This is a genomic window from Desertivirga arenae (assembly GCF_017355785.1).
GTDB lineage: Bacteria > Bacteroidota > Bacteroidia > Sphingobacteriales > Sphingobacteriaceae > Desertivirga > Desertivirga arenae.
Genome location: NZ_JAFEWE010000001.1, coordinates 403699 through 461369, shown reverse-complemented (window position 1 = coordinate 461369; position 57671 = coordinate 403699). Strand labels below are relative to the sequence as shown.

At 40.5% G+C, this 57671-nt stretch carries 57 protein-coding genes (2 of these 57 only partly in view); 24 read left to right on the top strand and 33 right to left on the bottom strand.

Annotated elements, in window-relative coordinates; genetic code table 11:
• Positions 1-1116: the 3' portion of a glycoside hydrolase family 2 protein gene (locus tag J4N24_RS01735; RefSeq protein WP_242691468.1), read on the top strand. Its footprint begins 720 nt before the window's first position; only the last 1116 of its 1836 coding nucleotides appear in the window; its start codon lies off the left edge, out of view; the stop codon is at positions 1114-1116.
• A gap of 151 nt (positions 1117-1267) precedes the next feature.
• Here the strand turns inward: J4N24_RS01735 and J4N24_RS01730 are convergent, their stop codons facing one another.
• The 5 genes from J4N24_RS01730 to J4N24_RS01710 are packed head-to-tail and all read right to left on the bottom strand — an operon-like array spanning position 1268 to position 5143.
• Complete coding sequence (locus tag J4N24_RS01730) at positions 1268-2455, bottom strand: sensor histidine kinase (RefSeq protein ID WP_207531910.1); 1188 nt, start codon at positions 2453-2455, stop codon at positions 1268-1270.
• Position 2456: 1 nt separating this feature from the next.
• Positions 2457-3467: a SpoIIE family protein phosphatase gene (locus J4N24_RS01725; RefSeq protein ID WP_207531909.1), complete on the bottom strand. Its 1011-nt coding sequence runs from the start codon at positions 3465-3467 to the stop codon at positions 2457-2459.
• Positions 3460-3876, bottom strand: coding sequence for an anti-sigma regulatory factor (locus J4N24_RS01720; protein WP_242691467.1), 417 nt, complete (start codon positions 3874-3876; stop codon positions 3460-3462). Before J4N24_RS01720 ends, J4N24_RS01725 begins: the two co-directional genes overlap by 8 nt.
• Positions 3873-4268, bottom strand: coding sequence for an STAS domain-containing protein (locus J4N24_RS01715; RefSeq protein WP_207531908.1), 396 nt, complete (start codon positions 4266-4268; stop codon positions 3873-3875). Before J4N24_RS01715 ends, J4N24_RS01720 begins: the two co-directional genes overlap by 4 nt.
• 5 nt (positions 4269-4273) lie before the next feature.
• Positions 4274-5143 carry an STAS domain-containing protein gene (locus J4N24_RS01710; protein WP_207531907.1) on the bottom strand — a complete coding sequence of 290 codons (870 nt, stop codon included), beginning with the start codon at positions 5141-5143 and terminating at the stop codon, positions 4274-4276.
• A gap of 170 nt (positions 5144-5313) precedes the next feature.
• Between J4N24_RS01710 and J4N24_RS01705 the strand changes: the two genes are divergently transcribed.
• Positions 5314-5475, top strand: coding sequence for a hypothetical protein (locus J4N24_RS01705; protein ID WP_207531906.1), 162 nt, complete (start codon positions 5314-5316; stop codon positions 5473-5475).
• A 193-nt stretch (positions 5476-5668) separates the two neighbouring features.
• On the top strand, positions 5669-5965 hold the full coding sequence (locus tag J4N24_RS01700) for a hypothetical protein (RefSeq protein ID WP_207531905.1): 297 nt from the start codon (positions 5669-5671) through the stop codon (positions 5963-5965).
• 45 nt (positions 5966-6010) lie between these two features.
• Here J4N24_RS01700 and J4N24_RS01695 read toward each other — a convergent pair whose 3' ends face one another.
• The 3 genes from J4N24_RS01695 to J4N24_RS01685 form a co-directional block, all read right to left on the bottom strand.
• Positions 6011-6841, bottom strand: a complete 831-nt coding sequence (locus tag J4N24_RS01695) for a DUF4249 domain-containing protein (protein ID WP_207531904.1) — start codon at positions 6839-6841, stop codon at positions 6011-6013.
• Between the two features lie 55 nt (positions 6842-6896).
• The gene (locus J4N24_RS01690) at positions 6897-9257 is read right to left on the bottom strand and encodes a TonB-dependent receptor (protein WP_207531903.1); all 2361 of its coding nucleotides are present in this window, start codon (positions 9255-9257) and stop codon (positions 6897-6899) included.
• Between the two features lie 254 nt (positions 9258-9511).
• Positions 9512-9976, bottom strand: a complete 465-nt coding sequence (locus J4N24_RS01685) for a 3-oxoacyl-ACP synthase (protein WP_242691466.1) — start codon at positions 9974-9976, stop codon at positions 9512-9514.
• 147 nt (positions 9977-10123) lie between these two features.
• On the opposite strand from J4N24_RS01685, the gene J4N24_RS01680 reads away from it, so the two are divergent.
• Entirely contained in the window at positions 10124-10573 is a 450-nt protein-coding gene (locus J4N24_RS01680; protein ID WP_207531902.1) for a DUF1569 domain-containing protein, read from the top strand.
• 47 nt (positions 10574-10620) lie between these two features.
• Here the strand turns inward: J4N24_RS01680 and J4N24_RS01675 are convergent, their stop codons facing one another.
• Positions 10621-12057: a sigma-54-dependent transcriptional regulator gene (locus J4N24_RS01675; protein WP_207531901.1), complete on the bottom strand. Its 1437-nt coding sequence runs from the start codon at positions 12055-12057 to the stop codon at positions 10621-10623.
• 190 nt (positions 12058-12247) lie between these two features.
• Between J4N24_RS01675 and mutS the strand changes: the two genes are divergently transcribed.
• The 6 genes from mutS (at position 12248) to J4N24_RS01645 (ending at position 18261) form a co-directional block, all read left to right on the top strand.
• The gene (mutS, locus tag J4N24_RS01670) at positions 12248-14857 is read left to right on the top strand and encodes a DNA mismatch repair protein MutS (RefSeq protein WP_207531900.1); all 2610 of its coding nucleotides are present in this window, start codon (positions 12248-12250) and stop codon (positions 14855-14857) included.
• 73 nt (positions 14858-14930) lie between these two features.
• Positions 14931-15545, top strand: a complete 615-nt coding sequence (locus J4N24_RS01665) for a C40 family peptidase (protein ID WP_242691465.1) — start codon at positions 14931-14933, stop codon at positions 15543-15545.
• A gap of 218 nt (positions 15546-15763) precedes the next feature.
• Positions 15764-16042, top strand: a complete 279-nt coding sequence (locus J4N24_RS01660; RefSeq protein ID WP_207531899.1) for a hypothetical protein — start codon at positions 15764-15766, stop codon at positions 16040-16042.
• Positions 16043-16171: 129 nt separating this feature from the next.
• Positions 16172-16816: a hypothetical protein gene (locus J4N24_RS01655; protein ID WP_207531898.1), complete on the top strand. Its 645-nt coding sequence runs from the start codon at positions 16172-16174 to the stop codon at positions 16814-16816.
• A 31-nt stretch (positions 16817-16847) separates the two neighbouring features.
• Complete coding sequence (locus J4N24_RS01650; protein WP_207531897.1) at positions 16848-17507, top strand: N-acetylmuramoyl-L-alanine amidase family protein; 660 nt, start codon at positions 16848-16850, stop codon at positions 17505-17507.
• 49 nt (positions 17508-17556) lie between these two features.
• Entirely contained in the window at positions 17557-18261 is a 705-nt protein-coding gene (locus J4N24_RS01645; RefSeq protein ID WP_207531896.1) for a dihydrofolate reductase family protein, read from the top strand.
• 42 nt (positions 18262-18303) lie between these two features.
• On the opposite strand, the gene J4N24_RS01640 is transcribed toward J4N24_RS01645, so the two are convergent.
• From J4N24_RS01640 to J4N24_RS01595, 10 genes are all read right to left on the bottom strand, one after another.
• A complete protein-coding gene (locus J4N24_RS01640; protein ID WP_207531895.1) occupies positions 18304-19062 on the bottom strand; it encodes a hypothetical protein in 759 nt (252 codons plus the stop codon).
• Positions 19063-19121: 59 nt separating this feature from the next.
• Positions 19122-20324 (bottom strand): nicotinate phosphoribosyltransferase, encoded by a 1203-nt coding sequence (gene pncB / locus J4N24_RS01635; RefSeq protein ID WP_207531894.1) that lies wholly within the window; start codon positions 20322-20324, stop codon positions 19122-19124.
• Between the two features lie 68 nt (positions 20325-20392).
• Positions 20393-21361, bottom strand: a complete 969-nt coding sequence (locus J4N24_RS01630) for a TIGR03885 family FMN-dependent LLM class oxidoreductase (protein WP_207531893.1) — start codon at positions 21359-21361, stop codon at positions 20393-20395.
• Between the two features lie 7 nt (positions 21362-21368).
• Positions 21369-22076 carry a DUF421 domain-containing protein gene (locus J4N24_RS01625; protein WP_207531892.1) on the bottom strand — a complete coding sequence of 236 codons (708 nt, stop codon included), beginning with the start codon at positions 22074-22076 and terminating at the stop codon, positions 21369-21371.
• A 333-nt stretch (positions 22077-22409) separates the two neighbouring features.
• Positions 22410-23456, bottom strand: coding sequence for an alpha/beta hydrolase (locus tag J4N24_RS01620; RefSeq protein WP_207531891.1), 1047 nt, complete (start codon positions 23454-23456; stop codon positions 22410-22412).
• 47 nt (positions 23457-23503) lie between these two features.
• Complete coding sequence (locus tag J4N24_RS01615) at positions 23504-25375, bottom strand: STN and carboxypeptidase regulatory-like domain-containing protein (RefSeq protein ID WP_207531890.1); 1872 nt, start codon at positions 25373-25375, stop codon at positions 23504-23506.
• Position 25376: 1 nt separating this feature from the next.
• Positions 25377-26324 carry a FecR family protein gene (locus tag J4N24_RS01610; protein WP_207531889.1) on the bottom strand — a complete coding sequence of 316 codons (948 nt, stop codon included), beginning with the start codon at positions 26322-26324 and terminating at the stop codon, positions 25377-25379.
• Positions 26325-26327: 3 nt separating this feature from the next.
• Positions 26328-26903, bottom strand: coding sequence for an RNA polymerase sigma-70 factor (locus J4N24_RS01605; RefSeq protein ID WP_369806182.1), 576 nt, complete (start codon positions 26901-26903; stop codon positions 26328-26330).
• Positions 26904-27085: 182 nt separating this feature from the next.
• The gene (locus tag J4N24_RS01600) at positions 27086-27736 is read right to left on the bottom strand and encodes a head GIN domain-containing protein (RefSeq protein ID WP_207531888.1); all 651 of its coding nucleotides are present in this window, start codon (positions 27734-27736) and stop codon (positions 27086-27088) included.
• An 11-nt stretch (positions 27737-27747) separates the two neighbouring features.
• Positions 27748-28944 carry a hypothetical protein gene (locus J4N24_RS01595; RefSeq protein WP_207531887.1) on the bottom strand — a complete coding sequence of 399 codons (1197 nt, stop codon included), beginning with the start codon at positions 28942-28944 and terminating at the stop codon, positions 27748-27750.
• Positions 28945-29081: 137 nt separating this feature from the next.
• Between J4N24_RS01595 and holA the strand changes: the two genes are divergently transcribed.
• On the top strand, positions 29082-30113 hold the full coding sequence (holA, locus tag J4N24_RS01590) for a DNA polymerase III subunit delta (RefSeq protein ID WP_207532343.1): 1032 nt from the start codon (positions 29082-29084) through the stop codon (positions 30111-30113).
• A 3-nt stretch (positions 30114-30116) separates the two neighbouring features.
• On the opposite strand, the gene J4N24_RS01585 is transcribed toward holA, so the two are convergent.
• The 6 genes from J4N24_RS01585 to J4N24_RS01565 all read right to left on the bottom strand — a co-directional run bounded on the left by J4N24_RS01585 (position 30117) and on the right by J4N24_RS01565 (position 34013).
• Entirely contained in the window at positions 30117-30557 is a 441-nt protein-coding gene (locus J4N24_RS01585) for a DUF2147 domain-containing protein (RefSeq protein WP_207531886.1), read from the bottom strand.
• Between the two features lie 94 nt (positions 30558-30651).
• On the bottom strand, positions 30652-30864 hold the full coding sequence (locus J4N24_RS01580) for a hypothetical protein (protein WP_207531885.1): 213 nt from the start codon (positions 30862-30864) through the stop codon (positions 30652-30654).
• 62 nt (positions 30865-30926) lie between these two features.
• Positions 30927-32786 (bottom strand): LTA synthase family protein, encoded by a 1860-nt coding sequence (locus J4N24_RS01575; RefSeq protein WP_242691464.1) that lies wholly within the window; start codon positions 32784-32786, stop codon positions 30927-30929.
• Positions 32755-32892, bottom strand: a complete 138-nt coding sequence (locus J4N24_RS25460) for a hypothetical protein (protein WP_242691463.1) — start codon at positions 32890-32892, stop codon at positions 32755-32757. The genes J4N24_RS01575 and J4N24_RS25460 overlap by 32 nt, the downstream gene beginning before the upstream one ends.
• A 136-nt stretch (positions 32893-33028) precedes the next feature.
• Positions 33029-33565 (bottom strand): ferritin, encoded by a 537-nt coding sequence (locus J4N24_RS01570; RefSeq protein WP_207531883.1) that lies wholly within the window; start codon positions 33563-33565, stop codon positions 33029-33031.
• Between the two features lie 94 nt (positions 33566-33659).
• Positions 33660-34013 carry a DUF6686 family protein gene (locus J4N24_RS01565; protein WP_207531882.1) on the bottom strand — a complete coding sequence of 118 codons (354 nt, stop codon included), beginning with the start codon at positions 34011-34013 and terminating at the stop codon, positions 33660-33662.
• A 148-nt stretch (positions 34014-34161) separates the two neighbouring features.
• Between J4N24_RS01565 and J4N24_RS01560 the strand changes: the two genes are divergently transcribed.
• Positions 34162-35307, top strand: a complete 1146-nt coding sequence (locus J4N24_RS01560; RefSeq protein WP_207531881.1) for an AI-2E family transporter — start codon at positions 34162-34164, stop codon at positions 35305-35307.
• An 11-nt stretch (positions 35308-35318) separates the two neighbouring features.
• Here the strand turns inward: J4N24_RS01560 and J4N24_RS01555 are convergent, their stop codons facing one another.
• Both J4N24_RS01555 and rbp read right to left on the bottom strand, forming a co-directional pair.
• Positions 35319-35708: a response regulator gene (locus tag J4N24_RS01555; protein WP_207531880.1), complete on the bottom strand. Its 390-nt coding sequence runs from the start codon at positions 35706-35708 to the stop codon at positions 35319-35321.
• A 190-nt stretch (positions 35709-35898) separates the two neighbouring features.
• Positions 35899-36354, bottom strand: a complete 456-nt coding sequence (gene rbp / locus J4N24_RS01550) for an RNA-binding regulator (RefSeq protein ID WP_207531879.1) — start codon at positions 36352-36354, stop codon at positions 35899-35901.
• 271 nt (positions 36355-36625) lie between these two features.
• On the opposite strand from rbp, the gene J4N24_RS01545 reads away from it, so the two are divergent.
• A complete protein-coding gene (locus tag J4N24_RS01545) occupies positions 36626-37849 on the top strand; it encodes a DEAD/DEAH box helicase (protein ID WP_207531878.1) in 1224 nt (407 codons plus the stop codon).
• 18 nt (positions 37850-37867) lie between these two features.
• Here J4N24_RS01545 and J4N24_RS01540 read toward each other — a convergent pair whose 3' ends face one another.
• Both J4N24_RS01540 and J4N24_RS01535 read right to left on the bottom strand, forming a co-directional pair.
• Positions 37868-38848 (bottom strand): bifunctional heptose 7-phosphate kinase/heptose 1-phosphate adenyltransferase, encoded by a 981-nt coding sequence (locus J4N24_RS01540; protein ID WP_207531877.1) that lies wholly within the window; start codon positions 38846-38848, stop codon positions 37868-37870.
• On the bottom strand, positions 38823-40040 hold the full coding sequence (locus J4N24_RS01535) for a pyridoxal phosphate-dependent aminotransferase (protein WP_207531876.1): 1218 nt from the start codon (positions 40038-40040) through the stop codon (positions 38823-38825). Before J4N24_RS01535 ends, J4N24_RS01540 begins: the two co-directional genes overlap by 26 nt.
• Before the next feature lie 504 nt (positions 40041-40544).
• Between J4N24_RS01535 and J4N24_RS01530 the strand changes: the two genes are divergently transcribed.
• The 3 genes from J4N24_RS01530 (at position 40545) to J4N24_RS01520 (ending at position 44146) form a co-directional block, all read left to right on the top strand.
• Positions 40545-41165: an acyl-CoA thioesterase gene (locus J4N24_RS01530; RefSeq protein WP_207531875.1), complete on the top strand. Its 621-nt coding sequence runs from the start codon at positions 40545-40547 to the stop codon at positions 41163-41165.
• 298 nt (positions 41166-41463) lie between these two features.
• Positions 41464-41700, top strand: coding sequence for a GntR family transcriptional regulator (locus J4N24_RS25805; protein WP_207531874.1), 237 nt, complete (start codon positions 41464-41466; stop codon positions 41698-41700).
• Positions 41701-41722: 22 nt separating this feature from the next.
• Positions 41723-44146 carry a glycoside hydrolase family 2 TIM barrel-domain containing protein gene (locus J4N24_RS01520; protein WP_207531873.1) on the top strand — a complete coding sequence of 808 codons (2424 nt, stop codon included), beginning with the start codon at positions 41723-41725 and terminating at the stop codon, positions 44144-44146.
• Positions 44147-44213: 67 nt separating this feature from the next.
• Here J4N24_RS01520 and J4N24_RS01515 read toward each other — a convergent pair whose 3' ends face one another.
• The gene (locus J4N24_RS01515) at positions 44214-44438 is read right to left on the bottom strand and encodes a hypothetical protein (protein ID WP_207531872.1); all 225 of its coding nucleotides are present in this window, start codon (positions 44436-44438) and stop codon (positions 44214-44216) included.
• Positions 44439-44656: 218 nt separating this feature from the next.
• On the opposite strand from J4N24_RS01515, the gene J4N24_RS01510 reads away from it, so the two are divergent.
• Entirely contained in the window at positions 44657-44920 is a 264-nt protein-coding gene (locus J4N24_RS01510; protein WP_207531871.1) for a hypothetical protein, read from the top strand.
• A gap of 50 nt (positions 44921-44970) precedes the next feature.
• Here the strand turns inward: J4N24_RS01510 and nhaA are convergent, their stop codons facing one another.
• The 3 genes from nhaA to J4N24_RS01495 form a co-directional block, all read right to left on the bottom strand.
• Positions 44971-46143 (bottom strand): Na+/H+ antiporter NhaA, encoded by a 1173-nt coding sequence (nhaA, locus tag J4N24_RS01505; protein WP_207531870.1) that lies wholly within the window; start codon positions 46141-46143, stop codon positions 44971-44973.
• A gap of 244 nt (positions 46144-46387) precedes the next feature.
• The gene (locus J4N24_RS01500; RefSeq protein ID WP_207531869.1) at positions 46388-46879 is read right to left on the bottom strand and encodes a hypothetical protein; all 492 of its coding nucleotides are present in this window, start codon (positions 46877-46879) and stop codon (positions 46388-46390) included.
• Between the two features lies 1 nt (position 46880).
• Entirely contained in the window at positions 46881-47207 is a 327-nt protein-coding gene (locus J4N24_RS01495) for a hypothetical protein (RefSeq protein ID WP_207531868.1), read from the bottom strand.
• Positions 47208-47447: 240 nt separating this feature from the next.
• Between J4N24_RS01495 and J4N24_RS01490 the strand changes: the two genes are divergently transcribed.
• The 7 genes from J4N24_RS01490 to J4N24_RS01460 all read left to right on the top strand — a co-directional run.
• Entirely contained in the window at positions 47448-48131 is a 684-nt protein-coding gene (locus J4N24_RS01490; protein WP_207531867.1) for a response regulator transcription factor, read from the top strand.
• Between the two features lies 1 nt (position 48132).
• Positions 48133-49494, top strand: a complete 1362-nt coding sequence (locus J4N24_RS01485) for an ATP-binding protein (protein WP_207531866.1) — start codon at positions 48133-48135, stop codon at positions 49492-49494.
• A gap of 393 nt (positions 49495-49887) precedes the next feature.
• Positions 49888-52965 carry a SusC/RagA family TonB-linked outer membrane protein gene (locus tag J4N24_RS01480; protein ID WP_207531865.1) on the top strand — a complete coding sequence of 1026 codons (3078 nt, stop codon included), beginning with the start codon at positions 49888-49890 and terminating at the stop codon, positions 52963-52965.
• Positions 52966-52983: 18 nt separating this feature from the next.
• Positions 52984-54537 (top strand): RagB/SusD family nutrient uptake outer membrane protein, encoded by a 1554-nt coding sequence (locus J4N24_RS01475; protein WP_207531864.1) that lies wholly within the window; start codon positions 52984-52986, stop codon positions 54535-54537.
• Between the two features lies 1 nt (position 54538).
• The gene (locus tag J4N24_RS01470) at positions 54539-55966 is read left to right on the top strand and encodes an arylsulfatase (protein WP_207531863.1); all 1428 of its coding nucleotides are present in this window, start codon (positions 54539-54541) and stop codon (positions 55964-55966) included.
• A 198-nt stretch (positions 55967-56164) separates the two neighbouring features.
• Complete coding sequence (locus J4N24_RS01465; protein WP_242691462.1) at positions 56165-56632, top strand: RagB/SusD family nutrient uptake outer membrane protein; 468 nt, start codon at positions 56165-56167, stop codon at positions 56630-56632.
• Positions 56633-56642: 10 nt separating this feature from the next.
• Positions 56643-57671, top strand: the 5' portion of a protein-coding gene (locus J4N24_RS01460; protein ID WP_207531862.1) for a sulfatase family protein. 639 nt of this gene lie beyond the right edge of the window; 1029 of the gene's 1668 nt are visible here — the first part of the coding sequence; it begins with the start codon at positions 56643-56645; its stop codon lies off the right edge, out of view.

Here is a 57671-nt window from a genome sequence, read left to right as displayed (position 1 = left end):
AAGGCCTCAGAAAAGACACTAAGCCTGGAGATTGCAGAACTGAAACTCAAAAAGGAAATTAAACTTAATTCAGACAGCGTTTCATTCTCCTATAAAATCCCAAAACTTCAGTTGTGGTCTACCGGTAATCCAAAGTTGTACTCTCTTAAGTTACAGTCAGGAGCAGAAACAATAACAGATAAGGTAGGCTTTCGAAGTGTAGAAGTTCAGGGCAATAAGATTTTGCTGAATGGGAAACCTGTTTTCCTGAGAGGTATCTGCATACATGAAGAGATACCAGAAGAGGGAAGGAGAGCAAACAGCAAAGCAGATGCACTCCAATTATTGAGGCAGGCGAAGGAATTGAATGCAAATATGGTGCGACTTGCGCACTATCCACATAATGAGTATATGACAAGAGTTGCCGATTCTCTGGGCATTCTGGTATGGTCAGAAATCCCGGTATATTGGACGATAGATTTTGCGAGTAAGGAAGTTCTGGAAAAAGCAAAATCCCAGTTAAGGGATATGATAGCAAGGGATAAGAACAGAGCAAGCATTGTGATCTGGTCTGTGGGAAATGAAACTCCGGTCAAACCAGAGCGAACTACTTTCATGAGCAATCTTGTGGCTACAGCGAGGAAGCTGGATAATTCAAGATTGATTTCGGCAGCGCTAGAGGTGCATAATGATAAAGGAACCATGATAGTGGATGATCCCCTAGGTCAGTATACCGACCTTGTTTCTGTGAATGAATACCTGGGCTGGTATGGTGGCTTCCCTTCTGACGTTAAAAATGCTAAATGGGATATTCGTTATAATAAGCCTTTGTTCATTAGTGAAACTGGTGCAGAAGCGTTAAGTGGCTTTAAAGCAGACAGTCTAACAAGATGGAGTGAAGAATTCCAGGAATGGTATTATAAGGAGCAGGTAGCAATGATGAAGCGTATGCCGGCTAATTTTGTTGGTTTGTCTCCATGGATCTTAAACGATTTCCGCTCTCCCCGTCGAAATAATCCTGTTTATCAGGAGGGCTGGAATAATAAAGGACTTTTTGATCACAAGGGAAATAAGAAGAAGGCATTTTACGTAATGAAAACCTACTATGATGAAAAGGAGAAGGAACAGAAGAAATAATAACAACACTTTTGCATAAAGAAAAAAAAGGTAGAAATTTATTCTACCTTTTTTTATAACCAAACCTCATCTCACCTAAGAACGCACGAAAAACGATTGTTTTTCTAATGTGTCTTGGTACGTGAGATTTGTTAAAAAGTTACTCAGGATTTTAAACAGGAAGAGAGAAATGGAACACTGAGCCTTCTCCTTCCTTACTTTCTACCCAAATATCTCCACCGTGTTCACGAATTATTCTTGAAGATATATAAAGTCCCATACCGAGTCCCGAAAATTTATTTACTACACCTTCATTACGATGAAATTTTTCAAAGATCTTTAGCAGGTCTTCTTTGGCCATACCGATGCCCTGATCTTTTATGGAAACGATAATGTGAGAGTTTTCAGTAGTACTATTAAGCTTTATCTTGCTGTCTGCGGGTGAGTACTTCGCAGCATTTCCAAGAATGTTAGACAAGACCTGTTCAATCCGGAGCTTATCCAACCTTACCTGAGAAGATTTTCCTAGGGATACTTCCAGTTGATGTTCCGGGATAATATGTTTCACCATACCAATTGTATCACTAAGGTAGGAGTTAAGATCCACCTGCTCCATCCTGTAATCTAACTTGCCGCTTTCGATCTTCGAAACGTCAAGAAGTTGTTGAATAAGCGAGGTTAGCTTTACCGATTGGGCTTCAATTCGGGTTATAAAGTTTAATATTTTAGGGTTAGAAAGAGTTTTTGCCTCTTGTAGCGCCATCTGGGCATAGGCTTTTATGATTGTTACAGGTGTCTTGAGTTCATGACTCGCTAAAGAAATAAATTCATTCTTCTGCTCATTGTCCTGTTTAAATTGCTCCAGGACTTCTTCGCGTTCGGCAGCCCGTTCGTGAAGCTGCATATTCTTTTTCTTCAGCGCCTCATAGGCAGTATAAGGAGCTTCAGTGTCGAAAAGGTCTGCTAGCCTTTTCACCTTTTCAGGACTTATTATTATTGAACGCGGTAATCCAATTTTAAGCTCTATAATATCACAGTTGTTTTCCTGAAATTGATTCACAATTGGTAACAGTCGCCTGGCATTTTGAAAGCCTGGATCCGAAGGTATGATAGTTACAGAATGGTCGTATTTAATTCTGGCAGTTAATGAGTAGCGGATATCCTCTTTGCTTAGTCCAAGAGTTAATTGTCCGCTATCTGTCCTGTCAATCACTTCCCTGCAGATTTCAGAAACTGCGGTAGAAAAAGTCGTTTGTGTTGAAGGAGTAAGTTTTAACCTCTCTCCAAGGCGTGATGCTTTTTTATGTGCAAGCACCAGATCCATAGCGTTTTCTAAGCTAACTTTTACAATTTCAAACATATCAAAAACTTCTTGCTATAACTACCGACATGTCATCTGTCTTTCTGGCAAAATCTTTATATAGTGCAGCTGCCAGAATACTAAGATCATATTTGCTGATTAAAGGATACTTTGAACTTTCCCAGCGCGATTTTATGCCATCTGAGCAAAGGATCATTAGATTATAGTCCGAATTGCTTGCTTCCTGAGCTTTCATCGTTGTAGGGATATTATGTCCTATTATTCCATTATATGAGATATAATTTTTTGAACTAAGAGAGTTCAGCAGCTTCATAGAAATATTACCGATACCTGAAAATTTCCAGGTTTTGGTTTTTATGTCGTAAACTATCACCGTTCCAACCATTCCCCTTGTTTTTTTAATGGAGGAATGAAGGTGTCTGACAATATCAGTTGGGTCGTTTAAATGAAGCTCTTTAAACGCTTTGACAGCCTCATTTACAGCTTTGTTTGCCTCAATCCCATGTCCCAGTCCGTCTGCTACAAGTATCTTAACCGTGTCGGTCCCCATTTCATAGTAGCAGCCATCGCCACTAACGCTTTCTCCTGGCTTTGAAACTACCAGCCTCCTTATTTCTAAGGGCGGTCTTTTTTTTAATGCCGGTGTTTCTCTGTAAATCCGACTCAGAGCAATTGTTCCCCAGCCTTTCTGACTGTAAATTTCAAACTTATCGGAAAGTCGTTTTATACTTCCCAGTCCATGACCCAGAGTATTTGTAGTAGATACTCCATCTGCTATCATCTTGGAGGCATCAGCCATGCCAGGGCCATTATCAATGCTGATTATCTCAAAATAGTCTAGCCCATTTTCCTGCCCATAGGATAGTAATATCTCACCACCTATGGCATACTTGAAGAGGTTAGAGGTCATTTCTGAAACTATGATATCAATTTCGGCCATTTTCTGAGTGCCGAACCCTGCTTCAGAAACCCTGCTATGGATTTCTTTTTTAAGAAGAGAAAAATAACTTCTGTCGTCTGCTCTGAAACTTATATGAGTGGCGTCAACCATTTGCCCATTTTATTATCATCACCGTAGTGCCTTTTCCAACCTCGCTTTTTAGATCAAACTCACTTACGAGTCGTTTTGTCCCTGGAAGTCCAAGACCAAGACTTTTTCCAGTTGAATATCCATCTTTCATTGCCAGAGAGATATCTGCGATCCCAGGACCTTTATCTTTAAAAGTTAGTCTTACTCCATTTTCCCTTCCCCTGGAAACTACTTCGATAACGATCTCACCACCGTTGCCATATTTCAACATATTGCGCACGAGTTCACTGGCAGCCGTAATAAGCTTGGTCTGATTTACCAGACCCATTTTAATCTTAGTGGCCTTTTCTTTTACACGGTTCCTGAATGGAACAACGTCCTGGTCTTTGATGATGCGCATAACATCCTTTGATAAAGATATGACCATCATTCATCGGTTTCCTCATCTTCATCCTGATCTTCATCCAAGTCAATCATAGAACGCAAAAGCTGCATCCCTCTTTCCACGTTAAGGGCTGTGTAAACTCCTTTCAGCGGAAGCCCCAATTCTATCAGGGTGATGGCTACTGCTGGTTGCATACCTACCACTACAGTCTCAGCGTCAAGGATTTTTGACATACTTGCGATATTGCCGATAATACGTCCCATAAAGGAGTCTACTATTTCGACCGCTGAGATATCAATAAGCACCCCTCTTGCTCCTGTTTTATTAACCATTTGCACGAGATCACTCTCCAGTGTAAGTGCAAGCCGGTCGTAAAGGTCAACCTGAATAGTCACTAACAGGAAAGGACCCATCCTCAAAATAGGTATTCTGTCCATCCTGCTTACAATAAAGTGGTCTTTTCTTTTTGAGTCTTTCTTACTTCTAATTTTAAGATAGAGAAAGCGTATTTAAGGGCACTGGCCAGTGTGGCCTTAGTTATGATCGTAGAAAGATCTATTCCGAGATGAACTACAGTCTGGGCGATTTCAGGGCGAATACCACTGATAATGCACTCGGCTCCCATTAAACGGGTTGCGCTCACTGTTTTAATAATATGCTGAGCTACGAGAGAGTCGACTGCGGGAACTCCCGAGATATCCAGGATAGCAAGGCTGCTTCCGGTTTGCACGATCTCCTGTAGTAGATTTTCCATTACTACCTGGGTGCGGGCACTGTCAAGCGTTCCAATAATTGGAAGAGCAAGGATTCCATCCCAAACGCGAATAACAGGGGTGGAAATTTCTGCTATTTCGTCTGTTTGTCTTAATATAACTTCTTCACGTCCTTTAATAAAAGTTTCAAAAGTGATAATGCTGAAGTTATCCATCAACTTGATCATCTTCATACTTTCGCGGAAGAGAGAGGTCGGATCTTCCTGCATTTCTTCCTGTAAAACAGATAGAATGGCATCTTTGAGACCCATGACGAAAAGACCAGTTTCACGAGGACTGAAACCTTGTCTGGCTCTTGTTAATGAAATGCCTGCAATAATTTCCAGGACCGGTTCAAAATCCTCAGAATTTGCATCTTCGATATTTGTATCATTCAGGTTAGTAGCCAAAATATCTACTAACTCTTCTGAAGATGCCCTTAGCTCATCATTACTAATTAAATCATCTCTTAGACCTTCATCGCTAAGCTGATTTTGTATCCACTTCTCCAGGACACTGCTCTTTCTTTTCTGTAAAATTTTTGAAATTGATAATGACATGCGTATCGAATGTTTGTTTGGCGCAAGTGAAAACTGCTAGTACAGATATTATTAAACTAGCAAGTCAAACGAGAAAATTAGTCCGAAGAAAATAAATCCGGATATCCCCCTTTCTGATTCCACAAGCATAAGGTTTTTGTTTGGATTTTGTTTGAAAAAAATAAAAAAATATGCGGGCAATTGATGTGAAGAACCAGATATTAATTGGCCTGTTTTTTACAACACTAAAACATTACAAGCCAAATAATAATCAGGATCTTACCGATAAGGATCAGGTTATACATTTAATAGAGGGAAAGACAGGTGCCTTCCCCAATAACTCATCTACTTAAGAGCGCTTAGAAATTGTCTCTTCCTGGTTTTAATACGAGGAGTGAATTTTTTTGTTACAAAATTGTACGAAACGCTGGAAGGTAAAATTTAGAATGAGAACTATGAGTGCTACACTATAGTAAAACGTTATTTTTTAAGGGGAATAGGTAGAAGTTTTATTGGTTAGCGCACATAATTTTCGTCACAGAACAAATGAAAATTATTCAATCTTTTTCTATAAATCGAGGTTATATGGACATGAACATCTATCAGTTTATAGAATTATCAACCGAAGAACAAGTTAATACTATTTGGCAGGGAACTTTTGTAGGTAACAGGAATTATAAAGGTTTTAATGTAGTGCTTTATAGCATTGAGAACTTCTTTGTTGAGGTGTTTTATAACCAAACTGAAAATGCTATAAGTCAGATAAGGCCTTTTAAAAGTATGACAAGGTTAATGCCTTATATAGAAACATTAGATTTAACAGAACTGCTATATAACTCATAAAGCTAAATGCCGAGGTACATTCACATCGGCATTTAGCTAATAAAATTATTCGACCTTTCTCTCTACAGATTTCACTATAGATGAACCAAAATAGCCGACTACATTGAGTGTCGCATTGCTTTTTTTGGTAATATTTGTTCTGGTATTAGCGAAGGCAGTAGCAAATATTTGTCCGTTCTGTAATTGCGTTTGTATGTCTGTCCAGAAGTTGAATGCATGTTCTGAAAGTGACCATACTTCTCCTTTTACCATTTCTCCTTTTGCAAAAGGCTCATTTACATTTAGCTCGGCATTATCAATGTAATTACCATCTACGAATTCATCTGAGAAGAGATTGAAGTCGCCATCCATATTCATGTACTTTCCGTTTCTGTATAACCTTACCTGGATATAATCACCTTTCCCCTCAGTTTCCTGACCGTAGAATCGTGGGTAATAACCCTCCTTATCATACATTCCTGATTTAGGCTCGAACTTAAAGCTTAATGAATCCGGTACTAACGATAGTTTAGGAGTTGTAGCGATAGCCTCATAATTACCTTTTGACGATTCAATGCTTAAAGTGTAAGTTTTTCCCGCTACGCTTTTCATTGTCTTTATCTCGTAGGTACCCGCACTTGTCTCTTGTAAAGTCTCGCTATTGCCATCGCTATCTTTTAATATAATTTTTGCTCCTGTAACTGCAGGGTAGGGAGAGCTTTCCATAAGTTTTTTGGTGAGGTATAATTTAACGTAATGATTTTGAGAACGATTTGTGAGCCATCCTTCAACAACCAGGGCATCTTGACCTTTAGGTGCTTTGATGTCAATTACGTCTTCGCAGGAAGAAAAAAGGATAGCTATAAAAAGTGTTAGGATTATATTAATAGTTTTCATTGATCTTAGGGTTGAAAAGAACGTTTTCATAATGTAATTAGTGGTTTAATTTAAATTAGAATTTGAAGTTCCAGGTTGCAGATGGGATCAGAGTTCCGAAGACAGAAAATTGTACCGGTTCAAGATTAGCGGGACTGTCCTCATTCTGACGTACATAGACAGAGAAAGGATTTTTTCTGTTGGTTGCATTGTATAGTGACACTACCCATTCGCTGGTATATCTTCTTCCGGGAATAACACGCTTTTTGAAAGTGGCCGAAAGGTCTAAGCGATGGTACGCACTGATACGGTAGTTATTTCTGAGGTCCGTTGAGTTATATTGTACCGGAATTCCATCGAACTCGAAGCGTCTGTCGGCCAGGGTGGTTGGCGTGCCACTAGAAAAATTATATGTTGCCGAAAGGGAGATGCGGGGTTTCAGCTGATAAATTCCCACCATAGATACTACGTGTCTTTTATCAAATCTTGCCGGGTAGTAATCTGCCTGCAGCTCATTCTTTTTCTCCACTTTGCTTAGCGTATAACTGATCCAGCCGTTTAACCTTCCTTCATTTTTCTTTATGAAAAACTCAGCTCCGTAAGCCCTGCCGTCACCAAAGACCATAGAGGCAGCCAGGGTATCGTTCAACAGGGTCTGAGCATTGTTTATAAAGTCCAGCTGGTTTCTCATAGTCCTATAGTAGACCTCAGTAGAGAATTCGTACTTATTGTTATTGAAATTTTTGAAATATCCTGTAGAGAAGTTATTTGAAAGCTCGGGCTTGATATTAAAAGAACTGGGTTGCCAAATGTCAAGCGGACTTGAAGCAACGGTATTGGAAATTAAATGAAGGTTTTGTGCTGTGCGACTATATGAAGCTTTTACGGAAGCCTCTTCTCCCACTTTTACTTTAACCGAGGCACGAGGCTGGAAATTGCCATAAGATTTAATAACATCGCCGTCATTAAATTCTCTTGGATTAATGGCTTCCTTTTTTTGTCCGGCTTCTCCGGTAAAGTCAAAAACAGTAGTTTTTCCTCTTGATATTGTCTGAAACAGAGAATAGCGAAGCCCATATTCAAAGCTGAATACATCCGAGAGCTGAACTTCATGATCTGCATAAATATTATAATCGCCCGCTCTTTGTGCCTGCATCTCTACTGTATTAAAAATTGACCTTTCATCTGTTGGGAAAGCTTTTCCGGGATTGAAATCATGTAAGGCTGCCTCTGCACCAAAGTACAAGGTGTTCTTTGAATCAGGATACCAGGTGAACCCGTTTTTTAAGGAGTAATCCTTAATTCCCGCTTTCCATGTGAAACTATTAGCCGGATCATTGAGTACGCCCAACTGATATTTATAATCGGAATAGATTACGCTGGTGTTGGAAAATAACCGGGGATTGAATACGTGGTTCCAACGCAAGGTACCGGTTCCGTTACCCCATTCCATACCGAAGCGCTTAGCTACATTAATATAGTCCTTGCCAAAGTAGCTGGAGATGAATAACCGGTCTTTGCTGCTAAGGGTGAAGTTGGCTTTCGCACTTAAATCATAGAAATATATGGAGTTATCCTTGATCTGGGGATCAGACGATTGCTTGGTCAGGAGATCAGTGTAAGATCTCCTTCCACTTATGATCACAGAGCTTTTTCCCTTTTGAATTGGTCCCTCCAGGGTTAACCTACTCGCAATTAATCCCAATCCACCTGTGCCGCTCCATCTTTGATTATTACCGTCTTTCATCCGCGTATCCAGCACAGAAGATAATCTTCCCCCAAAACGGGCTGGCATATCCGACTTGTAAAGCACTGCATCTCTCATAGCATCCGGATTAGTAACGGAGAACAGGTTGAACAAGTGTGACGTGAAATATAGTGGGGCTTCATCCAGAAGGATAAGGTTTTGGTCCACCCCGCCACCTCTTACATTAAAGCCTGATGCTCCTTCGCCAACTGTCGAAACCCCTGGCATTAGCTGAAATGATTTTATAACATCCGCCTCTCCCAACAAAGGAGGCAATTGACGGATGGTATTAACAGAAAGGGCTGTTGTCGTAATGGGTTTTCTTACATTGTCTGTCCTTCTTGCCGCATTTCCGCTCACTACAACTTCTCTCATTTCCTTAGAAGCTGGCTGTAGTTGTATATTGATCACCGTGTCCCTTTGGATACGGATAGTTCTCTCCTGCGTATTATATCCTACGTAAGAGTAATTGACAACATAATTGCCCGGAGAAAGGGTTAAAGAGTAGAATCCATAACTATTAGTGGATGTCTTGGTATTTGTGTTTTTTACAGTAATAGCTGCTCCCTGTAAAACTTCACCATTATTAGCATCTTTAAAATGTCCACTTATAGTCACTTTCTTTTGAGCCAGGGCCGGCAGGAAAAACAGACCAAGTAAGAGAGTGCTCAATAGCTTAAATTTTTTCATTGTAATATGTCCAAAATTATTGTTCGATTTCGCGTTTGATAATCGTTGATTCCTTTTGTTACCAGAAATTTTCATAATACCAGGTGATATTTTCTTTTGTGTTATTTCTGGTGTGACAACCGGTTTAGATTTTACCCCTACGCGATAAGGAATTTTTTTAAGAAAAAATCAAGAATGAGAATAGGAGATAGGAGGTTTAGGGTAGAAAAGAGAGAAGGTTAGGGTAGAACCTAGGATTGGGCTAAGGCAGGCAGCTAAGCAACTTCTTGAATAACAAATTCTTTTCCTTTAAAAGTAGCTTTATCACCTGATTTAAGACCAACTAATATTTTCCCAACAGGTGAGGCCGGAGAAACGGCGAAATAAAGGTCACTTCCAACTTTTAGCTGGCCTGCACTGATGGAGATGTAAAAGTTTCCGTTGCTTGTAATTACTAAACTTCCATTTTTAACTTCTTTAGATCTGGATAAAGGATTGATGGAATCCAAAGCATGTTTTAATTTCTTTGCTTCGAATAATTGTGCCTGATTCCTCGAAATTTCCTGCTGCATCATCTCCCGGGTTGTTTCATATTTATCACCGGCACTGCTTTTAGTATCATTGGCGGCTGCTTCCTGTGCTGAAGTAATCGCTTGTTCCAAACTTGAAATCCTTTCGGTTGCAAACACTATGCATTTTTGATAGAGCTGATTTTTTATTTCCTGAATCGAGTCACTCATAATAAAAGCAAAGCTAGAAAAGCTTTTCTAATCTCTTTAATGTCAAAAAAGTTTTAAGGAATGTTAAAATCATTGGCTTTTAACGATAGACTTTTTAACTTACACAATTATAAGCCCAGGGGCACTCTCACCCTGAAAATCAGATATATGAAAAGTTTATTTAGCCCTTCAGAAAGCCAACATATCATCTCTCGTTTAAATAAGCTAACAGCAGATTCGAAACCACTTTGGGGAAAAATGAATGTAGCACAAATGCTGGCTCACTGTCAGTGGCCTTTACGTATAGCGTTGGGAGAGCAATCTGTTAAACGAGTGCTTGTAGGGATATTGTTTGGAGGTTTTGCCAGGAAGCAATTGGTTAAACCCGAACCCTTTAGGAAAAGTTTACCAACGGCAAAGGAATTCGTTGTTACCGATCAAAGGGATTTTGTGAAGGAGAAATTACAGCTGGCAGCATTGATAGAAAAGTTTACAAAGGGCGGTCCGGAAGGTTTGACAGAAGATCCTCATCCTTTTTTCGGAAGAATGACGGAGCAGGAATGGGATGTTTTGCAGTGGAAGCATCTTGATCACCACCTTCGGCAGTTCGGTGTATAGAATAGACATAGTACAAAGAAGGCTCCTTAAATGGAGCCTTCTTTGTACTATTGTTCCGAACGTTTCAATCCGTATTTTTCAATTTTGCTATACAAGTGACTGCGTTGAATATCGATGTCATCGGCAGTCTTTGATACATTCCAGTTGTTCTTCTCTAACTTGTATTTGATATACTCCTTTTCCGCATAATCTTTATATTCCTGGAAGCTGCCAAACTGGTCGAAGTTGGAAGAGAAAGAATGACCGTTTGCTGCGGCAGTTACGGGCACTGTAGCGCTGATAGTTGTCGCAAGATTTTGTGGTGTAGCGATTACCGTTGTAGGACCTGCCGGATTTGCAAAAGTAAGTACGTCATTTTCTGTGATAACTTTATCACTAAGAATGATCAGACGTTCAACCATATTCCGAAGCTCACGAATATTACCGGTCCAGGGTAGAGATTGTAAAGCAAGTATGGCTCCGTCACTGAACTTTTTAACGGGCATGCCATATTCACTGCAAATTTCCTCGCAGAAACTTTGAGCAATGATAGGAATGTCTTCTTTACGGTCAGTTAAAGGTGGTACATGGATTAGGATAACACTTAGGCGGTGATATAAGTCCATCCGGAAATTGCCAGCATCTATCTCTTTTAAAAGATCCTTATTCGTTGCAGCTATTACCCTAACATCAACTTCTATTTCCTTCTCGCCTCCAACACGGGTGATTTTGCTTTCCTGCAGTGCCCTTAGTACCTTTGCCTGTGCAGAATGACTCATGTCCCCGATCTCATCTAGAAAAAGAGTACCGCCATTTGCCTGTTCAAATTTTCCGATACGCTGCTTTACAGCAGAGGTAAATGAACCCTTTTCGTGTCCGAATAGCTCACTTTCGATCAGCTCTGAAGGTATAGCAGCACAGTTTACCTCAATAATAGGAGCATTAACTCTGTGTGACTTTTCATGTAACCATCTTGCAACAAGCTCCTTACCACTACCATTTGCCCCGGTTACCAAAACCCTTGCATCTGTAGGTGCTACACGATCAATAGTATCCTTGATTTTTTGAATTCCGGGAGAATTTCCCAGGATGTCTCGAACTTTGCTAACCTTTCTTTTCAGGACCTTAGTCTCTGTTACCAGGTTACCTCTTTCAAGGGCATTTCGAACTGTGATCAGTAAACGGTTAAGATCGGGTGGTTTAGAAATGAAATCGTACGCCCCTTTCTTACTTGCTTCGACAGCAGTTTCAATAGTACCATGACCAGAGATCATAATAAAGGGAAGGTCAGGTTTAATACCTAATCCCTCAGCTAACACCTCCATTCCGTCCATCCGGCTCATCTTGATGTCGCAAAGAACAAGGTCTAAATCATTCTTTTTGATAACTTCCAGGCCGTCGATACCATTATCAACATCTACTACCTGATAGTCTTCATACTCTAAAATTTCCCTTAGGGTATTACGTATTGCACGTTCGTCGTCGATGATTAGAATTTTTGCCATAATGCTGTGTTCTTGAAACGCAGAGTCTGAAAGATTGTTTTTGTAAATGTATACAAATATATACACTTCACAACGAACGTATTGTTTCACATTTATTTCTTTTCCTTCTCCACAAACACTCAGTTTTCCACATAGACAGACAAAGAACTTACAAAGGCATAAATTAGCAGGTTTAAAAGGAGAAAAAGGCTTGGCAAAGACCGCTACCAAAGAAACCCCTTTAATGCAACAGTACAACACGATAAAGGCTAAATATCCTGGTGCTTTACTGTTGTTCCGTGTGGGAGATTTTTACGAGACATTTGGTGAAGATGCTGTAAAGGCTTCATCTATTTTAGGGATTGTTTTAACTAAAAGGGCTAATGGCTCTGCTTCACATATTGAATTGGCCGGTTTTCCACATCACTCGCTGGAAACTTATCTTCCAAAGCTGGTACGGGCAGGGCAACGTGTAGCGATCTGCGATCAACTTGAAGACCCTAAAACCGTTAAGACCATTGTAAAAAGAGGCGTTACTGAATTAGTTACTCCAGGGGTTGCTTATGGTGATAATATTGTTCAGCAAAAGTCTAATAACTACCTGGCCTCCGTCTTTTTTGATAAGAATACTCTGGGGGTCGCTTTTATAGATATCTCTACCGGAGAATTCCTGGTGGCACAAGGTGGAGAAGATTACATCGAAAAGTTGCTGCAAAGCTTTAAGCCAAGTGAGGTGATCTTCCAGAAAAGCAGGAGTCGGGATTTTACTGAGACCTTTGGTGACCGTTTTTATACTTACTGTCTTGATGAATGGCCCTATACAGGGGATTATGCAAATGAATGCCTTCTAAAGCATTTCGAAGTCCAATCATTAAAAGGTTTTGGTATAGAGCGGCTGCAGGTGGCTATTACAGCCGCAGGAGTTGCACTTCATTACCTGAATGAAACGGAGCATCGTAATCTTCAGCATATTTCTTCTATTGCAAGAATTGAAGAAGATCGTTTCATGTGGTTGGACAGGTTCACAATACGTAACCTTGAGCTTATCGGTTCTTCTAATGAAAATGCCATCACTTTAGTAGATGTACTCGATCAAACCTGTTCTCCGATGGGCGCACGGATGCTGCGTCGCTGGATTGTAATGCCACTTAAAGAGAAGAAGCCGATTGAGGATCGCTTGAATGTGGTGGAATACCTGGTGAATAATGAAGAAGTGCGCGAGCAGATCAATGATGAATTAAGACAGATCGGAGACCTGGAACGATTGATTTCGAAGATCGGCCTGTTAAAAGCAAATCCCCGGGAAGTTTGTCAGTTGAAGAGGGCATTGCATGCTATCGAATCCATAAAGAAGCGTTGTGAGCAGTCGGATAATGTGGCACTAAAAACTATTGCAGAGCAGCTTAATCCCTGTTTGTTGATGAGGGAGAGGATTGAAAAGGAGCTTAACTCAGATCCTCCGGCCATGCTTTTAAAAGGAGGGGTAATATGTCAGGGAATAAATGAAGAACTGGACAGATTAAGAAAAATAGCCTTTGGAGGAAAAGGGTATCTCATCGAGATCCAGAAACGTGAGGCCGAGCTTACCGGAATTCCATCCTTAAAGATTGCCTTCAATAATGTATTTGGCTATTATCTGGAAGTAACCAATGCTCACAAAGACAAGGTGCCTTCAGAATGGATAAGGAAACAGACTCTGGTGAATGCCGAAAGATACATAACACCTGAACTGAAAGAGTACGAAGAGCAGATCCTGGGAGCCGAGGAAAAGATCCTTGCTCTTGAAACCCGCTTATACAACGAGCTGGTCTTTGCGCTATCTGAATATATCAAACCTATTCAGCTTAATGCGCAACTGGTAGCTCAACTTGATGTGCTATCCTGTTTTGCTACGATAGCTATCAGAAATTATTATGTTAAACCGGAGATAACTACAGACTCTATTCTTGATGTAAAGGGAGGGCGACACCCGGTGATCGAGAAGAATTTACCCCCGGGAGAAGACTATATTACCAACGACACTTATCTCGATAATGAAACCCAGCAGATCATTATCATTACAGGTCCGAATATGGCCGGTAAATCGGCACTTCTTCGTCAAACCGGACTTATAGTCCTGATGGCACAGATCGGATGTTTTGTTCCGGCTAAGGAAGCCAGGATCGGGTTAGTGGACAAGATCTTCACACGAGTGGGCGCTTCTGATAATTTATCATCAGGAGAATCAACTTTCATGGTGGAGATGAACGAAACGGCCAGTATATTGAACAACTTGTCGGATAAGAGTTTGATCCTTTTGGACGAGATCGGCCGGGGGACCTCCACTTATGACGGTATCTCTATTGCCTGGGCTATTGCCGAATACCTGCATAATCATCCTTCTGCAAAAGCCAAAACCTTGTTTGCAACTCATTATCACGAGCTAAATGAACTAACTACATCTTTTAACAGAATCAAGAACTTTAACGTCTCGGTAAGAGAAGTAGGAAATAAAGTGATCTTTCTAAGAAAGCTGGTGCCGGGAGGAAGTGAACACAGTTTTGGTATTCATGTGGCTAAAATGGCAGGTATGCCTCCAAAACTTATCGCACGGGCAAATGAAATCCTGAAAAGGTTGGAGCAGGAAAGGACAGGGGGCGAAAACATAAAGAACAGCATAAAGAAGGTGCAGCAACAAGCTTATCAGCTCCAAATGTTTTCTATTGACGACCCTGTGTTAGTGAAGATAAGAGATCTGCTCAACAACCTCGATGTGAATACACTCACGCCTGTAGAAGCGCTTATGAAATTAGATGAAATTCAACGCCTTTTAAAAGCATAACCTTTTCTACTTATTAACCGTATGTTAAAAAAATCTGGTACTTTAGAACAGAGCTTTTTAGGATTTTGGTAAAATGAAGTGTAATTGGAGTTTTTTAAGGGGAGGCGCGGTTCTATTAGTGTTATTGATGGCCCTTGCTTCTTGTAAGTCGAAAAAGATGCTTACTGACTCTTCTAAAGACCGTGGCAAGCAGTTTAAGGGATCGCTCAAGGAACGATATGCCGCGTTATTGGATGTCTCTCAGCGGGAAATTAAGAACGAGAAGCTTTACCGTTTTATTGATGATTGGATGGGTGTTCCTTACAGGAACGGAGGTATGGATAAGAAAGGTGTGGATTGTTCTGGTTTTGTTGTGCTTCTGGAGAAGGAGATCTTTGATAAGTCAGTTCCCCGTATTGCCAAAAGTATGGCAGATAATGTGAAACGAAAGTACGAGGAGGAGCTAGAAGAGGGTGATCTAGTTTTCTTCGATTTCAGCGGGCAAAAGTTTAGCCACGTGGGTGTTTATCTTAAAAACAATCGTTTCGTACACGCATCTTCTTCAAAGGGTGTGATCATAAGTAATTTAAAGGACGGATGGTATTATAAGTACTTTTCGAGATGTGGAAGTGCTAAAAATAACTATTATTCAGTTTTACCGGTTGATTCCCTGATAAACACCGGGTTAAGCAGCCTGGCGTCAAGATAGCCGTTTATTTGAACCGATAAGCTTAATGAATAAAGAGAACGATAATTATTCCTTTTGGACCAAATATAAGCGCTTTGCTTCCACAGAGATAATGCTGTATGTAGTAATGATAGTAGGTATTTTGCTAGGTATCCTCATCTTTTCGTAAATCAATTTGTCCATCTCTTATGTTAATGTCTTGGCGGTATTGATAATATCGCGGAAAAAAAGATTTTAAAATGAGAAACTACGACCTTCCAAACAATCCATTTAAGACAGAAAACGAAAATACAAAAATGATCATTGCGATCTTTGCGGGAATTGCAGCTGGAGCAATTCTTACTTCAATGCTGGTATCCAAGAGCAATTATAATCTTGTTGACCGCCTGATAGGTACATCCGATAAAAAGGGAAAAGCAAAGAGTTCAGGATCAGTGCTGACTGAGAATGCTGCTAATATCCCTCATCCCGAAGAATATGGAGGTGGTATGATCGATGTTATAATTCAGGCTACTTAATAAATAAATTCCGACTTCCTTATTCCCTTATAAGGATATATTATATATTTGGGTTACAACCTCAAGCCGCTTAGATAAACTTTAAGCGGCTTTTTAAATGGTAGTATTTTAGACACCAATTGTATAACAATGAATATTAATGATAGGGGCATTGATACTGAAGGCGATAAAACAAGCGGTAAAACGGAAGTTAATCAGATACCCTTTATGGATCGGGATGATGTATTCCTGAAAAAGAAGCCCGTCAATTTAGTTATAACACTCGTGTTAGCTGCATTAGCGCTAGCGTTGACTGTAGGGGTAGCAAAGCACTATTACGAAAAAGTGAATAACCAAGAGCGATTAAAATGGGAATCAGGCAGGCTTAATAAGGGGAAGTTGGATGAAGCCAACGCAAAAAAGCACGATCTTTTCCAGCCTCTAAGGGAGAACTGGGCTCAATATATAAAAGCAGAGATTGAGGTTAAGCCAAATAAAACTAATGATCATTATCTAATTCTTAAAAATAATAGCTCGAAAGGACTGGAAAGGGTAGAAGTGAACCTGTACGTGGTCAATTGGAATGGGGAGGCTTCTAATATGAAGAGTATTATTTTATCGGATATAAGAGCACAGGAAACACGGAGGATGAATTTAGGTGCAGGTGGTAATTCTAAAGAGCTTTTTTGTCTTATTAAGTCGATTACAGCCCCCTCATTCAGCTTCTGTTTTGACAAGGATCTGGAAACCGGGGGGAAATCAGATCCTTACTACTGCAGTCAGGAAGCGGATTAGACTCTTTTTGCTTTATACATGATATAAGCCTATGAATAGACCATTTATCCTGTTCCTTTATCTGCTGCTTGCCGTTCAGCTTCCGGCTTTCCCGTCTGATTGCTTTATCGGACTGAATGGGCCCGGACTTAAAGTAGTGCTCGATCCCGGGCATGGAGGCAGGGATAGCGCGACCAAGGCAGAGAGTTTTTATGAGAAGAATGTTGTATTGAACATTGCTCTTGAAATAAAAGCTCAATTACTGGCCCGGGGATACGAGGTAGTAATGACCCGGGAAACAGATGTTTTTATCCCCCTTACAGAAAGGGCTAAAATAAAGGGCGATGTATTTATTTCTTTGCATGCTAATACCGTTCCCGAAAGGATTGGGCCCAGCGTAAGAGCTATGATAAAAGGTATGGAGATATTTACAGGGATGAACATGCCTGAATCGATCCTGCTATCAAAAAGCAAAAGATTGGCAAGTTGTCTTTGGAACAGTCTTAATGAGGTAGAAGGAATGAATGTGAGAGGCAACGTAAAGGAAAAGGCTCTTGCCGTTTTGCGACCTAATTATACTCCTGCCGTATTACTTGAACTTGGGTATCTTACCAATAAGGAGGATTTGGCTTTTCTGACCGATCGCTATTGTTACAAAGAGATTGGTACGGCAATATGCAATGCACTGGAAGAATATCGAAAGCCAGAATAACGGGATTTAAGGGAATACTTTTTGTAGAATTGCCACAAAATTTAAGTTTATGGATTCAGGAAAACCTTATGTAATTTGTCATATGCTGGGTTCTGTTGATGGGCGCATCAAACAGGACATTTGGGGCTTTAAAGACCATCATAAATATTTCGAGGAAACAGCGGAAAAGATAGCTGCGGACGCCTGGTTAGTGGGAAGGGTGACCATGCAGGAATTTTCCAGCAAAAATACCCCTGAATTACTGAATGGAGCTTCAGTTCCTAAAGAAGATTTTGTTGCTCAGAAATCAGCAACCTATGCAGTAGTAATAGACCCTTCCGGAAAATGTTTCTGGGAAACTAATATGGTATCAACAGAGCACGTAATAGAAGTTCTTACCGAAACCGTAAGTGATGGTTATCTGGAGCACCTAAGGTCAAGTAAAGTATCCTATATTTTTGGGGGGAAGAACACCTTGGACCTTGATCTGGTAATAAGGAAGCTACGTAAGTTGTTTGATATTCAGACGCTTCGTATTGACGGTGGGGGACATGTTAATGGATCTTTCTTAAAGGCAAACCTGATCGACGAATTTAGTCTGGTGCTTGCTCCTGTTGCCGATGGAACTATAGGCTCGCCTACTGTATTTGAAGCAGAAGAAGGTTATGGAAGCAGAATGGCAACCCAATTTAAAATTAAATCAGTGGATCGCATCTATGATGATTTCTTATGGATAAGATATGAAGTAGTAAGAGATGGTGCTACCGGAAGATAAAAATAAGGAAGGCGATCACCCAATCGCCTTTCTTATTTTTGATTATTCTACTGGCAAATTATTAAGCTCTTTTGCAGCTTTGTCAATCCAAACCTTAGAGTCGCGCATATCTTTTCTGCTCATTTGAGAAGCTTCGTTCACTATCGTGGAAAACAAAGAATCGGCTTCCTTAATTCTGTCTGATCTGATTAAGAACTGACCGTAATTGTACCTGGCTTCGTAATTCGAAAAGCGGTGATTCAGCGCTTTAAACTGTTTGTCTGCTTCCTCTGCTTTTCCTGATTTTTCCAGAGCAAGCGCATATAAAAGGGCGCTTCTGTTTTTAGAAAAATTAAAGGAGCCGGCTATTCTTGGAGCTATTCTAAGGATGTCTTCATATCGCTCCTTGGCAAAGTAGGCTCGGATCAGCTGGTTAATAATATGTTCGTTATTCTCAAAAAGCCCTGTTAGTGCGGGTTCGTAGAGGTCTATAGCCTGTTCATACAAACCCTTCTCTAAATAGGCATCAGCAAGAGCTTGACGGTTGGCTAAAGTTTCTGAAAACTTAAACTTCCTTTCCAGTTCCTTGATCCTTGCTCCCGGATTAACAATGTTCACTACGTCCGATTGAATAGAAGAGACATGCCGTTTGTTGATTACTTCCGTAAAAAGGTAGATCAGGCACCCAATTACAGGAAGGAAAACAATGAGGTAGATCCATTTTCCCTGGTTCCCGTTTTTCATAGCATGGAACACACAAACAGCTTGTAAACCTATAATAAAGTAATAGTAGTTGTCGAATTGAGATAATAGGCCGTACATATTTTAAAAGGTTTTCCATAAAGATATGAAAATTTCCAGAAGCGCATATATCGTAGCTACTAGTCTATCTTCAATATACTTTTTGCTAATTCAATTTCTTTTGGATCTCCCGTATACTTCCCTTTTTCGTCTGAAAGTTTAATAACTGGTGTCCAGTCCTGACTCTCGGGTTTTGCTTCAGTCATTTTCACCACAATGTTCATCGCTTTCAAACCGACATCGTTGGTAAGATTGGTACCTATACCAAAAGAAAATCCTATTTTCCCTCTGCAAAACTCGGTGATACGGGCAACCTTTTCATAATTAAGAGCATCAGAAAAGATGATCGTCTTAGACAAAGGATCTATGCCAAGGCTATCATAGTGTGCAATGGTCATCTTCGCAAATTCAACAGGATCATTACTGTCATGCCTTACCCCATCAAATAGTTTCGCAAGTTTCTTATCAAACTGGGTGAAGAAAGATTTAGTGGTATAGGTGTCAGATAAAGCAATTCCAAGGTCGCCTCGATATACGTTAGTCCAATTTTCGAGCGCCTCAGAGTTAGCCATCTTATAGCCGAATTTCGCTGCATGGAACATAAACCATTCATGAGCGTGGGTGCCAATTGGTTTAATACCATTCTTCATTGCAAGATGTACATTACTTGATCCCACAAAGAATCCTTTTCCTGTTGATGTTAATGTTTTCACTACAAGATCCTGAACTGTAAAGGAATGCCTTCGGCGTGTCCCGAAATCTGCTACAGTTACTCCCAGTCTTCTATACATCTCAGCCTTTTTGCTGGTATTTTGTATGATCTCATCGTCGGATGCACGGTTCTGTTCCGTCTCCTTGTAGAAAAGTTCGCATATCAAAGACATTAATGGCACTTCCCAAAGGATAGTTCTGTACCAATAGCCCTCTATGGAAACTTCCAGATCACCTCCTTGCTGAATTATTTTAACCTCTTCAGGATTATAGCAATAGCCCTGAAGAAAATCCAGGTAGACCGGGTCGAGGTAAGGGCAATTCTGATCAAGGAAATGTTTCTCCTGCATGCTTAATTTAAGAGCAGCCATTTGATTTACTGCAGACTGAAGGGCTTCAGCAAAGTTAGGAGGAAAAACATGCTTGCCTCGATTTATAAATTTATATCGTGCCTGCGCTTTCGGGAACAGTTTAACCACAGCATGTTGCATGGTGAATTTATAGAAGTCGTTATCGAGGATAGAGGGGAGTTGTACTTTTATTGATTCGGGAAATTTCTGTTCATCTGCCATAACTGCTTATGAAGTTTTAGATGTTTAACATTACATGATGGTCGTAGATTTGATCCTTCAACGGCTTCTTATGCGTATGACTTCAGCTCAGGGAGCACCTTTCTACCAAAATCCTCAATAAATAATTGCTGCTCGCGATTTACATTGTGAAGGATGATCTTTTCAATACCAAGATCAATATCTTTTTTTATCCATTCTATGTGTTCGGTTAACTCTGAGGAAATCCGCACGTGTTTAAACATATCTTCAGGTTTAACAAATTCTGCTGCTGCATCAAAATGAGCTACTGTAGGCATATCACCTAAAACACTACCCTGGAAGATATTGGTTCGCCACTGATCAAAAGCTCCTTCCAGGGCTGCTTCTGGTGTCGAGGAATAAGAGAGCTGTACTTTTAAGTGTACGGGTTTATCCTGTCCACCATTCTGCCTGAAGGCATCCAGCAAAGACCTCAGTTCATCGTATGGTTTTGAAACAGTGACCAACCCGTCCGCCCAGCTGCCTGCCCACGCGGCCGTCTCGACAGAAACAGCTGCACAAAAGATAGGAGGAGGATTTTCAGGTAAGGTGTAAAGTTTTGCATTTTCTACGCTTACCATACCTTTATGCGAAACTGTTTCACCTTTAAGGAGTGCCCGGATGATCTGTACACATTCCACTAATCTTATATTCCGTTCGTGTTTTGGTGGCCATTTCTCACCAGTGATCAGTTCATTTATCGCTTCGCCGCTACCTGCATACATACAAAAACGATCAGGAAACATCTCACCAAGTGTAGCGAGGGCTTGCGCAACAATGGCAGGATGATAACGCTGTCCGGGAGCACAAACAACACTATAAGGAACAGAAGTAGCTTGCATTGCTGCCCCCAACCAGGAAAATGAAAACCCGGATTCGCCTTGTCGTTCACTCCAGGGAAAAAAATGGTCAGACGAACTGATGGCATCAAATCCAGCCTGTTCTGCCATTTTTGCATATTTTAATAATTCACTCGGTTTGAATTGTTCATGAGAAGAATGGTACGCTATAGTTGCCATGATTTAATTAAATAGATGCTTCTGTCCAGTTATTGCAGCTGCAAAGAATGCAGGCAACAACTAATTCTTGTTGTTTATAGTATTTAGCGTTTCCGCAATTAGTACAGCAATAAACGGCACTTGCAGGAGCAGCTTCACGTTCGCGGATTATTTTATCCTCGGCCAGCTGCTCCGGAGGAATAACAGTGAGGCCCGGCTTTACTTTATCTTCCGGACGAAATATCACAGAAATCTGGCCCGATGTCTCGAAAAAAGCGTGCTCCACTTGTCCCAAATGCTTGACACTGTTGCTGCGAAGGCTCCGGAAAAGATCTTCGTGAGAAATATTCTCTTTATGAAGCTCATCAACCAATATCAACCCGTTCTCTACCACCTTATCTGCAGTCCCCTCCATAAATTCTTCGACTTTCTTGTTGCGATTGATAAAGCGCTCCATCCCTACCTGAAGAAGGGCTATGGTGGTTACAGCTATTAAACCATGTATAATGGGAACGTTTACGCCCATCATTGGATCTCCTATAGCTGTACCAAAGCAAATAATGATGGCCACTTCCAATGAAGACAATTGTCCCATTCCCCTTTTCCCGAGAAAGCGGAGCAGGAAAATAGTGTACCCATACATGATGGAGGTACGAAATATTATCTCTAGCAGAAAGAGAGTTGGCAGATCTCCAATAAAAATGCGGTGCCAGTCAAATACTTTAATACTTGTCATCTGGTAAGTATGACAAATAATCCAGCATGTTGTTGAGATATCCTTCACAAATAGATTGGCACACTTTCTGTATATATTGATCTGTCAACATCGCAATCAACAGCATAGTTGAGATATTAACTATCAACTACTGTTCAATATATATCTACACACTTTTTAAAAGATTGAAGCACCGGAAAAAACGGTGCTTTCTTTTTTACTCATCTTTCAAGCCTTTAATATTGGGGTTTCAAAATATGTTTTTGTTAAAAAAGGCTAATCAGAAAGTGGGTTAAGGTGGATGGAAAGGCTTAAAAAAGGCCCTTCTGCATACTGCGGAGGGACCTTTTTGTTTTATGGCTTCAACGTTGATGAAAAGAAGGGGACAACTTTATCACTTATTCTGATATGTATCCTATTGGTATGATCTCCCTTATAAATTTCAAATTCGTGCCTTATCTTATAAGCATTAAGTTCTTTGTCGAGGATCCGTATTGCATTTGCGAAACTCACATCTCTGTCTCCGGCATCAAAAGCAATACCTCTTAATTGTCTTAATTTAGGGATATATTGATCTAAAGAGGCCAGAGGTAAATTTGCTGTCCACTTAGCTTGTACCGGAATGGCATCCTCACGGTCTTTTCCAGGAAGATCCAGGTAAAAGGGAGGATTATTGGGATTTGGCGACCAGGCAGCTGCCAAAGAGAAGGCGGCTTTAGTCCAAAAGTTTGCCCTTTGCAGATCCTCAAAATTCTTTATGTTCTCTATCTCCTGGGCTGTAACTGAGGGTGTGGTTCCGGGAATAAATATAGCCGGACTTAAAAGATAAAGGGCAGAAAATACATCCGGATATTTTTCTCCTATTCGCAGTGTTCCATAACCTCCCATAGAATGTCCGGCAAGCCCACGGGCGGAAGAACGGTCGATGGTTCTGTATCGCTTGTCTATAGAAGAAACAAGCTCTTTCGCTATAAATTCTTCCCAGTTTCCTGTGGTTACCGAATTGGAATAAAAACTACCTGCAAACTTAGTGTAACCGTTAGGTGTAACGAATATACACTCCTGTAATTTTCCTTTCGCATAAACTGAATCAAGGATAGCAGGTAAATTTATCCAATGCTTTTTAATTCCATACCATTTGGCATCATCATCTGAAAACCCGTGAAGGTAATAAACTACGGGATAGCGTTTTTTAGGATTGCTGAAATAACTTGGGGGTAAGTATACTGAAATCTCCCGATCAGGAGTATCTCCGGCAAGATTACCTTCCAGTGATTTTGCATGGATTACCAGGCGCTCAACTTTACCTTTTTTTATAGTTTGTGCAGATGCTTCCTGTCGAAACGCCAGGGCAAAGAGGAATATGAAAATTTGAATGTAGAGATTAGCTAAATATTTCATATCGCAAAATAGCTTTAAAACAGGAAGCTTTAAAATTTTCAACTAAGCTACATGAAAGTAACGCCAGCCTGCCAGCCAAACCATCCTTTCTGATCGCCCTTGAACAAATTTTTGGCATGGGAAGGGATAAAACTTTTTTGATATGCATCAGGTTCTGCACTATCAACATTGTAAACAGAGAATCCGGGACCGGCAAAAACGGTAAACCCTTTGATAATCTGATACTGAAGATTTGTCTGCAATCTTGAAAGATTATTAAAATTAGTGTTCTTAAGGAATATGTACTGCGAGTGCACTTCAAGGGCGAGGGAGAGTTTGTTGTTATATATGAAATCGTGGCCCAGGCCCAGGCCCGCAGAATACACATTCTTTGAGTTTTCACTCAAGACACCTCCCCCTAGCATTGTATAAAGTTTGTTGTTCCCGGTCTTTAGATTGATACTTCCCTTCATTACATCACTACTGGAAATACTTATTTTATGATAACCCTTTCTTACCAGGTTTAACAAGCCGATAGAGTAGCCAGAAGAGGTATCTGCAACATTTACAAGACCAACCTGAGTGCCATTCATTTTCTTTGCAAAATTCAATACCCCCGCAACCTGTACGCCTTTCATACGGTTTCCTGCTATGTTAAGTATCCCTGCAAACTGAGTTCCCTCAACCGGTTTCCAGTTTAGGTTCAGTACGCCAGCTCCTTGCACTCCCTTTAATTTTCCTGCATTTATATTAGTTACTCCCGCATATTGAGATCCCGTTACGTCATTAGCCGTAATATTTATTACTCCGGCAGCCTGAATACCAGAAAATTTTCCTTGCGTCAGGTTGGCAACACCTCCAAACTGTCCGCCTATAAATTTACCCCGGGCCCTGTTTATAACTCCCGCTCCCTGCACCCCGTGCACATCTCTTTCTACGTTGTTAAATACCCCTGCAAATTGCCCGCCAATAACACTATCCAGTACTATGTTGAAAATACCTGCGGATTGAAATCCTTCAACCCTTCCACCTACAATATTCATTACTCCAGCTGCCTGGAACTTTTTTGCATCTTGTTTATTGATATTGAAGATTCCTGCAAATTCAGCTCCATCTACCCCTGCAGTATAGCCTCCGATAACATTAAGGGAGCCCATATTAACAATCTGGGAACTAAGCATTCCATGTGAACTCAGTCCGGGAAGAAGGGAGGCCTGGAAAGGGCTGTTTGCAATAAAGGAAGGAATATTTAAGCTTTGAATGCGCTGCCTCGAAGATACCAGCCACCTGCTTAAACCATACCGTTCCACACGATTTGAAAATGCTCCTTCTCCTCCTGAACCTACGGCATATCCTTGTTCGGTTATTGTTACGCCTGCAAGGAACTGAATGCTGGTATCCCTGAAGTCCTCTTTACTGACAGAGATCACCAAGCCCTGATGATCTCCCTTGAACTTAAGTTTGAAGTATCCTTTGTTATCCGTTAGTGTCGACTTTAACTGTTTTTTTTCATAAACGCTCGCATTTTTTACTCCTTCACCGGTACGTTGATTATAAACATAGCCCTCAATTTCATAGCTATTCTTGTCCGGGCGCACGTCACCTGCCTCGACATTGAAGCGGTAAATAGCAGTGCGAAGGATAATATAATTTCCGCTTTCTTTATAATCCACCTCTCCCTTAAACAGAATATCAAGAACATTCCTTATAGGCTTGTTTTGCACATTTAAGCTTATCAGGCTATCAGAATGGAACGTACTGCCACTGTAAGAAAAGTAAAAGTTTCCCTCCTTACTGATTTTATCCAGCACCAGCTTAAGAGGCTGATTTATAAATCTTACGGAAATATTCCTGTTTAAATTATTGCTATGGCCAGGAATAAGTTGAGCACGGCTTTTAACTGCCAGAAGCAGAAAGAAGAGAATTGTAAGGCGGTACATATTATTGAAGGATGATCTGATTATCCTTTTGAGTAATAGAAATATTAAATGTTTCACTAATGACCTTTAAAATTTCATTTAAGGACTGGTTTTTAAACGTAGTAGTTAGGGTTAACTGACGGAGTGCTGGGTTTCCTATAATGATGTTAGCATTGTATGCTTCGTTTAGAATTTCAACTATCCTCCATAAGGGTGTATTATCGGCCACGAAAATATTGCTGCGGTAGTAGTTATGCAGCTGGTCTTTGCTTTTTTCCACCTTCAGTTTTTGCTGACTGTCTACAAAGACTTTTTCGCCTGCATGTAATACAACGGTTTCCGCGCCCTCACTTACCTTAACAACACCTGTTTCAACGATCACCTCTGTTGTGCTGCCTTTGTGTTTAACGTTAAAGGAAGTACCTACAACTTCTACAGATACCTCACCGCTGGATATGACAAATGGTTTAGACTTATCCGGCTTAACTTTAAAGAATACTTCTCCTTTTGAAAGCTCAACCCCCCGTTTTCTTCCCAGCACTGAGCTGGAGTAGGTTAAGGAAGAGTTCTTATTCAACGTAACTACCGAGCCATCTGGTAGAGTTTCGGTAATAACCTTATTATCTGCTACATATCGGGTTTCCGACTTTCGAAACAGAAGTAAGCCGATCAATGATACAAGAATAACACTTGCCGCAACCTTTAACCATATAAAATCCCTCTTAATAGGAAGTATCGCAGGCTCTGGTGCAGCTTTTCTATCGGCAGCCTTTCGCTTGAACCGTTCCCATGCTGCGTTTTCGTCTACACTGCTTTTCGATTCAAGATTTTTGCTGGTATTCCAAATAAGAGAGAAGTCAGAAAACTGCTTTTCGTTGGCAGGATCAGACGCAATCCAGTCTTTCACCTGTCGGTCTTCCTCCAGGCTGGTCTCCTTCAAAAGGAATTTTACCAATAGCTCATCTGTCATCGCTTACAAAAGTCTGTTAAATAGCCAAAGTAATAGTAATGGTAAAAAGTCGGCAAGTTTACTACGCATTATCTTAAGTGCTTTACCCATTTGGTTTTCTACCGTCTTGATAGATAGTCCTAACTGGTCGGCAATCTCTTTATACTTCAATTCCTCGAACCTGCTCATTTGAAAGATCAACCTGCACTGCTGGGGAAGGTCATTTAAGGCTTCTCCGATCTTCTGTTCAAGCTCCTTAAGTTCGAGTCTCTGTGATGCTTTATTGCTTTCTCCGGCCATTGAATGTACTGCGTAGTCTTCGTACCTGGCTTTGGTCTTATTGTGTTTGAAGTAATTTAAGCAAGCGTTGTGGACCATTCGATAGAGGTACGCTTTTACAGATACCTCAACGTTTAGATCTTCCCTGCGTTCCCAAAGTTTAAGAAAAACGTTCTGCACAACCTCTTCCGCCAGATCCTCATCACGTAGCATTACATTTGCATAAGCATGCAATGCCTTAAAATGCTCTTTGAACAAACGCTCAAAAGCATTATCGTCATAAAAATCGTTTGTCGAAACCGAAGCAGTAATAGGGTCCACTTGTTTAAATCTGCTTCAAACTTATATAAAATTTTTGCCTTCTAATTCCAATTTTTCAACTGTTGTCCCAAAATAGGGAGTATGGTGTGGGTTGTTTACCTTAACCTTCCTTTCGTACCGCACTCCATATTACAGGTAATTAAGGTATAGCATAGGAAGGTTAAGAGATTTCAGCCCGGTTACTAATGTTTGATAACCTTTCCGCTTCCACTGATGCGGCTATCAACACTCGGATTACCCCAATAATGAACTTTTCCACTTCCACTTATTCTTGCCCTAAGGAAATCCGAGACTTCTAACCATGTCTCACCGCTTCCTGAAATATCGATATCGGCTTCGTGAGCTTCTAGTTGATCAAGGTCAGCTTCTCCTGATCCGGATATTCGCACGTCGGCCTTGTCTACCTCAAAATCGTCTTCCACTTTCACTTTACCAGATCCACTGATCCTTACCCTGAATCGCTCAGCTTCAGTATACCCAGAAATGAAAAACTTTCCGCTGCCACTAAGGTTCACTTCTTCAATTTCAGGGGTAGTAATATAGACCCTTATATCATCGTCTATAATATTGCTACGGGTTTCATAACCAAGATTAAGCGAGTTTCCCCTTACATCCGTCCGGTATTTTGATAGGAGATTAGAGGATCCTCGTAATTCAACCTTATACTCATCTCCGTATTCCACATAAACATGTTTAGAGCCACTAAGGTTTATTGTGTTAAAATCTCTTAAATTCCGCGTTTCTTCGATGATGTGTCCATTTGCTTCAATTCTGTCTTTTAGGCAAGAGCTGAATAAGATCAGTATAAATGCCAGGATAGTTGTTGTCTTCATATTTGTGTGTTTTAGAATTTAAAGTTTAAGCCGGCTTTATAACCGATATACCAGGCCTGGAAATTATCGTCCCACCGATTTTGATGTTCGTGGAAGTAATGCTTCACCATAGTCTTTCCAGCCTCGTTGTTAGTATTTATGTAGTTTAATGAGGGACCTGCATTTAGCTCCAGGTGTTTTCCTATAAGAATGGAGGGCATAAACCGTAGACTTGCTCTGTAATACTCGTCGTAGTCAAACCGACCCAGGTAAGTAGAGGCCAGTTCTGTATTTATCCTGAAAACTTTAGATGGGAAAAAATGCGCACCCAGACCTGCCTCAATAGCATAGTTATCATTGTTAGTTGTCCAGTTGAATCCTCCTCCAATGATTCCGTAAAGGATTTTACCACCTGACCTGAAAGAAAGAAGAGTAGTTTCAGTTTCGTCGATACTTACTCCAATAGATTTCTCCCCATTACGGATAATATTAATTATTCCTATAGGGCAATCGCTACTGTCGGCTATATTGATAAATCCGGCTATCTGGGCTCCCTTTACCTTGCGTGCAATATTTACAAATCCTGCAATCTGTGATCCTGCAACATCTTTTCCATGGTTAAAAAAACCGGAAAGCTGACTACCACTTACGTCCCCAACGCTTGCATTTCCAAATCCGGCAATTTGTGAACCTTTTACTTGTTTTGCAGTGTTCAGAAATCCTGCAAGTTGTATCCCCGTAACTTCACGGGCAACATTTATAAAGCCAGCTGCCTGTACTCCTTTCATATCTCCGGCTTTGTTTATAAATCCTGCGTACTGGGCTCCTTCAACTTCCCGTGCCGCTACATTTGCAAAACCAGCAAACTGCATCCCTTTAGCATTGCCATAGGTGTTGGCAAAGCCTGCAATCAGTAATCCGTCTGACTTAGTACCAAGGTGGTTTGAGAAGCCGGCGACGGCGAGTCCTTTAACATCACCACGGGCTACGTTGGAGAGACCTGCAATAGCAAGTCCTTTTTCTGATGCGGAAACACCTGCCAGAAGATGTAAGGAAAAGTCATTGGTATCAAGTGGTGCGTGACTACCATGAGTGCTTATGGGGTATATAAAGCCCAGGTGAACCCGGTCTGTCGTTTGTGCTTTTCCGGAGAAAGCCGTAATGGCCTGCATTGTAAAACAAGCTATTGCTGTTAGCAGGTTAAGTTTGGTTTTAGTAGTAAGTCTCATTTCTTCGATTTTGAAGATGTGACACCGAAAGAAAGGCTTACCCCTACGAGAAAATAAAAAAAATTAAAAAATCTGTCAGACCAAAATTTCAACACTTTGGAAACTGCCTGAAATTTTATCTAAGTTTGGACAAAGATATGACTGCTGCTGCTCTTTTAAACGATCTTAAAGCCCGTAAATTCAAGCCTGTATATCTGTTTCATGGCGAGGAACCCTATTATATTGACCTTTTCGGAAATTATATAGAGAACAACCTGTTGTCTGACGCCGAGAAAGGGTTCAATCAGACTGTACTGTATGGAAGGGATACGGATATGATCACCGTTCTTAATGCTGCAAAGCGTTTCCCGATGATGAGTGAATATCAGTTGGTCATGGTGAAGGAAGCTCAGGATCTGAAATGGGGTAAGGATGGGGATGACGATAAAAAAGGGAATGATCCACTGCTCACCTATCTTGAGAAGCCAGTGCCTTCTACTATCCTTGTTTTTTGTTACAAACACGCCAAGTTCGACAAGCGCAAGAAGACCTATAAAGCAATGGATAAAAATGGTCTTGTTTTCGAATCTGCCACTATTTATGATAATAAGGTGCCAGGATGGATAGAGGATTATGTGCGCGAGAAAGCTTATCGTATTCAACCACGGGCGGCTTCAATAATGGGAGAGTATCTGGGAAACGATCTTTCCAAGATATCCAATGAGCTGGAGAAGCTCATGTTAAATGTGCAGAAAGGGCACGAAATAAGTGCAGAAGACGTCCAAAATAATATCGGCATCAGTAAAGAGTATAATGTGTTCGAGCTGCAGGATGCACTGGCAAAAAAAGATCCTCTTAAAGCTAATCGTATCATTGATTATTTCGCTGCAAATCCTAAAAATAATCCTATTCAAATGGTCTTGGGAGCACTGCAGAACTGGTTTACCAAAATTCTCAGGTATCATTACATAGGCGATAAGACCCCTTCAAATCTTGCAAAGGAATTAGGTGTTAATCCTTACTTCGTAAAGGATTATGAAGCGGCCGGAAAGAGTTTTAACGTTTGGAAGGTGATCGAAATAATCGGATATCTGAGAGAATATGATCTCAAGACGAAAGGAGTGGAGTCAACAGGTAACACAACTGACGGAGAATTATTAAAAGAGCTCGTCTTTAAGATAATCCATTAAATCTTAATCAGAAAGTCGCTTCCAGTTCTCTGTTCGTCCCATTATCGCGAGTCCAAAGAACTTTCGTACGTTCAAACTAGAGGAGTCTGGTAAAGCTACCTGGCAGTTATAAGACCTTCCTGATTTGGTATCGTAAGATGTACCCCCGCGCCAGATATTCCTTCGCCCATAAGAAAGATTTTTCAAAATGTCTATACCTATTAAAGAACGGCCTTTTAGCGACCCATCAGGATTATGGATGTCTTTAAGAGGCTTTTGGTCATTGTCTACCGAATCCTTCAGCCAAATTAGTTTACCGAAAAACTTGTTGTCTTTTTTATAAATTTCAATCTTTTCTGTTTCTCTGCTACTGATCCATTTGCCCAGGATAGCGTCTTCCTTCTGACTGAAGGCACTGTAAGTAGAGGTAGTCAGTATAATAAAACAAATTACAAAAGCTTTCATAAGGTATAATGTAAATAAGGATTATGGCCAGAAAGTTTTTCAAATGAAAAAGAGCCTGCATTACAAGCTCTTTTTCTCTGTATACGTTTTATACTTATGAATTATGGTTGTTGATCTTGGATTTTAGATTAGCGAAAGTGTCGCTTGCTTTAGACACGGCTGTATCTGAGAATCCTTTTAATGATCCTGAAACTTGTGAAATTGTTTTCTTTCCGTTATCAGTACCTAATAAATACCATGCAGCTGCTCCTGTTGCAAGCCCTGCAAGCAAAAGGGTTCCGGTTTTTGAACTGTTTTTCAAAGTCATAATGATTTTTTTTTAATTATGCCTTTTACAGTATAAATACCTTGCCAAAAAATCGTTCTATCCTACTTAGTTCTCAATTTTCCACTTTTATAGAGCAAATAGGCACTCTGGTAGTACGCAATCGCTTCATTTTTAATTGCGTTTGAAAATTCAGCAGGTTTCTGCTCATTGCTTTCACCATTATAAATATAGGTTTCTATCTGCTGTTGGGGACTTAAAATTACCAGACTGTCTTTCTTCAAATAAGCCAGTTTTTGATAGGTACCCAAGATAGCCCGGGGTAAATAGGACGGCGAAAGAACATCTTTACCATACAAGCTGCTCGTATAGGTCCAGCCCAGCAGGTGAAACAAAGTAGGGTAGAGGTCTATTTGAGAACACATTTTACTGGTTTCATCATGATGGATGGCAGACAGGTTATAGATCATACAAGGAATATGATACTTGGAAATATCAATCTCATTCTTTCCCGCGCTACTGGCGCAGTGATCAGCAACAAAAATAAACACAGTGTTTTTAAACCAGGGCTTTGTTCTGGCCTTACTTAAAAATTCCCCGATAGCATAGTCAGTATATTTTACTGCTCCGTCTCGTCCGGATTTAGAAGGTATATCTATTTTTCCATCGGGATAGGTGAATGGACGATGGTTGGACGTGGTCATTACAAAATCATAGATATGCTTACCCTCTTTGAACTTCTGGTCTGCATCTTTCAGCACGGCATTGTAAAGATCCCCATCACAGATCCCCCAGGCATTCTCAAAATGCACCTCAGTATCCGGAATAATAGTTCTTTTGGTTTTATATGTATCTCCGACGTTAATCTTTCTTCCCCGGTCAACAATATTAAACCCATTACTACTAAAATACTGGTTCATATTGTCGAAATAGCCATCGCCCCCGTAGAAGAAAGACGTTTCATATCCTTTCGTCCTGAAAATTTCCCCTACTGTAGAAAGGTTCTCGTTATTAGGTCTTCTCACAATGCTATTTCCTGGAGTGGGTGGAACAGCCAGACTTAATGCTTCCATCCCCCTCACCGTCCTTGTTCCGGTGGCATACATGTTAGAAAAGATGAATGAATGACCTGCTAAGGAATCTAAGTTTGGGGTCAGGTGATCCTTATTCCCAAACCTTTCCATAAAACTCGCACTAAAGCTTTCTATGGTGATCATAATAACATTTGGTTTATTCAAGTCCTTTCCATGGCTGATCTTTCTCAAAACAGACTCCCTGTCTGCTGTAAATTGAGCTCCGGGCTCCTGTAATTCTTTCCTGATTATATTAAACGCAGTCTCATTATCCACCTTCGAATAGAACTGCTCATAATCAAGCTCGTTATTTTTAAAAGCAGCGAAGAAAGAGTAGACACCTGCTTTAGCTAATTCTCCCTGATAGCGATTGTTACTATTTTCAGCCCATTTATTATTAATAGTTGTACCGTAGAGAATAGCAATAAGAATAATTGCCCCGGAAATAGGAAGGCGTTGCCAGAAAGATTCAGCCGAAGAAAAACTCCGGGAAAAGGCTTTCCTAAAGATCAAAAGCACTATAACAGAAACTCCTACTACAGAACTAATCAGGATGGGGAGGGGATAAGATTCGTTAATATTGTTAATTACCTCAAATGTATAAATGAGGTAGTCTACTGCGATGAAATTAAAACGACTTTCAAATTCCTGCCAAAAGGTAAGTTCTGCAAAGAACGAGAAGATGGAAATCAAAACCATCATAAAAACCAGAAAATAGCTGGCGATATAATTGCCTTTAGTTTTACTCCATCTTTTTGGAAGTGCAAGTAAATAGAGGGCATATATTATTGAGAAGAATATTGAAACACCAAAGTCGAACACCACCCCTTTACCAAGGGTACTAATCAGGCTGAATAAACTAAAGTCGGCCTTCGATCCAGCCAGAAACATTAAGATTAGCCTGACTAGAGATGATAATGAAAGAAAAAATAGGATGAAGGAAAAGAGAACGCTGTACCTGGTCTTCTGAAAACTCATTAATAAAGAAATTTTTCAAAAGTAGGAATTTGTTGAATGTTAAGGAATTGTTAGAAAACTTTTAAGACAAGGTGCTGAAATGGACCAGCAGGAGAGGCTCTAATTTTCGAACCCAGGGAGTAGGAAATAAAAAAAGCCGCGATAGCGGCTTAAAATTATTCTTCCGAATCCCCATCATAATGAACTTTCGGGATGTGCTTGTCAATTTCCCATCTTCCGGTTCCTTCCTCGCCTATTACCTCAAATAGTTCCAGAACCCGTCGGGCAACGTACTCTTCTTCTATCTGTTCTTTAAGGAACCATTGAATAAACTGGAAAGTCATGAAATCTTTGGCTTTAAAACAGCGATCTGCCATCCGGTTAAACTGCGCCGTTACACTGATCTCTTGCTGTAAGGCAATTTCAAAAACGCTTTTGAATGACTCAAACTCCTGTGGAATGTTAGTTATCTCAGGAGAAATGGCATGGCCTCCCATATCATTTACAAAACGGAACAATTTCATCATATGTTCGCGTTCTTCATAGGATTGTTTCTCCAGATATTTCGAGCTGTTATCGAATCCATTCCGGTTACACCATGCAGACATGGCTAAATATACGGCAGAGGAGTAAGCCTCTGTTTTGATCTGTTCGTTTAAAAGAGCTTCGATTTCTTCGCTTAATGAAGTTCTTAGTCTAAGAAGGTCTTTCATATCTTTTACTGTTGTGTACTACTAATTTATAGAATGAGAACAGTAAAACCTACGAAAAGTGTACCAGAATTTTAATACGGAATAAGTCTAAATATTACGCAAGGCTTGTCATGCATTCTCTTAAAATACTGTTCAGTTGAAGCATAAACTTAGCCCCATTCAGTATTTCCCTTAAAGCAATGATATCGGTGATAGTTAAAACAAAACAACGCTCTGTATAATGTGGCATCACGATAGCAATATCAGCATGACGAGAGGTGTTCTTAGCCATCTCCGCAACATCAATGTTATTGATCTTTTTTGTAAAATTTAGAAAATCACTGATTTTGAAAAAGGAACGGCTATTGCCGAATTCTAAACAAAAAGCATTTTTAGAATTGCATTGATATACAGCACCCTGTTGTGTTTTAAAAATCTCTATCAGATGTTGAGGTGTTTTTGTTTGCATATCTATTTAGAATCATTACAAATGTAATACTTGTTTATAATTAGTCCAAATTGTATGTCAATAAATTAAACTTTAATTGTTCAAACAATTAGCCGATTAAAATTTTTAGTTTTTATTATTGAATGTTCATTTTACACGAGAAAAATTAATGAGAGAGTTACCAATTACGGTGCGCAGATCAATCGAGCTATTAGGTCTTGTTCTGATAGCCTATATAATTGTACTGGGGCAAGGCATTATAATGCCTATAGCAATGGCTTTTTTTATCAGTATAGTGCTTTTACCAGTATTCCAGTTTTTTGTAAGGAAACGTTTCCCAGAGGCATTGGCAATATTTATATCAATCCTGCTGCTGGCAATAGTAGTAGGATCTATAGTATGGTTCTTTTCCTCCCAGATTTCAGCTCTGGTATCTGATTTTCCCTTAATTAAGAAAAATATCACCAGTCACCTCAATTCTTTAAGTGCCTGGATCAATAACAAAACGGACTTTTCAACAAAGGAGCAGTTAAATCTTATTAACGATCAAAGTAATAAGCTTTTAAATTATGCCAGTGGGATGCTAACTGGTGCAGCAGGTTCTGTTTCCTCTACCTTAGTGTTCCTTGGCCTTCTTCCGATTTATATTTATCTTTTACTTTATTATAAGAACTTACTTCTTCGCTTTATTTTCATGTGGTTCCCCGACGAAAGTCATGATAAAGTGCGCGAAGCGATCCTTGAGTCAAAGGTGATCATTAAAAGTTATCTAATAGGGTTATTAATCCAGGTTACTTATATGACGATTTTGCTAGGTACCATACTAACACTTATCGGGATAAAGCACGCCTTGTTAATCGCAGTAATATTTGCCTTTTTAAACCTGATCCCCTATGTCGGAGCGCTGATTGGGAATATCATTGGGGTTTTAATCACTTTAACTTCCAGCGACCAACTATGGCCAATACTGGCGGTGCTTGGAACGATCGCCTTTGTCCAGTTCCTGGATAATAATATTCTTATGCCGCGGATAGTAGGATCTAAGGTGAAAATAAATGCTTTAATGACCATTATCGGCGTATTCCTGGGGGGAAGCCTTGCAGGTATATCCGGTATGTTCCTTTCATTACCGATCATTGCGGTGCTTAAGATCGTATTCGACCGCTCTTCTATGTTAAGGCAGTGGGGAGTATTGCTGGGGGATGAGCGTCCTACTGAAAGTCCGATGGCATCTCCGGCTATGCGTTCAAATAGCCAGGAAGTTCAGGAAGAAATTCAACGCAACAACGATATTGAACCCACCCATAGAAAATAAAATGAATCGGGTTAGGCAGAGGCGCGCGAATATCCGGTGTTTCTGCCTTCAGTAAATGTAGCAGCTTTACTAAGAAGGGTATTCATTTCAAAAGGCTTAGCTATAAAGCCGTCAGCACCATATTGCTCTGCCTGGTAGATACTGTCATCAGATGAAATTATAACAACAGGGATTTCGCTTGAATAGAGATTGCTCTTTAGCTTCTTACAAATATCCAGACCATTGTACGTACCCATCTGAATGTCCAAAAGGATGAGATCGGGTTTAAAATCTATAATTTGTTTTTCGATTGAGGCAGGTGAAAGGCTTGTCTCTACCTGATAACCATCAATGGTTAACATAAGGTCTAAGATGTCTAAAATATCTTCGTTATCGTCTACTGCTAAAATCCTCTTCGCCATAACGTTTAAATAAGTCCATAATTAACGAAGTACAGGTTCTTTTGTTTGGGTTATTCAATAGAAAAATAAAATAAAGCCCTGATAGATAGTAAGCTACAGCACCTGAAGCCAGTTGAGCGGGTTAGGTAAAAAAAAATCTGCAAAAACTCTCTTTTTGCAGATTTTTTAGATTTAGTTCTTTTAGTTCTTTCTACGACCAACGATTGCCGCCTCTGCCGCTATCGCCGCGATTATCTCTGGAATTACCATTTCTGCTTCCTGCAGATCTGTTAAAACCTCCACCTCCACCACCTCTGTTAAAGTTTCTGTCACCATTACCTCCACCATATCCACCGCTTCCGCCTTCGCGATTAAAACCACCTCCAGTTCGTGGCCTGTTGAAGTTATTTCTTGATCGATTATCCTCTCTTGCTTCCGCTTGTGAAACAGAGATCGCTCGACCATGGATTTCAGCGCCGTTTAATTGGTTGATAGCATTTTGACCTTGTTCGTCATCTGGCATTTCAACAAAACCGTAGCCTCTTTTTTTACCTGTTTCTTTATCAAGGATTAATTTTACGGATGAAACTTCTCCGAATTCTTCAAAAGTTTGCCTTACATCGTCTTCTTCAAGCTGAAACGGAAGGCTGGCAACAAAAATGTTCATGGATTAAATAGAATAAAGGTGAGAATTTATGAATAATTATAATTTGAAAATCATGCAGATAAGACTACTGTTGAGAGGTATAACATATGAAAGGTTTATAATGTTCTGGAAAAATTAAAATTAAAAAATTAGATTTATATGTATTCCTCTGGTTAATTGCGCGTATTCTTGTATAATAATTTATTAAATTTACATCTTTTTTATTAAACTCAAAATCTTTTACTATTTTTTCCCTGGAAGATAAAAAAGAATTAACATCACCAAAAATATCGTGACTTTCAACGACTTTAATTTTGAACCCGATCTAGGCGAGGGCCTTGAAGCAATGGGTTATAGCGAACCTACTCCAATTCAACAGGAAGCAATTCCTTTAATTCTGGCGGGCAATGATTTGATTGCCTGTGCTCAAACAGGTACAGGTAAAACTGCTTCTTATCTATTACCAGTTATTAATAATATAGCAAAAAGTAATAAAGAGGAAATAGCAGCATTAATATTGGCCCCCACGCGCGAACTCGCTCAGCAGATAGATCAACAGGTAGAAGGATTAGCTTATTTCTCCGGTGTTAGCTCGGTGGCTATATTTGGTGGAGGAGATGGGATTGTTTACGAGCAGCAGAGAAGAGCCATTCAGAATAAGGTAAATATTTTGATTGCGACCCCCGGTCGTCTGATCCAGCATTTAAACTCGGGTATCCTTAATTTTAAAAACCTGAAGTACCTGGTATTGGATGAAGCAGACAGGATGCTTGATATGGGTTTCTACGATGATATAAGAAAGATCATAAATCATTTGCCTAAAAAGAGACAAACGCTTTTATTTTCTGCAACTATGCCACCGCGCATCCGTTCGTTGGCAAAAACTACCTTGATTAATCCCCAGCAGATCAATCTTGCACCGTCGCAACCCGCTTCAGGTATCGAGCAACAGATCTTTAAAGTTACTGATGCTCAGAAGGTACCCTTAATACAATTATTATTGAAGAGGGGTTCTTTCGCCAGTATAATCATTTTTGCTTCTACGAAAGAGAAGGTGAAAGATCTCCATCGCGCACTTAAGAGTATTGGAATTCAGGCAAAAGCTTTTCACTCAGACCTCGAACAGAATGAGCGCGAAGAGATTTTAAGGGAGTTCAGAAATCAGACGTTACGGGTGCTGATCGGTACCGATGTCCTTTCAAGGGGGATAGATGTTGAAGGTATTGATCTGGTAGTTAATTTCGATGCCCCTTCAGATCCTGAAGATTATATTCACCGGATCGGACGCACAGCGAGGGCTGAAGCAACAGGTACTGCCATCACTCTTGTCAATGAGAAAGATCAGCGTAAGCTATTGTCTATAGAACGTATTATTGGGAGAGAGCTTCCTGTATTGAGACTTCCGGAAGAAGTAGGAGAGCAGGTAGAATTTGCAGCTGCTCAAAGCAAACAAAGAAGGTCATCACAAGGAAAAAGGAAATTTAAGCCAAAACCTAAAAAATCTTCCTCCCAGTAATGACCTTTATGGTAATGCTTAATCAAACAGGCTGTTTGCCTCTTTGGAAAGCTGTTCAAGATCGATAGGAACGACCCCGACATGCTCGCACACTAATCCTCCTGCAAGATTAGCAATAGCGGCAGTTTTTATATCATCTAAACCGGCGGCTAAACATAAGGCTGCCGTTGAAATTACAGTATCTCCGGCCCCCGAAACGTCAGCAATGTTGCGAATATGGGCTGGAATGATCTGATGCCCCCCCGATGATTGCATAAAAACACCGTGTTCAGAAAGGGTTACCATCACCTTTTCTGCATTTAAAACCTGCTGTAGTTTTGCTACCGCACTTTCTAATTCGCCGGGGTTTTTAAGATTGATATCTACTTTTAAGCCCTCCCGTAGCTCTTTTAAGTTGGGTTTAAACAGGGTTACGCCCTTATAACTAAGAAAGTTACGTTTTTTAGGGTCCACTACGGTAATTATACTTTTCTGTTTCGCCTTAGTTACCACTTCAGAGATCAGGAATTCTGTAATGGCTCCCTTATCATAGTCTTCGAAAATGATGGCATCGATCTTTTTTTCGTCGATTATTAAAAGGATCCTCGAAAGAAGATCTTTAGTTTCGGCGTCACTTATATCCCTGTCAACTTCCGCATCTATGCGAAGCATTTGCTGATGGTGTCCAATTACGCGGGTTTTTACCGTAGTTGGACGAGATCCTAATTTAAGTAAGCCATCACTTGAAAGCTTCTGAGCCTCCATCAGGCGGATAAACTCGTCTCCTTCAATGTCATTGCCTATAACGGCGCAGATGATAGGATTAGCTCCAAGGGCCTGAATGTTTAACGCAACATTCGCAGCACCTCCAAGACGGTTTTCCTTTCTCTGAACAGAGATGACGGGAACGGGAGCCTCCGGGGAAATGCGATCTACATTTCCCCAGAGGTATGAATCCATCATCACGTCCCCGATGACTAATATATTTAAGTTACTAAACTGCTGGAACAGTTTTTTCATCTTTCAACTGTTCTAATGCTGATTTAATACGTTTGCAAGCTTCAATTAATTTATCGTCTGCAGCAGCATAAGATAGGCGGATAGAATTTGGATCTCCAAAAGAGTCGCCGCTTACTGTAGCTACGTGACCTACGTTCAATAGGTACAAAGAAAGGTCTTCAGCATTTTTGATCTCTTGTCCTTCATAAGATTTTCCGAAGAAAGAGCTGATCTCAGGAAAGAAGTAAAATGCACCTGCAGGCAGGTTAACTTTCATTCCAGGTATTTCTTTCAATAAGCTATATACCAGGTCGCGGCGTCTTAAGAATACTTTTTGCATTTCTCTTACGCTGTCGAGGCTTCCGTTGTATGCTGAAATCCCAGCCATCTGGGTAATTGATGAAGTTCCTGAAGTTACCTGGCTTTGTAATTTCTCAATGGCAACAGCAATTTCTTTATTACTTGCAGACCAGCCTAAGCGCCATCCGGTCATAGCATAGGCTTTTGACAGTCCGTTAATAATAATAACGCGGTCTTTTACGCTTTCAAATTCTGAAATAGAAACATGTTCTCCAATAAAATTGATATGCTCATAGATTTCATCAGAGATAATATAGATGTTAGGGTGTTTTTCAAAGACGGCAACAAGTGCTGCCAGCTCTTCCCGGGTATATACCGTTCCTGTTGGGTTATTGGGAGATGAGAACATGAACAACTTGGTTTTTGGTGTAATAGCTGCTTCTAGTTGTTCAGGGGTAATTTTAAAATCGCTTTCAATGGTGGCATTAATGAAAACTGATTCACCTTCTGCTAATTTTACCAGTTCAGAGTAAGAAACCCAATATGGAGTAGGGATAACTACTTCTTCGCCTGGATTGATGAGGCAAAGTATTGCGTTGGCTAAAGATTGTTTAGCACCAGTAGAAACAACAATTTGATCGAAACTATAATCCACCTTGTTTTCACGCTTCAATTTAGCTGCAATAGCCTTCCTTAAATCAGGATAACCAGCTACTGGAGTGTAGTAAGAATAGTTTTCGTCAATAGCTTTTTTGGATGCATCCTTCACAAAATCAGGTGTAAAGAAATCTGTTTCACCAAGGCTAAGGCTGATTACGTCTACGCCTTTAGCTGCTAATTCTCTTCCGAGTTTTGCCATTTTTATGGTAGCAGACTCGGCAAGATTGTTGATTCTGTTCGATAAAATACTCATAACGGCAAATATATGAACCCTTTATGTAAAGGCAGAGAAAAACTTAAATTTTCAAAAAATGCTCTTAATGCCCATGAGCTTCGGTTTACGGCCGAGATGAGTGAGATTCTTTCTTAATGGCTTCTGTTTTTCCTTTATTATTTTCTGTTGTGGTGTTTTTTATTGGTTTGGCTTGCTTTTTATCTGTAAAATGACTGAAGATCTTGCTGCGTTTGCCCTGTTTTGGTTTTTTTTAGTTGTTTTTTATCGATTTAAGCTATAAATATTACTTAGATCATATTTTTTTATTAAAAAAGTTTGTCTTTTATTTATAAAATATGATATTTGTAATGTTTTAACAGAAGGTTGTGAAGGGAAGGTGGGTTTTTAAGTTTGTTAAGTTGTTTTTCAGTCGTTCTTTTTGCCGTTAATAGATTGTCTTAGTTTTTGTTTTGTTTTAACTATTACCGGTTTCCATTTTAAACAGCGAAACCTGCCTTTTCTTATTTTTTTAACAATCTTGATATGGCTAATAAAAATTTCAAACCCGTTAAGTTCTCAGAAACTGTTATTACAGAATTAATGGTTCCTTCCTATGCAAATTTTGAAGGAAAGATCCACGGGGGAGTTATCTTATCATTAATGGATAAGGTAGCTTATGTATGTGCTGCAAAGCACTCAAATGCGTATTGTGTAACAGCTTCGGTTGATACAGTTGATTTTCTGGCAGCAGTTGAAATGGGTGAACTAGTTTCATTTTACGCTTCGGTGAACTATGTCGGTAACAGTTCTATTGTGGTAGGTATAATGGTTGTGGCAGAAAATGTAAAAAAGAACACGGTAAAACACACGAATACCAGCTATTTCACAATGGTTGCGTTGGATGACGAGAACAAGCCTGTTACTGTTCCTGGTTTGATATTGGAGAGTCAGAAGGAAGTGATCGCTTTTATTGAAGCTGTTAAAAGGAAGAAACTCAAAGAGCAGTTTAAAAACAATGTAGCCATGATCAACAGCTCTATTGATATTGATATAGAAAAGCAGCTGCTTTCTGAAGAGCGCTGTATGATCTCATACGAATGTGGCCAGGATGTCTTGTCTGCGATCTATACAAATTCGCAGTTGTATCAGGGAGAGTATCATTAAGAAGATTCTAATACCCAATTTCCATCTACCTGGAAATTCGTTACTTAAATAAATTTGTTTTGGTATGAAAGAGCAGCGCGAGTTCTGCTCTTTTTCTATTTTACCTAAATCCGATTGTCTAGCTTGAAATTTTTTGTCTCTGTCAGCCCACCTGGTACTGTAAAGCTGTTTGCTGGATTAACATAAACGTATTTAACCCTCCAAAAGTCCATATGAACTAAATAAATGACCAATAGGACAAATGGAATTAGTTTCTGAAAGGTAGGTTTGAATTCGCTTTGACGAGAATTTTACCCTTATGGACCGCTTTGATTTTAAGGTTAATGTTGTTTCCTCTACCCCCGTTTACCTACAATTGGCATGCGTCATGGAGCGGGCAATAGAGCTTGGTAAATTAGAGCCTCATGCTTCACTACCTACGGTTCGGAACCTATGCCTTAGGTTTTCAATATCTAAAAACACAGCTTTGCAGGCCTATAATTACCTATTAAAGCGTGAGAAGATCTACTGGGATGGTAAGAGCTTCCATTTATAAACACACATTCTTTCTATTTTAAATGAGATCAGGATTATTTATTCTATTTTTTTTTGCTTTGTTAAACGAATCCTTTGCGCAGCAAAGGTGGGAGGCAACACTTAATACCGGATGGAAGTTCCGAAAAGGAGCCAGCCCGGAAGCTTATCGCACGAATTTTAAAGATAAACGCTGGCAGACGGTAACAGTTCCGCATGATTGGGCAATTTATGGTCCCTTTGATAAGGAAGTGGACAAACAAGTTGTTGCTATAGAGCAGAACGGCGAGAAAGTACCTACAGAAAAAACTGGCAGAACAGGGGCGCTTCCACACGTTGGAGAAGCATGGTATAGGAATTCCTTTAACCTGCCGGCTTTCGCCAGGGGCAAGAAGGTTATTATCCTTTTCGAGGGAGCGATGAGCGAACCGAAAGTTTTTATAAACGGGCAGAAGGCGGGTGAATGGAATTATGGTTATAACTATTTTTATCTCGACATCAGCCACCTTGTTCAGGCGGGAAAAGCCAATAGTCTTGCAGTACATTTAAGCAATATGGTCCGCTCTTCAAGATGGTATCCTGGAGCTGGCCTGTATAGGAATGTGCGACTGATCGTAAAGAACAAGGAGAGCATCGAGCAGTGGGGAACCAATATCACCACTCCATTTATTTCAGCAGAACAAGCCAGGGTAAATGTAAAAACTAAAGTTGCCGGTACCGGCCTCAGGATAAGAACATCAATTTTAAATGAGGCTGGAGATACAGTGGCAGTGAACGAGAGCAAGGAAGTCTTTGGATCGGAGTTTAACCAAAACATTGCCGTTCCCAGGCCCCGCTTGTGGAGTCCTGAATCGCCATACCTTTACAAAGCAATTTCACGTTTGTACCAGGGAAATCAACTGAAGGATGAGGTTATTACCCGGTTTGGGATTAGGGAGATAAGTTATACCGCAGGTAAGGGATTTAGTCTGAATGGCCAAGTCAGGAAGTTTAAAGGTGTTTGCCTTCACCACGATCTGGGACCGCTGGGTTCCGCAATAAACATTGCTGCACTGAAAAGACAGTTAAGTATACTAAAGGATATGGGTTGCGATGCTGTTCGAAGTTCTCATAATATGCCTTCCCTTGAGCAGCTGGAGTTATGCGATGAAATGGGATTTATGTTCCTGGCCGAATCGTTTGATGAATGGGCAAAGTCGAAAGTAGAGAATGGTTATAACCGGTTTTTCCAGACCGATGCGGAAAAGGACATCGTGAACCTGGTGCATGCCACACGGAATCATCCTTCTATCGTGATGTGGAGTGCAGGGAATGAAGTGCCAGATCAGCATGGTTCGGAAGGAGCCAAACGCGCAAAGTGGCTGCAGGATATTTTTCATCGTGAAGATCCTACACGGCCTGTAACGGTAGGAATGGATCAGGTAAAAGCAACTATGGCTTCAGGGTTTGGTGCAGTTCTGGATATTCCGGGTTTAAACTACCGGACACATTTATATGAGGAAGCCTATAAACAATTTCCGCAAGGCTTTATTTTAGGGTCAGAAACAGCTTCAACTGTTAGCTCAAGAGGAATCTATAAGTTTCCTGTAGTAAAGGGAGTTGAAAAGACTTACGATGACCTGCAATGCTCCTCCTACGACCTCGAATATTGTAGCTGGTCTAATTTGCCGGAGGATGATTTTGTTTTGCAGGATACGAAGGACTGGACGATCGGACAATTTGTGTGGACGGGTTTCGATTATCTTGGCGAGCCAACTCCTTACGATGATTACTGGCCATCCCGCAGTTCTTATTTTGGTATCAATGATCTGGCGGGCTTACCAAAAGATAGATATTATCTGTATCGCAGTCAATGGAATACAAAGGATAACACGCTTCATATTTTACCCCATTGGAATTGGGCAGGCAGGGAAGGGCAAATCACACCGGTTTTTGTCTATACAAATTTCGACAGCGCCGAGCTTTTTATTAATGGAAAAAGTATGGGTGTTCAAAGGAAGAATAACTCTAGTCCTCGAAGCAGATACCGGCTAATGTGGATGGATGTGAAATACGAACCCGGAACAGTTAAAGTAGTAGCTTTCGATAAAAATGGTAAGCCAGCGGCAGAGAAAACAACTTATACAGCTGGAAAACCTTACAAACTGGTTCTGGAAGCAGATCGTTCCGAGATCAATGCAGACGGAAAAGATATCTCCTTTGTTACGGTATCGGTGGTAGATGAGAGAGGTGTTCTTTGTCCTGAAGCAGGCAACCAGTTAAACTTCAAGGTAAACGGAAATGGAGTATATAGAGCTGCCTGCAACGGCGACGCAACCTCGCTGGAACAGTTTCATCTTCCAACGATGAAATTATTTAGTGGAAAGCTGGTGGTGTTAGTTCAATCGACCACTAGTCCGGGAGATATTAAGTTATCAGTAGATGGGAAGGGTTTGCAGGGAGCAGACCTCTTACTGAAAGCTAAATAACAAAAACGGCGATGATTAACATCGCCGTTTTAATTAAAATATTTAAGACAAAACCCGGATTATCATCCTATAATCTAAACCGTAACTCTATGGCTCGTCCAATCGCCTGAATGAGGTCAGAATTAATACCGGATGTTGCTGAATTAGAGATCCAACCTTTAGTATCTTTTATTAGTTCAATAGTTTCTCCATTTATTAAAATAGGAATTTTGGTTGTAGCTTTTGTGATTGGCTCTGTATTGGCAACCTTAAAGTTGTAATCAACGTCATTAAATGTAATTCGTAATGGCATTCCCATAGGCCGTAAAGTTAGCTTTTAATTTTTGGCGGCTAAAGAATTGTTGAAAACATACTTAATAGATCTACCTTAAGAGCAATTCTTAAAGACTCTATTTTAACTTTTCCATTGTAAAAACGTTGGCCCTTTCGTAACAACCGCTATGTTTTCTTGTCTAAGGAACGCTTTGCCGGACTTTTCTATCCAGTCATAAAGCGCTCGATCTTCTTTATATGTCATTGCTAAACTTTACTCTTGATGAATTACTTGTTGACCAAGCCTTTATCCGCTGGGTTATGAATCCTCAGGAAAGGGAAGGCGGGCAATGGCTGGAATGGTCATTGCTCCATCCGGAAAACGCCAAAACCCTTGCTGAAGCTATTATTTTAATTCAAACTCTTTGTACTGATAAGGATCAGCCAGCGCAGCAAGAGTTAGATGATCTCTGGAAGCGGATTGAGGATACTAACGAAGAGTGGGATAAGAAAGCCTCCTAGATCAATGATAAAATCCCGTCTCTATAAAAGTTATTATTTCTCCTTTTGTACTATTTCTCCTTCTGCCGGTACAGGTATTTCAAGAGAACATAGCCTGTCAGACCTGCAATAACAGATGTAATGAGAATTACGAATTTTGCCTGGATTTGTAAGAGGGGATCTTTATACGATAGCATGGCAATAAAGATCGACATGGTAAAACCAATTCCTGCAAGTACCCCTAAAGACAGTACGTGTACCCATTTCGTTCCATCCGGAAGTGAACTTAAGCGCACTGCAACTGCTACCCAGGCCATAATGAAAATCCCTATCGGTTTACCAACTATTAAACCCAGGAAAATCCCCAGACCCATATTACTGGTTGCTCCTTCTATCATTCCAGGCTCAAAGTGGATATTGGTATTGGCCAGCGCAAAAATTGGCATGATCAGAAAGTTAACCGGCTTGGTAAGCAGATGTTCGAGCTTTTCAAGCGGCGATTCAGAACTATCTGGCGTGGTGGGAATGGTAAGAGCTGTTAACACCCCGGCAAAGGTGGCGTGAATACCAGAGTTATGAATAAAGTACCATAGGAACAATCCTGGTATCAAATAAAAAGCATAATTCATTATCTGAAAACGATTCATCGCTACCAATAAAAGCAGCACGACGCCAGCATATGCCATATAATCCCACTGGATCTTTGATGAATAAAATATGGCTATAACCAAAATAGCTCCAAGGTCATCAACAATTGCTAATGCTGTCAGGAATATCTTGAGGGAGGCTGGAACGCGATTGCCAAGTAATGAAAGAATAGCGATGGCAAAAGCAATATCGGTTGCCATAGGTATCCCCCAACCGTTTGCAGTAGGAGTATTATTATTAAACAAGCCAAACAATAAGGCAGGCACAAGCATGCCGCCAATAGCTGCAAAAACAGGTAATGCAGCTTGCTTAGCTGAAGATAATTCTCCTTCAACAAGCTCTCTTTTTATCTCCAATCCCACCAGTAAAAAGAAAATTGCCATTAGGCCGTCATTGATCCAAAGCATTAGGGGATATTCCAGATGCAAACCTCCTGCATGAGTCCCAATTTTAGTTTCAAGGAACATGGCGAAAGGTCCCTCCAGCGGGGAATTTGCAATAATAAGGCTGATGATCACGCAGATAAGAAGAATGATCCCACCTGCTGATTTTGAAGCAAAAAAATCTTTAAAGGAATTGAGATTAATGGTTGACATAGAGAAGAGTTAATTATCGCTGAACTGGCTCTTCCCCTTTTGAGTTGAGACCTTTTTTATTCGACATCAATGAATAGAGTAAAACAAACAGATAGACTAATAGAGCAAATCCACCTACTGTGCCTACTATTAACAGTAGTATTACCAGAATGCTTTGAATTAAGTCGCTAAAGAAACCCATGAGAAACTATAATTTAAATTGGTATCGGACGTCGAAAAAAGGTAATAAGTTTTATCTGGATAATCAGTTGTCAAAGCTTGTCCAGGTTACCCTATTCCTGAACAGTTCGAACTGCGGAAAGAAATCAAAGGAACTTTCCACTTTATAAGAAGGCTCTAAAATGATCTTCCATTGCAAGCTTTCAGATAGCTCAACCCGGCTGAGGTAAAATACCTTTTCAAGATCTTCGAAACTTATATCTTTTCCACTTTTCAAGAAAAACTGTTTTAGCCGAAATAGCAAAACACTCTTCAACCCGTCGTAATGCTTTCCGAAATCACCTACTTCATCTAATTGTTCAGTTGTCGGTCCGTTAATTGCCGTATTATATATCCTGAGTTCTACTTCATAATTGACAGCGATATTATGAACATGCCCTGACCAATACGATCGCTCTCCCTCTTTGTTGAAAAAGAGCACTCCGATACCCGGAACAACCACACTTTCACTGTACCTGATTTTCGGTGAAGGTGTAATTAAAGCCTTAATCCTATTCCAAAAATTTAAATTCATCATGTCAGCTAGCCTTTAACTTCTTGGCAACTTGAATTAATAAGCTTCCTGCTTTTGGAAGTAACCCGAGATACCCTAATCCGCTGCTTAAAACAAAAACAACGATACCGATCTTCCAATTTACCAGCAGAATTATTACCAGTAGAATTATTTCAGTCCAGTATAAATATTCCATCCATCCCGGTAAAAGTGCCGAGTTGGATGGTAATTTCCCTTTCCTGACCATTTTAATCTGCTTCTTATCAAAAGAAACGATAGCAGAAATGATTAGGTAAGCAGAAAGTGCTGTAATAAAAGCAGTTACGCTTGTTGTGTTGTTGAAAATTAACATTTGAGCTGTGTATATTGAATACACAACAGTCAAAGATGCATAACAACCCTTAAAAAAACCTTAAAACTTAATGCCAGCTAATTCGAAAATCCGATGGATTTTTAAGCTGTTTTTAAGCTCTTGCTGGTAAATTTGAGGCAGGTCAAGTATTTCGATGCTGGTACCGGATCCATAAGTTTGAAAGCCCTGGTAACAGGGCTTTATTTTTGCTGTCTCAAACTATCATACATTCCTGGTTCGATGAAAAATATTCTTATTCTTGAGGATGATCTGAAAATGGCCTCAGAGCTGAAGTTGTTTCTTAACAATAACGGGTTCGACACCAAGGTGCTGAATGATGGAGGTGAGCTTCTCAGCATGGACCTAAAGGATTTCTCGCTATATCTTCTTGACATTAATGTACCTACGGTAAACGGAATAGAAGTCTGCAAAAAGATCAGGGAGACAAACAGTTTAAGTCCCATCCTAATGCTCACAGCCTACAGTGCAGTACACCATAAAGTACAGGCACTAAACTTTGGAGCCGATGACTACCTCGTAAAGCCATTTCATCTTGATGAACTTTTGGCAAGGGTTAAAGCCTTGTTACGAAGATCTTCTAGAGCAGTAAGAGAGGAAGAAGATATTATTTACAAAGTGGACGATCTTGCTGTTAATGTAACCGAAATGAAAGTTCAGAGAGGTTCTAAGGTAATTGAGTTAACTCCAAAGGAGTATAAGCTCCTTGAGCTATTGGCTAAAGCCAGGGGGAGAACAGTATCAAAGCAGGTTATATCTGAAGAGGTTTGGGATATTAATTTCGAAACAGGTACCAATACCATTGAGGTTTACATCAACTTTCTTCGTACAAAAATTGATAAAGGTTTTGAAACTAAACTTATCCATACACGGCCGGGTTATGGATATTACCTGAAAAAAATTTAGAATGACCCTCAAACTCCGCTTTTCATTGCTTTTTAGCCTGCTTTTTTCCATACTTCTGGCAACGGTCATGTTTACGATCTACTATCTGTTTTCGAATTTCAGACAGGAAGAATTCAGGGATAGATTGGCTGAAAAGGCGGAAACGACTGTGAAGCTACTCATTGAGGTAAAAGAGGTGGATTATCAATTAATGAAGATCATTGACCGGAACAGTATTAACAGACTTTATAATGAAAAAATACTGGTCTTCAACCACCATCAGGAGTTGATCTACAGCAGTATCGACGATGCAGTGATTAATTGGACAAAGGAGGATCTGAGAAGTATAAAAGAGAAGAATACGCTCTTCAAACGGTCAAAGGAAAACGATGTTCTGGGTATTCATTTCCCCCTTCAGGATAAAGATTATTATGTACTTGTCTCGGCGGAAGACAAGTATGGTAATAATAAGCTTTTATATCTTAGGTATTTGCTGATCGTTGCATCCATTGTAAGCGTAACATCTGTTTGGTTACTATCCTTCTACCTAAGTAAGAGAAGTCTTGCACCACTGGACCGTTTCAGGAAAGATATTCAGGAAATCACAGATAAAAACCTTAACAAAAGACTAACCGAACCTGTAGAGGACAGTGAAATAAAAGCTCTGTCATACTCTTTTAACCAGATGATGGACAGGATTAACTCAGCCTATCAAAGCCAGAAAGCCTTTACAGGAAATGCTTCTCACGAGCTGCGCACCCCTATCGCGAAGATCCTGGCCCAGTTAGAGAACCTGGCAAAAAGAAAGGAAACCCCGGACACGATTAAAAACACGCTTTCAAGTGTAATTGAGGATGCCAGTCAGCTTTCCGAAATTGTTACGTCTTTATTATTACTCTCGGAAATAAATGAGAGTGGACGGCCTACTTTTGAAAAAGTGAGACTAGATGAAGTTCTCTTTGCCTCTTCTGCACAGGTTGCAAAACTTCACCCTGATTTCAGGTTTCAGTTTGATATTTTATCGGGTGTATCCCCGGATCTAGACCTTGAAGTAGAGGCAGATGATATACTGCTCCAAATTGCCTTTTCTAATTTATTCAGAAACGCCTTTACCTATTCTTCCAATAAGATTGTCAAGTGCTCTGTAGATCATAAAGGTGATCAGCTTGAGGTGATCATAACGAATACTGGCCCTATACCGAAGATAGAGGATACATCAGATCTCTTTAATACCTTCACCAGAGGTAGTAATTCTTTCGAGAAATCGGGGAGTGGGATCGGCTTGAGCATTGTGAAACGAATTTTGGAATACCACTCGGCGACGATCGCGTATAAAACTCCCTCTGCTGATCAGAACATGCTAATTGTAGGTATCCCTCAATAGAATTTAAGCTATTTGCTTAGCTTGCTAAATAAAAGGCTTGATTGTTCGAACGGAACTGTTCGATCTTTATCTCCCTGGACTATAAATACTGAAGGGGACGTTTACTGATGTAGAAGTTATAAGCCATTTATTTACAGGTAAGAAATTACTCTTGATGCTAAGATTGGATGTTATAGAATGGTATCAGGATAAACAGGACTATTATTTGAACTGTCTTATCACACAAGGCATTACAATTATGTAAAATATTCTTTACCTATAAAATTGATAGACTATGTGAAAGGTGTTTATATTTGCCGGCGGAATAGGAGTTTTTCCGCTCTAATACTCTACTAATTCCATAGAGTCTAGTAGGTATATCAGATGATGAATACAAACAACTTAGCTAACATAATGGATCACTTAAAGAGGCCAGTCAGAGGGCTGCCTGTTTTTATTATTTTCTTCAGCATGGCGTTGATGCTGATTTCTTCTGCCAATACCTGGGCTCAGGTATCTAATACAGTTTTATCGGGAAAAATTATTGATGCAAAAACAAAGGAAGCGTTACCCGGAGTAAGCGTTCATATCAAGGGTACAACGCACGCTGTTACAACCGATATCAACGGAGTATTCCGTTTCGTGACCGGCCAAAAGCTTCCTTATACTCTGGAACTAAGTTTTATCGGGTATGAAAAAAAGGAGACTGAAGTAAATACAGCTAACGCAGTGATAGAACTAAGCGAACAGCCAAGTCAGTTAAACGAAGTTGTGGTAGTGGGATACGGATCTCAAAAGAAGGTTAATCTTACAGGTTCGGTAGCAACGCTTGATTCGAAAGTTCTTGCCAATCGTCCAATTACCAATTCTACCCAGGCTCTGCAAAATCTTCCCGGAGTTTTTACAAATCAAACTAAAGGAAGACCAGGTGCAGATGGTGCCACAATACGGGTGAGAGGGGTAGGAACCCTAAACGATAGCAATCCCTTAGTGTTGGTAGACGGTATAGAATTTCCTCTTGGGGATGTAAATCCGAATGATATTGAATCTATTACCGTATTAAAAGATGCAGCTTCTTCGGCCATTTATGGAAACCGAGCTGCAAATGGAGTTATCCTGGTTAAAACTAAAACAGGTAAGAAAGGCGGCTTTCGTCTGGATTATAACTTCTACACCGGAAGTCAGAAGGCAACACAGTTCCCTGATGCAGTAACTAATTCCGTAGAATATATGGAAGGAAAGAACAGGGCTTTAGCTAACGAGGGAAAGCCTGCAGAAAGTTCTCAAGCCTTAATAGACGAATACAAGGCCGGTACTGATCCTTTTATTTACCCCAATACCAATTGGTTTGATGTAATGTTCCGCTCCGCAGCCATTCAGGAGCATAACCTTCGCTTATCAGGCGGCAGTGAAAAAACTTCTTTTTCAGTTTCCTTAGGCTACCTCGATCAGGATGGTATTATGATCCAGACGAATGGAAGGCGTTACTCCCTGAACACCAACATCACTTCCGATATTAATAAGAGACTTAAGATCGGAGCTAACCTGATCGGCAATTTCTGGTCAAACCGCGAAAGTGCTTATACTGCCGATGATGCGAATGGCGAAGGTGGATTAATGGGCCTGATCTATCGCGGCTTACCAATGCAAACTGCCTATGCTCAGAACGGAACCTATGCAGATCAATGGATCCGTGTTCCTGGTCATAACTTTTTTCGGAACCCGGTGGCCCTGTCAAATGAGGGATACCGTAAAGACAATCAGTTCCGCACTTTAGCTAACCTCTTTGCAGAAGTGCAGCTTCCATGGAACATCCGTTACAGAACAACTGTTGGTGCCAATCTCAGGTACGAAATTGAGAAATACAATTACCCGCAGATCAATCTAACGAATACCAAAACAGGAGTGATAAGTCCGATCGGAAATACACCTTTACGCGGTATCAGACAGATAAGTACAAACGACATTAATCTAACTAACTTCCATACGTTAAACTGGGATCGCAAATTTGCACAGCACTCTATTGGTGCATTGGCTGGTTTTAGTGTGGAAACCTTCAACCAGGGTAAGTTCTCGGCATATAACCAGGGGTATCTTGGAAATGAACTCGAAGAGCTTGATGCAGGTAGCACTGCTCAGCAAGTGACTGGAACTACCGAGCCGGTTAAATTACTGTCTTACTTCGGACGCTTAAACTATAATTTCTCCGAGAAGTACTTATTTGAGACCAATTTCAGATACGATGGATCCTCGCGATTTGGAAAAGGAAATCGCTGGGGCTTTTTCCCATCCTTCTCAGCAGGATGGAGGATCAGTCAGGAAGAATTCCTGAAAGATGTTGCCTTCATCAGCAATCTTAAGCTAAGAGCATCCTATGGTAAGCTCGGAAATCAAAGGATTGGATTATTCCGTTACATCCCGACATTTGGATTAGGTCAGAATTATAATTTTAATGGAACCACCGTTGGGGGAGCAGCAATAACACAGCTGAATGATGCTACAATTTCCTGGGAAACCACTAAAATGAGTGATATCGGATTGGAAGGATCCTTTTTCAAGAACGCATTTACGTTTGAGATAGACTGGTTCAATAAGATCACTGACGATATTTTACGCCAAACTACTATACCAGCACAAGTTGGAAATTTAACCGGGCCCCTTCAAAATATAGGTAAAGTATCTAACAAAGGAATCGAAGTTACCTTGGGTTATAAGAACAAAATAGATCAGTTCCGCTATGGTATAGATGCCAATGTTACTTATTTAACCAACAGGGTAGTGAGCATCAGAGGACAAAGATATTTTAGTGGAAATACAGTAATTGAAGAAGGATCTCCTATTGATTCGTTTTACGGACTGGAAGCATTGGGTATTTTCCAATCATCAGAAGAGGTGGCGGCTTCTCCGTTTCAAAATGCAGGAACCAAACCCGGCGATCTCAAATACCGCGATATTGATGGAAATAATGTGATTGACAATAATGACCGTGTTGCCATCGGCAATAGTATCCCGAAATATACTTACGGTTTCTCTTTAAATGCAGGCTTTAAGGGCTTCGACTTTAGCGCTATTTTTCAGGGACTGGAAGACGTTGATACCTATCTTACAGGCAACCTTGCCCAGCCTTACAAGAATGGGGCAGGTGTAACACGTGAGTGGTTAACGGATTCCTGGACTCCCGAAAATCCAAATGCACGCCTGCCAAGATTAACAACATCTAACGGTTATCCTCAAAACTTTTTAACCTCTAGTTTCTGGGTTCGTGATGCTTCCTACCTCCGCCTGAAGAATGTGCAGCTAAGCTATACAGTGCCAAAGCGAATTTCTTCCAAAGCGGGTATGAGTACACTGAGGATCTATGTCAATGCTCAGAACTATCTCACATTTTCCAATTTCAAGTTCAGCGACCCTGAAAGATTGCTTACACGCGGAGATATAATTGAATATCCCAACGCAAAAACGATTACTGCAGGTGTAAATGTCTCTTTCTAAACTCAAACAGAAATTAAAATGAAAAAATACATATACATAGCCCTTGCTTTTTTTGCTTTAACAGGATGTAAGGAATCCTTCCTGGATGTTACTCCTACGGACCGATTTACTCAGGATAACTTTTGGAATACACAAGAGAAAGCCGAGGCAGCGCTAAATGCTACTTACGCTACGCTTTTAAATGCAAACTCGTTCTATTCGGCACGTAATTTCATATATCTTGACGCTTTAACGCCCAATACCTATCAATACAATGCCGATGAAAATTTAATCTCCCGTGGTTTGCATAATGCCAATACAGGCACATTCAATACTACCTGGAATATTTGTTATCAGGGTATAGGTCGTGCTAATAATTTGCTTGCTAATATTGATAATGTAAGCATGGATGATGCCGTGAAAAAGAGATATAAGGCAGAAGCAAAGTTCCTTCGTGCTTTATTTTATTTTCCACTCTGGAACCTTTATGGAGGTGCTCCGATCATTACTGATGCTCCGCCCAAAAGTTTTGATGACCCTGCCTATGTTACACAGTCTACAGCACCGCGTAATACTGCTAATGAAGTATTAGCGCAGATTCTGAAAGACCTTGATGATGCAATCGCTAACGATGTATTACCTCTAACTACAACGGGTGCGGCAAAAGGACGCGCAACCAGGGGAGCAGCACAGGCTTTCAAAGCCCGGGTACTCTTATATGCAGGAAGGTGGGAAGAAGCGGCAGCAGCTGCAAAGCAAGTAATAGATTCAAAAGCCTATACCTTATTCTCTAGTTACCGGGGGCTTTTCTATCTCGAAAATGAGGGAAATTCAGAAGTGATCTTCGATGTTCAATACAAGCTTCCTGAATTTGCACATTCGCTGGATGTAATGCTTGATCAGCAGTTAGGCAATGCTCCCTTACCTACTTTAGTGAATGATTACTACGCAACAGATGGCAAGCCCATCTCAACATCGGCGGTATATAACGCTGCGGCGCCTTACGCAAACCGCGATCCTCGTCTGCAGGCAACAGTGATCATTCCCGGAACAACTTTTAAGGGTGCAAAAGTTGCAGAGAACCAATATCCAAGTACCGGATATGGCTTAAAGAAATACACAATATTTAAAGATGATGAGAAGCCTGCAAATGTGCCAACGGCTAATAATTCAGAGCTTAATCTAATTGTGATCCGTTATGCCGACGTATTATTAATGTATGCAGAAGCAATGAATGAAGCTTTTGGTCCTGAATCAGGAGCAGATAAAGGCCTGACAGTTTCTGCAGCAGTAAATCTGGTTCGCAAACGGGTAAATATGCCTGATCTCCCTCTCGGATTGACAAAAGAACAAATGCGTGCAGAAATTCGTCACGAACGCAGAATAGAACTTGCGGGAGAGGGCTTGTACTATTTTGATATACGCCGCTGGAAGATAGCCGAGCAGGTACTTAATACTGATGTCTTTAATATTAAAGGCGCAAGGATAGACGGCCGCGCATTTAATCCAAACAGGGATTACTTGTGGCCAATCCCTTCCATCGCAATTCAAAATAATCCAGCTTTAGAACCAAATCCAAACTATGGTAAATAATATGAGAAAAATATCCAAACTCGCAGCGGCCCTTACTCTATTAGGGAGCTTTATATACAATCAATCACTAGCGCAGACCTCAGCAAAGAAACCGAATATCATCTTTATTCTTGCTGATGATCTAGGGTATGGTAACCTGACAAGCTTCAACAAGGGCTCGAAAATACCGACGCCCAATATTGATCGCATTGCTACTGAGGGAACAAAGTTTACCAGGTTTTATTCAGGCAATACAGTTTGTGCTCCCTCCAGGTGCGCTCTAATGACAGGTTATCATATGGGACATGCCTTTATACGAGGTAACGGCAAAGGTAAAGATGGTAAAGGTGCTTTAAGACCTCAAGACACCACGATAGCCCAACGTTTACAAGGCAACGGGTATGTAACGGGTATGTTTGGAAAGTGGGGACTAGGTGATGCGGATTCTCAGGGAGCTCCCCACCTAAAAGGCTATAATGAGTTTTTCGGCTACCTGGACCAATCACATGCACACGACTATTACACATCCCATCTATTCGAAATTCGCAACAACAAAACGGAAAGGGTGAATATCGACAGCTCCCAATATACTCAGGATCTTATAGCCGATAAGGCCTTAGGCTTTATTAAGGATCATAAGGACCAGCCCTTCTTTTTGTATCTGCCATTTACGCTTCCGCATGCGGAATTAGTGGTACCACAGGAGCTTCTCAAGAAGTTCCAAAATCCTGATGGTACCAGCAAATTGGGGCCTGAAAAGCCATTCAAGAAGCATAATAACTATGATGATCAGGCACAGCCTCATGCCGCTTTTGCAGCTATGGTTTCCAAATTAGATGCTGATGTGGGCCGCATACTCGATCAGGTGAAGCAATTGGGACTGGACGACAATACCTACATTTTTTTTACAAGCGATAATGGCCCTCACAAAGAAGGCGGAGCTGACCCCGTATTTTTTGACAGTAACGGGCCTTTAAAAGGAGTGAAGCGTGATCTTTATGAAGGAGGGATAAGGGTTCCTCTATTAGTGAAAGCTCCGGGAAAAGTTCCCGCCGGTAAGGTAAATGATGTAGCCTGGGCCTTCTGGGATATCTTACCAACAGTTGGGCAATTAACCAATACCCCGGTTCCTGCCGGAATTGATGGCCTTTCATTCACACAGGCACTGGCAGGGCAAGCCCAAACGAAGCAACACGATTACCTTTACTGGCAGTTCAGGGAAGGCGAGCTAAAAGAAGCGGTAACCCAGGGCGACTGGAAATTGATCCGTTTTAAAGACAGTGGCAAGAAAGAAATACTTGAGCTATATAATCTGAAAGAAGATATCGGCGAGAACAATAACCTGGCCTCCAAGTATCCCGCAAAAGTAAAAGCACTCCGGGCCCTGCAATTAAAAGCTAAAACACAACCTGAGAATAAAAATTTCGACTGGTCAGACGTCGAAAAATAGTAAAAAATAGCATTAAAGAGCTTAAAGCACCCATCTTACCTATAGGTGTTTTAAGCTCTTTATTAATTATCTGCAAGGAAAAAACTTATTGCAGGAAACAGTGCAGATGTTCCAACGGTTGAATTTTACAATAGCTTCAAACCCGGAGATTTAAGAAAAGACAGAACGTTTTTTACACAATATAATGCAGGGGGAGGCTTGGTAACGTTTCGTCCTCATTGGTATAAGTTCTTCGATGCTTCTGCTATCTCTAATTTGAGGCAGGCAAGCTTGAATTACCTGGTTATCCGCTACTCAGACATGTTGCTTACTTATGCTGAAGCGTTAAATGAAATCAACCAGGGACTAACGGCTGAATCGTATTTGGCTGTTAATCAGGTTCGTCGCCGGGCATATGGTTTATCTCTTGGACAGCCTTCTGCAACAGTTGATCTCTCAGGCCTGAATATTCAAACTTTCAGGGATGCAATTCTTGATGAGCGCCGCTGGGAATTTGGTTTTGAAGACCAAAGATGGTTCGACCTGGTACGAACCGGAAAACTTGTCGAAGTTCTTCGCGCAAAAGGCAATACTAAAATCCAGAATTATCATGTATTGTATCCTATCCCGCAGAGGGAGCGGGACGTTAATAAGAACCTTACACAAAATGACGGTTATCCAAAATAAGATTTAAAAAATGAGAAGACTGAATTACCTTTTTAAAGGATTGTGCCTGTTATCAGCCGGCCTATCCTCTTTAAGCACAACTTCTGCCCAGGAAAAGACGGCTGCGAACAAGCGCCCTAATATCATATTTATCCTTTCTGATGACCATGCTTACCAATCAATTGGAGCTTATGGAAATAAGCTGGCTCGCACACCTAATATAGATCGACTGGCTAAGGAAGGCGCATTATTCAATAATGCCCTGGTAACAAATTCTATATGCGGACCAAGCAGGGCTACTTTGCTTACAGGGAAATACAGTCATAAAAACGGCTATAAATTGAATGAACAGAAATTTAATGTTGACCAGCAACTGTTTCCTTCATTGTTGCAGAATAGCGGTTATCAGACAGCATGGATAGGTAAATGGCATTTGGGGAATTTGCCGAAAGGCTTCGATTACTGGAACGTTCTTCCCGGTCAGGGAAATTATTATAATCCCGATTTTATCAGCTCAACTCAAGACACCGTCCGGATCGAAGGATACGTAAGTAATGTGATCACAGACCTGGCTACCAAGTGGATTGGCGATAGAGATAAGGATAAGCCTTTCTTCCTGGTAGTAGGTGAGAAAGCAACCCATCGTTCATGGGAACCGGATATTCAGGACCTAGGTGCTTACGACAATATTACCTTCCCGCTTCCTGCAACCTTCTATGATAATTATAATACCCGGCTTGCTGCTGCAGATCAGGACATGACAATCGATAAAACAATGCGATTACGGGAAGATCTAAAAATCCATGCCGGAGTTCTACCAACAGAAGCGGAGATAGCTAAACGTAAGGAAGAGCTGCTTGCTCAACTTGGCAGCAAAAAACCTACGCCACAGCAGGAAAGAATGCTGAACGGTTATTTGCGTGGAGGCCTTTATTCGCGACTGAATGAGGAGCAGAAAAAAGCCGTTTACGATTATTATGAAGGTAAAGTAAGTAAGGAGTTCGATGAGAAGAAGCTGAGCGGAAAGGCGCTTACAGAATGGAAGTTCCAGCGGTACATG

What these genes read in the sequence shown, in the direction of transcription:
- J4N24_RS01730 (WP_207531910.1), bottom strand. Translation starts at nt 2,455, where the DNA reads ATGTTTGAAATTGTAAAAGTTAGCTTAGAAAACGCTATGGATCTGGTG.
- J4N24_RS01725 (WP_207531909.1), bottom strand. Translation starts at nt 3,467, where the DNA reads ATGGTTGACGCCACTCATATAAGTTTCAGAGCAGACGACAGAAGTTAT.
- J4N24_RS01720 (WP_242691467.1), bottom strand. Translation starts at nt 3,876, where the DNA reads ATGATGGTCATATCTTTATCAAAGGATGTTATGCGCATCATCAAAGAC.
- J4N24_RS01715 (WP_207531908.1), bottom strand. Translation starts at nt 4,268, where the DNA reads ATGGACAGAATACCTATTTTGAGGATGGGTCCTTTCCTGTTAGTGACT.
- J4N24_RS01710 (WP_207531907.1), bottom strand. Translation starts at nt 5,143, where the DNA reads ATGTCATTATCAATTTCAAAAATTTTACAGAAAAGAAAGAGCAGTGTC.
- J4N24_RS01705 (WP_207531906.1), top strand. Translation starts at nt 5,314, where the DNA reads ATGCGGGCAATTGATGTGAAGAACCAGATATTAATTGGCCTGTTTTTT.
- J4N24_RS01700 (WP_207531905.1), top strand. Translation starts at nt 5,669, where the DNA reads ATGAAAATTATTCAATCTTTTTCTATAAATCGAGGTTATATGGACATG.
- J4N24_RS01695 (WP_207531904.1), bottom strand. Translation starts at nt 6,841, where the DNA reads ATGAAAACTATTAATATAATCCTAACACTTTTTATAGCTATCCTTTTT.
- J4N24_RS01690 (WP_207531903.1), bottom strand. Translation starts at nt 9,257, where the DNA reads ATGAAAAAATTTAAGCTATTGAGCACTCTCTTACTTGGTCTGTTTTTC.
- J4N24_RS01685 (WP_242691466.1), bottom strand. Translation starts at nt 9,976, where the DNA reads ATGAGTGACTCGATTCAGGAAATAAAAAATCAGCTCTATCAAAAATGC.
- J4N24_RS01680 (WP_207531902.1), top strand. Translation starts at nt 10,124, where the DNA reads ATGAAAAGTTTATTTAGCCCTTCAGAAAGCCAACATATCATCTCTCGT.
- J4N24_RS01675 (WP_207531901.1), bottom strand. Translation starts at nt 12,057, where the DNA reads ATGGCAAAAATTCTAATCATCGACGACGAACGTGCAATACGTAATACC.
- J4N24_RS01665 (WP_242691465.1), top strand. Translation starts at nt 14,931, where the DNA reads ATGAAGTGTAATTGGAGTTTTTTAAGGGGAGGCGCGGTTCTATTAGTG.
- J4N24_RS01660 (WP_207531899.1), top strand. Translation starts at nt 15,764, where the DNA reads ATGAGAAACTACGACCTTCCAAACAATCCATTTAAGACAGAAAACGAA.
- J4N24_RS01655 (WP_207531898.1), top strand. Translation starts at nt 16,172, where the DNA reads ATGAATATTAATGATAGGGGCATTGATACTGAAGGCGATAAAACAAGC.
- J4N24_RS01650 (WP_207531897.1), top strand. Translation starts at nt 16,848, where the DNA reads ATGAATAGACCATTTATCCTGTTCCTTTATCTGCTGCTTGCCGTTCAG.
- J4N24_RS01645 (WP_207531896.1), top strand. Translation starts at nt 17,557, where the DNA reads ATGGATTCAGGAAAACCTTATGTAATTTGTCATATGCTGGGTTCTGTT.
- J4N24_RS01640 (WP_207531895.1), bottom strand. Translation starts at nt 19,062, where the DNA reads ATGTACGGCCTATTATCTCAATTCGACAACTACTATTACTTTATTATA.
- pncB (WP_207531894.1), bottom strand. Translation starts at nt 20,324, where the DNA reads ATGGCAGATGAACAGAAATTTCCCGAATCAATAAAAGTACAACTCCCC.
- J4N24_RS01630 (WP_207531893.1), bottom strand. Translation starts at nt 21,361, where the DNA reads ATGGCAACTATAGCGTACCATTCTTCTCATGAACAATTCAAACCGAGT.
- J4N24_RS01625 (WP_207531892.1), bottom strand. Translation starts at nt 22,076, where the DNA reads ATGACAAGTATTAAAGTATTTGACTGGCACCGCATTTTTATTGGAGAT.
- J4N24_RS01620 (WP_207531891.1), bottom strand. Translation starts at nt 23,456, where the DNA reads ATGAAATATTTAGCTAATCTCTACATTCAAATTTTCATATTCCTCTTT.
- J4N24_RS01615 (WP_207531890.1), bottom strand. Translation starts at nt 25,375, where the DNA reads ATGTACCGCCTTACAATTCTCTTCTTTCTGCTTCTGGCAGTTAAAAGC.
- J4N24_RS01610 (WP_207531889.1), bottom strand. Translation starts at nt 26,324, where the DNA reads ATGACAGATGAGCTATTGGTAAAATTCCTTTTGAAGGAGACCAGCCTG.
- J4N24_RS01600 (WP_207531888.1), bottom strand. Translation starts at nt 27,736, where the DNA reads ATGAAGACAACAACTATCCTGGCATTTATACTGATCTTATTCAGCTCT.
- J4N24_RS01595 (WP_207531887.1), bottom strand. Translation starts at nt 28,944, where the DNA reads ATGAGACTTACTACTAAAACCAAACTTAACCTGCTAACAGCAATAGCT.
- holA (WP_207532343.1), top strand. Translation starts at nt 29,082, where the DNA reads ATGACTGCTGCTGCTCTTTTAAACGATCTTAAAGCCCGTAAATTCAAG.
- J4N24_RS01585 (WP_207531886.1), bottom strand. Translation starts at nt 30,557, where the DNA reads ATGAAAGCTTTTGTAATTTGTTTTATTATACTGACTACCTCTACTTAC.
- J4N24_RS01580 (WP_207531885.1), bottom strand. Translation starts at nt 30,864, where the DNA reads ATGACTTTGAAAAACAGTTCAAAAACCGGAACCCTTTTGCTTGCAGGG.
- J4N24_RS01575 (WP_242691464.1), bottom strand. Translation starts at nt 32,786, where the DNA reads ATGTTTCTGGCTGGATCGAAGGCCGACTTTAGTTTATTCAGCCTGATT.
- J4N24_RS01570 (WP_207531883.1), bottom strand. Translation starts at nt 33,565, where the DNA reads ATGAAAGACCTTCTTAGACTAAGAACTTCATTAAGCGAAGAAATCGAA.
- J4N24_RS01565 (WP_207531882.1), bottom strand. Translation starts at nt 34,013, where the DNA reads ATGCAAACAAAAACACCTCAACATCTGATAGAGATTTTTAAAACACAA.
- J4N24_RS01560 (WP_207531881.1), top strand. Translation starts at nt 34,162, where the DNA reads ATGAGAGAGTTACCAATTACGGTGCGCAGATCAATCGAGCTATTAGGT.
- J4N24_RS01555 (WP_207531880.1), bottom strand. Translation starts at nt 35,708, where the DNA reads ATGGCGAAGAGGATTTTAGCAGTAGACGATAACGAAGATATTTTAGAC.
- rbp (WP_207531879.1), bottom strand. Translation starts at nt 36,354, where the DNA reads ATGAACATTTTTGTTGCCAGCCTTCCGTTTCAGCTTGAAGAAGACGAT.
- J4N24_RS01540 (WP_207531877.1), bottom strand. Translation starts at nt 38,848, where the DNA reads ATGAAAAAACTGTTCCAGCAGTTTAGTAACTTAAATATATTAGTCATC.
- J4N24_RS01535 (WP_207531876.1), bottom strand. Translation starts at nt 40,040, where the DNA reads ATGAGTATTTTATCGAACAGAATCAACAATCTTGCCGAGTCTGCTACC.
- J4N24_RS01530 (WP_207531875.1), top strand. Translation starts at nt 40,545, where the DNA reads ATGGCTAATAAAAATTTCAAACCCGTTAAGTTCTCAGAAACTGTTATT.
- J4N24_RS25805 (WP_207531874.1), top strand. Translation starts at nt 41,464, where the DNA reads ATGGACCGCTTTGATTTTAAGGTTAATGTTGTTTCCTCTACCCCCGTT.
- J4N24_RS01520 (WP_207531873.1), top strand. Translation starts at nt 41,723, where the DNA reads ATGAGATCAGGATTATTTATTCTATTTTTTTTTGCTTTGTTAAACGAA.
- J4N24_RS01515 (WP_207531872.1), bottom strand. Translation starts at nt 44,438, where the DNA reads ATGCCATTACGAATTACATTTAATGACGTTGATTACAACTTTAAGGTT.
- J4N24_RS01510 (WP_207531871.1), top strand. Translation starts at nt 44,657, where the DNA reads ATGTCATTGCTAAACTTTACTCTTGATGAATTACTTGTTGACCAAGCC.
- nhaA (WP_207531870.1), bottom strand. Translation starts at nt 46,143, where the DNA reads ATGTCAACCATTAATCTCAATTCCTTTAAAGATTTTTTTGCTTCAAAA.
- J4N24_RS01500 (WP_207531869.1), bottom strand. Translation starts at nt 46,879, where the DNA reads ATGATGAATTTAAATTTTTGGAATAGGATTAAGGCTTTAATTACACCT.
- J4N24_RS01495 (WP_207531868.1), bottom strand. Translation starts at nt 47,207, where the DNA reads ATGTTAATTTTCAACAACACAACAAGCGTAACTGCTTTTATTACAGCA.
- J4N24_RS01490 (WP_207531867.1), top strand. Translation starts at nt 47,448, where the DNA reads ATGAAAAATATTCTTATTCTTGAGGATGATCTGAAAATGGCCTCAGAG.
- J4N24_RS01485 (WP_207531866.1), top strand. Translation starts at nt 48,133, where the DNA reads ATGACCCTCAAACTCCGCTTTTCATTGCTTTTTAGCCTGCTTTTTTCC.
- J4N24_RS01480 (WP_207531865.1), top strand. Translation starts at nt 49,888, where the DNA reads ATGGATCACTTAAAGAGGCCAGTCAGAGGGCTGCCTGTTTTTATTATT.
- J4N24_RS01475 (WP_207531864.1), top strand. Translation starts at nt 52,984, where the DNA reads ATGAAAAAATACATATACATAGCCCTTGCTTTTTTTGCTTTAACAGGA.
- J4N24_RS01470 (WP_207531863.1), top strand. Translation starts at nt 54,539, where the DNA reads ATGAGAAAAATATCCAAACTCGCAGCGGCCCTTACTCTATTAGGGAGC.